This is a genomic window from Paracoccus shandongensis (assembly GCF_017315735.1).
Classification (GTDB): domain Bacteria; phylum Pseudomonadota; class Alphaproteobacteria; order Rhodobacterales; family Rhodobacteraceae; genus Paracoccus; species Paracoccus shandongensis.
This window is the reverse complement of sequence record NZ_JAFLRK010000030.1, coordinates 1-46072: the sequence shown is the minus strand read 5'-3', so window position 1 is coordinate 46072 and position 46072 is coordinate 1. Positions and strand designations below refer to the sequence as shown.

Here is a 46072-nt window from a genome sequence, read left to right as displayed (position 1 = left end):
CAACCCGGGGCTGCCGCCCCTGCCCCGGCCGCCAAGGCCGCGCCCCTGCCCGAGGTTCCCGCCGCAAAGCCCATCCCCCCGGTGAAGGCGGCCAAGCGCGCGCCCGCCTCGCCCGCGCGCAAGCCCGCGGGCCGCGAGAAGGCCGAGACGCGCAAGGCCGACCTGCGCACCGGATCGCGCCGCGTCGCCAAGGCCGGGGCGAAACCCGCCACCGAGAAGGCCGAGGCAAGGCCCGCCGCCGATCCGAAACCGGCCCCGAAGCCAGTCCCCGCCGTTGTGGTTCCGACCCAGGCCGCCATCGCGCCCCCTGTCCCGCCCGCCCCCGAGGACGCCAAGGCCGCGCGGAAAGCCGAAAGGAAGGCCGCCAAGGAGGCCGAGAAGGAAGCGCGCAAGGCAGCCCGCAAGGCCGAGCGCAAGGCCGAGAAGGCGGCCCTGAAAGAGGCCGAAAAGGCCGCGCGCAAAGCCGAGCGCAAGGCGGGCAAGAAGGACGGCAAGGGAAAGGGAAAGGGAAAGGGCAAGGCGGGCAAGGACAAGCCCAAGTCCTCCGATCCCGAATGAAGCCCCTGCGGTGATGATGTCCCCCTTCCGGTTCCTTCGCCGCAGCCTGGCCCGCGCGCTTGCCGTGGCGGCGCTGGCGGCATCCATGGCCCAGGCCTCGCCCGAGGCGGGGTCGGCCCCGACGCAGCCGGCGGACCAGGTGCGCTGCACCGATGACGGGCGCCATTGCATCCGCCTGGACCACTATGTCGCCGATGTCTGCCTGCTGATCGAGCAAAGCGCCCTGGAACACCGGCTGGATCCGAATTTCCTGGCCCGCCTGCTGTGGAAGGAAAGCCGGTTCGAGCCGGGCGCGGTCAGCCCGGTTGGCGCGCTCGGGATTGCCCAGTTCATGCCCGGCACCGCCGATCTCTACGACCTGGAGGATCCCTTCAACCCCGCGCAGGCGATCCACAAGTCGGCCTGGTACCTGCGCTATCTGACCGACACCTTCGGCAATATCGGCCTGGCCGCCGTCGCCTATAACGGCGGCGAGAACCGCGCCGCGCGCTTTGTCGGCCAGAACGGCGCCCTGCCTTATGAAACGCAGGATTACGTCGCCTCCATCACCGGCTTCGAGGCGCTGCAATGGCGCGACAACCCGCCCCCCGCCAGCGATCTGAAGCTGGCGCTGGATCCCGACCTGGCCTTCCGCCCCGCCTGCGAGAAGCTGGCGGGCGAACGCAAGCTGCGCGAGTTCATGGTCCAGCCCAAGGTCTTTCCCTGGGGCGTGATCGTGGCCAGCCATCCCAGCCAGTCGGGCGCATCCCGCCAGGTCGCCCGCCTGAACCGCAGCCTGCGCCCGATCCTGGGCGACAAGCAGGTGGGTTACGTGCGCAAGCGCCTGACGGGGATGCCGCGCGCCGTCTATACCGCCCAGGTCGGCTGGGACAGCAAGGCCGAGGCCAACCGCTTTTGCGCGCGCTTCAAGCAACTGGGCGGGCGCTGCATCGTGCTGAAGAACTGAGCCAGAAAGCAGCTTCAGCGGCTTTCTTGCCCGTGGCCCCGCCTTGGAAAACGTCACGCGCCGCATTTCCTGAAGCGTCGGGACATCAGGCGTTCTTCAAAGCCGCCCCTTGTTCACAGGAAACTCTGCGGGTCGATGTCCACCGACAGGCGCAGGTTCGCGGGCGGCTTCATCGGGGCCAGCCAGTCGGCGATGGCCGCCTGGATGGGCGCCTGCCGGGGCGCGTGGATCAGCATCCGCACCCGGTGGCGGCCCCGGATGCGCGCGATGGGCGCAGGGGCCGGTCCCCACAATTGCGCGCCCGCCTGTTCCAGCGGCGCGGCATGGGCGGCCAGGTGGCGGGCGAAGTCGGTGACGACGCCCAGGTCCGGGTGGGACAGGATGATCCCCGCCAACCGTCCGAACGGCGGCATTCCGGTCGCCTGGCGGCCTGCAGCCTCGGCGTTCCAGAAGGCCTCGTCCTCGCCCGAGAGGATCGCGCGGATCACCGGATGGTCGGGCTGATGGGTTTGCAGCAGGGCCACCCCCGGCGCGGCGCCCCCCTGCCGCCCCGCCCGGCCCGCGACCTGGCGCATCAACTGGAACGACCGTTCCGCCGCGCGCAAATCCGCCCCTTGCAGGCCCAGGTCGGCGTCGATCACGCCCACCAGCGTCAGGCGGGGAAAGTTGTGGCCCTTGGCGACGATCTGCGTGCCGATGATGATCTGGGTGTCGCCATTGGCGATATCCGCGATGGTCTCCTTCAGCGCGCGGGCGGACTGGAACAGGTCCGAGGACAGAACCGTGGCCTTTGCGTCGGGGAAGCGGGCCGCAACTTCCTCGGCGATGCGTTCCACGCCGGGGCCGATGGGGGCCAGCTTGCCTTCGACCTTGCAGCTTGGGCAGGCCAGCGGGATGGGCCGCGATTCGCCGCATTGGTGGCAGACCAGGCGGTTCTGGAAGCGGTGTTCCACCATCCGCGCGTCGCATTGGTGGCAGGCAATCTGTTCGCCGCAGGCCCGGCACAGCATCACCGGCGCATAGCCGCGCCGGTTCAGGAACAGCAGCGACTGTTCGCCCTTGGCGATCCGCGCTTCGACCGCCCCCGCCAGCATGGGCGAGATCCAGCGGCCCGAGGGCATGTCCTCGGCCCGCAGGTCGATGGCCGCCATGTCGGGCAGTTCCGCCGTGCCGTAACGGCTGCGCAGATCCAGCCGCCGGTATTTGCCGCTGTGGGCGTTCACCCAGCTTTCCAGGGACGGCGTGGCCGAGGCCAGCACCACCTGCGCCCCGTTGATGGATGCGCGCAGCACCGCCATGTCGCGGGCGCTGTAGTAAACGACATCCTCCTGCTTGTAGCTGCTGTCGTGTTCCTCATCCACGACGATCAGGCCCAGGTCGCGGAAGGGCAAAAACAGCGCGGACCGGGCCCCCACGACCAGCCCCACGTCCCCGCGCCCGGCCATGTGCCACAACCGGCGGCGTTCCGTGCGGGTGATGCCGCTGTGCCATTCGCCGGGACGCGCGCCGAAGCGGGCCTCGACCCGGTCCAGGAACTCGGCCGAGAGCGCGATCTCGGGCAGCAGGACCAGCGCCTGACGGCCCTGCGCCAGGCATTCGGCGACGGCCTCCAGATAGACCTCGGTCTTGCCCGATCCGGTGACGCCGCGCAGCAGGGTGGTGCCGTATCCGCCCGACCGCACGGCCTCGCGCAGGGCATCGGCGGCCGCCTGCTGCTGGGCGTCCAGCGGCTTGCCGGGACGCGAGGAATCCAGCCGGGGATAGGGCAGGTCGCGCGGGGCCTGAACCTCGGCCAGCGTGCCCGCCGCGACAAGGCCCTTGACCACCGCCGTGCCCACGCCCGCCAGTTGCGCCAGTTCGGATGGCGCAAAGCTGGCCCCGCCATGGTCGGCGATCACCTGCATCACCCGTTCGCGCGCCTCGGTCATGCGGGATGGGGGCGCCCCGCCCGGCACGATCACCCGGCGCGCGGCGGGGGGCTGGTCCAGGTCGGGCGCGCGCGTGGCCATCCGCAGCATCAGGGGCAAGGGCGTCAGCGTGTAATCGGCGGCCCGCGTCAGGAACTCCAGAAACCGCGGGTCGAAGGGTTCCGCGTCCAGGACGCGCGCCACGGGGCGCAGCTTGGCCAGGTCGAAGTCGCCCACGCCTTCGCCCATTACCAGGCCCACGACCCGGCGCGGGCCCAGCGGCGCCAGCACCAGCTGGCCCTGCGCCACGCCGCCCTCGGGCGCCAGATAGTCCAGCACGCCCACGGGCTCGACCGTCAGGACGGCGATCCGGGCGCGCGCCGGAAAGAACGGGGCGGGAAAAATGGCGGGCGGGGTTTTCATCATCCTTGATAAAGCCTTGCACCGCCCGCGTTGCAAGCCCGCCCTTTCGGCGGACATGGTTTTGCGCTATCACCCACCCGAACGCTTATGGAGCCTCGCCATGAAATTCTTCCTTGATACCGCCGATGTGGATGCCATCCGAGAGCTGAACGACCTGGGCATGGTGGACGGCGTGACCACCAACCCGTCCCTGATCCTCAAGGCCGGGCGCAACATCGAGGAAGTCACCGCCGAAATCTGCGAGATGGTCAGCGGCCCCGTCAGCGCCGAGGTCGTGGCCGAAAACGCCGACGACATGATCCGCGAAGGCCGCCACCTGGCGCAGATCGCCCCCAACATCGCCATCAAGGTGCCGCTGACCTGGGACGGGCTGAAAGCCTGCCGCGTCTTTGCCGACGAAGGCCACATGGTCAACGTGACGCTGTGCTTTTCCCCCGCCCAGGCGATCCTGGCGGCCAAGGCGGGCGCGACCTTCATCAGCCCCTTCATCGGGCGGCTGGACGACATCGGCCTGGACGGCGTGGACCTGATCGCCGACATCCGCGAGATCTACGACAACTATGGATACGAGACGCAGATCCTCGCGGCCTCGATCCGCTCGGTCAACCACATCATCGAGGTGGGCAAGATCGGCGCCGACGTGATCACCGCGCCCCCGGCTGTCATCAAGTCGATGGCAAAGCATGTCTTGACGGACAAGGGGCTTGAGCAGTTCACTGCCGACTGGGCCAAGACCGGTCAGAAGATCGGCTGAACAAAGGGAAACAGGCATGGCATCGGAACAGCAGGCGGGGCTGGACCCCGAGACGCGCGACAAGCTGCTGGCCGATCCCGGCGTCCTTTTGGCCGACCGCGACCTGATGCGCGCCCTTGTCGCCGCGCGCGAGGCCGAGATCGGCGACAACGTGATCGACATCCGCGGCCGCGCGATGGAGGCGCTGGAAACGCGCCTCGACCGGCTGGAAACCCAGCATGAAAGCGTGATCGCCGCGGCCTTCGACAACCAGTCGGGCATGGCGGTGATCCACCGCGCGGTGATCGGCCTGCTGGAATCGGCGGACCTGGCCGAACTGATCGACAGCCTGCAATCCGACATCGCGCCCCTGCTGCGCATTGAAACCCTGCGGCTGGTGGTCGAGCCCGACCCCGCCATCCCCGGCCTGCCCGAGGATGCGGTCCTGGTCCCGGATGGCGCCATCGGCCGGATCATAGCGGCCGGGCGGCGCACCCCGCGCGGCGACGACATCGTGCTGCGCCCCGCCTCGCCCGTCACGCAGCTGATGCATGGCCGCGCCATCGCGTCCGAGGCGCTTTTGCCCATCGACCTGGGCGCGCGGCGCCCCCGCGCCATGCTGCTGATGGGCAGCGCCGACAAGTCCCGCTTCATGCCCGCCCATGGCACCGACCTGCTGCGTTTTTTCGCGCAGGTGTTCCGGCTGGTGCTGCTGTCGCGGCTGCGCCCGTGACCCCGCCGCTGGCCCTGGCGCCCGCCATGGCCGCTGCCCTGGCCCGCTGGCTGGAGGTCGAGGCCGGAACCCGCGACCGCGCGGACCACACGATCATCGCCTATCGCGCCGACCTGCTGGCCTTCCTGGCCTTCCTGGGCGGCCATCACGGGCAACCCGCCACGCCGAAGTCGCTGGCAGGCCTGCGCCAGACCGACATGCGCGCATTCGCCGCCGCCGAACGCGCGCGCGGCCTGGGGGCGCGGTCGCTGGCGCGCAGGCAATCGGCGGTGCGCAGCTTCCTGCGCTGGATTTCCGACCGCGAGGGCCATGACCTGTCGGCGGCGCTGTCCACGCGCAGCCCGAAATACACCCGGTCCCTGCCCCGCCCGCTGACGCCCGACCAGGCGCGGGACACGCTGGACATGATCGCCGTCGGGCACGACACCCCTTGGGTCGCGGCGCGCGATCTGGCGGTGATGACGCTGCTCTGGGGCTGCGGGCTGCGGATATCCGAGGCCTTGAACCTGAACGGCGAGGACTGGCCCTTCCGCGACAGCCTGACGATCACCGGCAAGGGCGGACGCCAGCGCCAGGTTCCCGTCCTGCCCGTGGCGCGGCAGGCCATGGCCGATTACCTGCGCCAATGTCCCTGGCAGCCCGCCCCCGGCCAGCCGCTGTTCCGGGGCGTGCGGGGCGGGCGGCTGCTGCCCGGCATCATCGAAGGGGCGATGCAAAAGGCCCGCGCGGCGCTTGGCCTGCCGCCCACCGCCACGCCCCACGCCCTGCGCCATTCCTTTGCCACGCATCTTCTGGCGGCGGGCGGCGACCTGCGCACCATCCAGGAACTGCTGGGCCATGCAAGCCTGTCCACAACGCAGGTCTATACCGGCGTCGATGACGCGCATCTGATGGCCGTTTATCAGGCGGCGCATCCACGGGGATAAACCCTCTGGACGGCGGCCCGGCAATGCCACAAGATCGTCGCAACGCCCTGTTTTTCCAAAGAGTGCTGATGGTCCCCGATCGCAGGCAGTTCATCTCCGCCATAACCGCCGCCGCCCTGGCCCGCCCCGGCCATGCCGGCCCGGCCCGCGTCGACTACATCCCCTATCCGCCGGGCGTCCCGCGCGTGGGCGCCGATCCGGCCTATGCGGAACCCACTGATATCGGCGAAACGCTGTCGCTGGATCATGCCGGGCAGGCGCGGCAGGTCCACCTTTATGTGCCCCAGGGCGAGGGTCCGCGCCGGTCGATCCTGCTGCTGCACGGCGCGCAGCGGACGGGCCGGTCGATGCTGGACATGTGGCGGGCGGCGGCCGACCGCAGCGGTGTCGTCCTGATCGCGCCCGATGCCCTGGGCGAGGGCTGGTCGCCCGAGACCGATCCGCCGGGCCTGCTGGTCGCCGCGCTGAACGCCGCCTCGGCGCGCGTGGAGCTGGCGACGGACGGGGTGGCGATGTTCGGCCATTCCTCGGGCGGGATCCTGGCGCAGCTTTACGCCAACCGCCTGCAGGGACCGTGGCGCGCGGTGGCCACCCATGGCGCGGCCCTGCCCGCCGACGCGGTCCAGTCCCCCGCCACGGCATCGGTGCCGGTGCGGCTTTATGTCGGCGCGGGCGACCACCTGTTCCCGCCCGCGAAGGCCCGCGCCACGACCGAGGCCCTGGCCGCCGCAGGCCATCCCGCCGACATGATCGCCATCGCCGGCCATACGCATTGGTATTACGCGATCGGCCCCTGGCTGGCCGAGGATTGCCTGGCCTGGATGGCGACGCACGGCCTTGGCTGAACCGCGGCCCTCCTCCAGCGTTTGGCCCCCAGGATCAGAAGGATGTCACCATGACCACACATGCGATCTTCAACCGCCCCCTGGACGGCCCTGTCCCGCAGGGCCTGGACCAGGCGATCTTCGGAATGGGCTGCTATTGGGGCGTCGAGCGGCTGTTCTGGCAGCAGAACGGCGTCTGGCTGACCCAGGTGGGCTTTGCGGGCGGCACGGTGGAAAACCCCACCTACGACCAGGTCAAGTCTGGGACCACCGGCCATGCCGAGGTCGTGCGCATCGTTTATGACAGCTCCAAGATCAGCTATGACCACCTGCTGAAGCTGTTCTGGGAAAACCACGACCCGACCCAGGGCGACCGGCAGGGAAACGATGCGGGCCCCCAGTATAGAAGCCTGATCATGGCCTTCACCGACAGCCAGATGTCGGCGGCCGAGGCGTCCCGGATCGACTATGACAACCGCCTGGCGGTGGCGGGCTTCGGCAAGATCACCACGCAGATCATCGGCCCCGCGCCCTTCTGGCCCGCGCATGATGAGCACCAGCAGTATCTGGAAAAGAACCCCGACGGCTATTGTGGCCTGAAGGGCACCGGGGTAGAGGCGAGCCTTCCCAACCCGGATCCGATCCCATGACCACCTATTCCGCGCTGACCCATGTCGGGGGCCGCCAGGCCGCCGAGGCCCTGGCCGAGGCCTGCGAGGATCTGGATCCCGAACCCGTCGGCACCGGCGTCTTCGAGATCGAGGACGGCTCGGACCGCTGGGAAGTCGGCGTCTATTTCACCGAGGCGCCCGACGACATCGCCCTGGCCCTGCTGGCCGCCGCCCATGGCGCCAATCCCTTCGCCATTTCCGAGGTTCCGGACGTGGATTGGGTCGCCCATGTGAAGCGGGAACTGACGCCCGTGCGGGCGGGCCGCTTCTATGTCCACGGCAGCCACGATGCCGACACCGTCCCCGAAGGCGTCGAGGCGCTGTGCATCGAGGCCGCGATGGCCTTCGGCACCGGCCACCACAACACCACCAAGGGCTGCCTGGAGGCGCTGGACCGGCTGGCCACCCAAGGCTTCCAGCCGCACCGCATCGTCGATATCGGCTGCGGCACCGCCGTGCTGGCGATGGCGGCGGCAAGGGTGTGGCCGGTCACGGTGCTGGCCAGCGACATCGACCCCGTGGCTGTCGATACGGCGGCGGCCAATGTCATCGCCAACGGGCTGGACGGCCGGATCATCTGCATCGAGGCCGCGGGCTTTGCCCACCAGATGCTGGAGGACAACGCGCCCTACGACCTGGTGCTGGCCAATATCCTCAAGCAGCCGCTGATCGACCTGGCGCCGCAGATGGCCGCGATAGTCGCGCCGGGGGGCCGGATCATCCTGTCGGGGATCCTGACGACCCAGGCCGACGAGGTGACGGGGGTCTATGGCGACGCAGGCTTCACGCTGGAAAGGCGCGACGACCTGGCGGACTGGTCGGCCCTGACCATGGCCCGGTCCTGACGACAACCGAATGGACGTGACGCCATCCCAGCCTTGAAAACGCGCCTGCCTTTTGCTATCTAGGGCAGGCGAGCGTCTTTCTTTCGGCCTTCTGTCTCCTTTCGGCTTCAGATGTTCCTTGACGACACTAAGCCGGGCCATCGCATGTCGCGGATGGCATATACTAGACAGGAGATCTCACGATGGCCAACGGCACCGTGAAATGGTTCAACGCCACCAAAGGCTTCGGCTTCATCCAGCCCGAGCATGGCTCGAAAGACATCTTCCTTCACATCTCCGCGCTGGAGCGCGCTGGCATCCGCGACATCCGCGACGGCCAGGCGATCACCTTTGACGTGGAAAAGGGCCGCGACGGCCGCGAATCGGCGACCAACGTCGCGCTGGCATAAGCTGCCCGCAGACCCGGCCATGGCATGAAGCCATTGCCCTGAAAACCGGATGGCGGCCCTGGTCGCCCTCCCCTCCGGATCCTAGGACGCCCTTGCGCGGGATCGGACAATTCCCATGAAAGAACAATCTTGATAGAAATAAACTGGGGCAAGCCCCTGTCTTTCGTCGTCTCGCCCGATGGCGAGGTGAAGACCTTCACCACCCTTGAAACCGCGGCCTATTGGCTGCAACGCAGATGGCCTGTCGATGACGTGCAGCGCCGCCATGCGGCCCGGATGCTGGACGCCGCCGCCCATTGCATGACCCCGGTCGGATCGGCACGCAAGGCCTTCACGGACGCCGCCCGCAGCGCCGGGTTCCAGACCGTCAACCGGCACTGACCGGCCAAGAAAAAACCCCCTCTGCATCCGCATTGGGGGTTCGTTCGTCTTGAAGGGGATGGCTATGGCTTAGAAGCCGCGCGCGATCCGCTCGATGTCGCCGCGGCACAGACCGATGTCGTCCAGCTCGCGATCCGACAGGCGGCTCAGTTCCCGACGGGTCACGCGGGCATCGTTCCACGCGCCGAGCATCGAGAAGAAATTCGCAACGACATTGCCAACGCCCCCAACAGCATGGCTGCGGTTCAGTTCCATCGTCGACATTTTCATCACCTGTTTCAGAAGTGCCCGACCATCGGGCAATCGCTTCATGCAGCAGGATATAGATTGGGCAGTCAAAAAAGAGTAGGCGCGGCCCGGGCAATGCCGCTATGCAGCAAATGCAGGTTTACGACAGGTTAACAGGGCCAGAATGTCGTTTTCAGGCCTTGGAATGCCGCATTGCAGCAATCGTTTCTTACCAGTCCCCTAACGCGGCCTGCCACAGCGCAAGTGCCGCGACGGCAGCCGTATCGGCGCGCAGGATTCGCGGCCCCAGGCTGATGCGACTCACATGGGGCAGCGCCGCCAGCCGGGCGCGCTCGGCATCCGAAAAGCCCCCCTCGGGGCCGATCAGGATCGCCCAGGGACCGCGCGGCAGGCCCGCCAGCGTATGTGCCGGTCCCGCCAGCGCCTCGTCCGCCCAGAGGATGCGGCGCGACGCGTCCCAGCCATCCAGCAGGCGCGACAGCGGCACCAGATCGGCCACGGCGGGGACAAAGGTGCCGCCGCATTGTTCCGCCGCTTCCACCGCATGGGCCTGCAGGCGGTCCTGGCGGATGCGTTCGGCATTGGTGTGGTCGGTCTGCACGGGCAGGATGCGCGCGGCCCCCATCTCGGCCGCCTTTTCCACGATGAAATCGGTGCGCGCCTTCTTGATCGGCGCGAAGACCAGCCACAGGTCGGGCGGGTTCCGCTGCGGGGCGGTCTGTTCCAGCACGTCCAGCGACCCGCCGCGCTTGGTCGCCTGCGCCAGGCGCGCCGACCAGGCGCCGTCGCGCCCGTTGAAGACCTCGATCACCGCGCCGGGCGTCAGGCGCATGACGCCCGACAGATAATGCGCCTGGTCCCCCGTCAGCGGGACGGGTTGTTCTGCGGCCAGCGGGTGATCTATGAACAGCCTGATCCTTGCCATGGGGCCAGACGCTATGCAAAGCCGGACGGAAAGACCAGACGCCGTCATCGACGCGCCGAAGGGCAACTGGGTGGACACGGTGGCCCCCCCGGCCTGGCGGCCCTGGCTGCGCCTGTCCCGCGCCGACCGGCCCATCGGGACGTGGCTGCTGCTGCTGCCCTGCTGGTGGGGGATCGGGCTGGCGATGATGGCCGACGCGCCCCGCTGGGCGGACCTGTGGATCGCCGTGGCCTGCGGGATCGGCGCGCTGGTCATGCGCGGGGCGGGCTGCACCTGGAACGACATCACCGACCGCGACATCGACGACAAGGTGGCCCGCACCCGGTCCCGCCCCCTGCCCAGCGGCCAGGTGACGCTGCGCGGGGCCTATGGCTGGCTGGTCGCGCAATGCCTTGTGGGCTTCGCGATCCTGCTGACATTGGATGGGGCGGCGGTCTGGATGGGCGTGGCCTCGCTGGCGCTGGTGGCGATCTATCCCTTTGCCAAGCGGTTCACCTGGTGGCCGCAGGTCTTCCTGGGCCTGGCCTTCAACTGGGGCGTGATGCTGGCCTGGGCCGCGCATATGGGGCGGCTGGACGCGGCGCCGGTGGTGGCCTGGGTCGCGGGGATCGCCTGGACGATCTTCTACGACACCATCTATGCCCACCAGGATGTGGAGGACGACGCCCTGATCGGCGTGAAATCCACCGCGCGCCTGTTCGGGCAGAACAGCCCGCGCATCCTGGCGGGCTTTGCGGTGCTGACGGTCGTCCTGCTGGCGATTGCCATTTCGCTCACGGGTCGCAATCTGTTGATGGGCTATGCGGGGCTGGCCGGATTTGCCCTGCATCTGGCCTGGCAGCTGCGGAATTTCCAGCCCGAACAAGGCGCTGTCTGCCTGCGCCTGTTCCGGTCGAACCGCGATGCGGGTTTGATCCTTGCGCTAACTCTCGCCCTGGCCGGACTCGTCTGATTGCGCGGGGCGTCCCCCGCCGCTAGATCCAGGACCACGGAAACAGCCCAAGGTCATGGCCCATGCCCCGCAGGCGGCTTGCCTCATCCATCGCCACGATCCTGACCCTGTCCGCCGCGGGCGGGCTGTGCTGGCTGGGGGCCGACACCGCCGCCAGCTTCATCGAGCAGCGGTCGCGCCAGGATGTCGAACAGGCGTTGCAGGCATCCGGGCAGGACTGGGTGGGGGTGGCGACCGACGGGTTGCAGGTCCGCCTGACCGGCACCGCGCCGACCGAGGTGGACCGCTTTCGCGCCGTGACCCAGGCGGGCAGTGCCGTCGACCCCTCGCGCGTGGTGGACGCGATGACCGTCGCCTCGGCCGAGGCGATGACGCCGCCTGATTTCAAGGTGGAACTGCTGCGCAACGACCAGGGCATCTCGCTGATCGGGCTGGTTCCGGCCTCGACCGACCGGGCGGGGCTGGTGCGCACTCTGCGGGCGGAAACCGCCGCGCCCCAAGTGACCGACCTTCTGGAAACCGCCGACTATGCCGTGCCCCCCGGGTGGGACGCGGCCATCCGCTATGGGCAGCAGGCCGCGCAGATGGCGGCCCAGGCCAAGATCTCGGTCCAGCCGGGGCGGGTCACGATCTCGGCCATCACCGGCAGCGGCGACGAAAAAGCACGGCTGGAAACCGCGCTGCGCCGCGCCCTGCCCGCGGGGGTCGACCTTGTCACCGACATCTCGGCCCCGCGGCCGGTGATCGCGCCCTTCACGCTGCGCTTCGTCATGGATGGGGACGGCGCGCGCTTTGAATCCTGCGCCACCGACACCGCCGAAGGCCGCGACCGCATCGTCGATGCCGCGATGAAGGCGGGGGCGGCAGAGGTTCCCGCCTGCACGCTGGGGCTTGGCGCGCCTTCGCCCGATTGGTCCGATGCGGCGGCGGCGGCGATCGGGGCGGTGGCCTCCCTGGGCCGGGGCGCGGTCACGCTGTCGGATGCCGATGTTTCGCTGGTGGCGCCTCCGGGCGTCGCCAAGGCGGATTTCGACCGCGCCGTGGCAGGGTTGCGGCGCGCCCTGCCCCCGGTGTTCTCGCTGCAGGCGGATCTGGAAACCGCCCCCGACGCGGCCCCGCAGGGCCCGGCCGAATTCACCGCCACCCTGTCGGACACGCAGGTGCTGGAGATGGCGGGCCGCATCAGCGACGACCGGATGCGCGAAACCGTGGACAGCGTGGCCCGCGCGCGCTTTCCCGCCGTGGGGGGCAGCCTGGTCAACGACCCCTCGGTCCCCGGGGGCTGGACGGTGCGCGTCATCGCCGGGCTGGAGGCCCTGGGCACCCTGCATTCGGGCAGCCTGCAGGTCACGCCCGACCTGATCCGCGTCACCGGCACCTCGGGCGACATGGCCGCGCCCGAAGCTGCGGCGGCGCGGCTGGGCGAACGGCTGGGACCGGGCGTGCGCTATGACCTGGCGATCCGTTACGACCGGCGGCTGGATCCGTCGCTGGATCTGCCCGACGGCCCCGAATGCGTGCGCCAGCTGAACATCGTCATGTCGGAATCCGAGATCGGGTTCGAGCCCTCCAAGGCCGCCATCGCGGGCGACCCCGCCCCCACGCTGGACCGGCTGGCCGCCGTCATGGCCGAATGCGCCGATTTCCAGCTGGAAGCCGGGGGCCACACCGATTCGCAAGGGTCCGAAGGCTTCAACGCCGACCTGTCGCGGGGCCGGGCGCAGGCCCTGGTGGCCGCGATGGCGGACGCGGGCATCGACGTGTCCAACATGACCGCGCGCGGTTACGGCGAAAGCCAGCCCATCGCCTCCAACGACTCGGAGGAAGGGCGCGAGGAAAACCGCCGGATCGAGTTCCGGCTGATGTCCGATTACCCGGTGCGCAGCGCCCCCCTGCCCGCGCCGGTCACGCTGTCGGGCGTCACCGCCGAGCCTGCGCCGCCCGATCAGCCCGCCGACCAGCCCGGGGATCTGATCGGCCCCCTCCAGCCGGACGACCCTGCGCCCCGCCCGCAGGTCTTCGGCCCCGCCCTGCCGCAGGCCGGCATCGGCCCGGTGGCCCCCGCGACCGTCGGCGCCCCCGAGGTCTTCCAGACGCTGGACGCGCGCGAGGAAACCCTTAGGCTGCCCGTCCAGACGCCCACGCCTGACACGCCGCGCCCCTCGCCCCGCCCGGACGAGGGATCCGCCCCCTGATCGCAAGCTGGACCCGCATGAACCGCACCGAATTCATCACCGCCACCGCGCTTGTCCTGTTCGGGGCCTTCGTGCTGGGCTGGTTCGCCTGCTGGCTGATCGGACGCCTGACCCGCCCCAGCCATGCCGACCTGCGCGACCTGGAACGCAGGCTGCACGACACCGAACGCGAACGCGACAAGGCCATCGCCCTGCTGAAGGAGGGCGAAAGCCGCCGGGCGGCGACCCAGGCGGAACTGGAAACCGCCATGGAGGGCCTGCGCGAAAGCCGCTCCGAGATCGAGGAATTGCGGGATTACATCGAACGCAAGCTGTCGCGTCGGTAGGGTGCGTGCTTGCACGCACCATGCCACGTCAACGGTGCGTGCAAGCACGCACCCTACGCCACCTCGGCAAACACCTTCCGCAGCGCCCGTTCCAGCTTGTCGAAGATCTCGTCCATCTGCGATTCGGTCAGGATGAAGGGCGGGCAGAGGACGATGGACTGGCCCAGGGGACGGCAGATCAGGCCCAGGTCGGTGCAGGCATTGGCGATGCGTTCGCTGACCGACAGGCTGCTGTCGAACGGCGTCTTGGTGGCCTTGTCGCGCACGGCCTCCAGCGCCCACATGAAGCCCACGCCGCGCAATTCGCCGATATGCTCGCTGCGGTCCATGATGGCGCGCAGGCCCGCCTCCAGCCGGGGGGCGAGGCGCTTGACGTTGTCGGCCAAGCCCTCGTTCATCACCACGTCGATGGCCTTCAGCGCGATGGCGCAGCCGACCGGGTGGCCGGATGCGGTGAAGCCGTGCGGGAACTCCTCGATCCGGTCGATGGCCTTTTGCAGCCGGTCGGTCAGATCCGGCCCCAGGATCACCGCACCCATCGGGAACAGGCCTGCCGTCAGGTTCTTGGAACTGATGATCGCGTCGGGCATGAAGCCGTAGGTCTGGCAGCCCCAGGTGTTGCCGGTGCGGCCAAAGCCGGTGATCACCTCGTCCGAAATCATCGGGATGCCGTATTTCTTCAGGATCGGCAGCATCGCCTGGAAATAGCCCTTGGACGGCGGGATCACGCCCCCCGCCCCCTGCACGGGTTCGGCAAAGAAGCCCGCGATGGTGTCGGGGCCTTCGCGCTGGATCGTGTCCTCCAGTTCCTGCGCCAGCCTTTGGGTGAACTGCTCCTCGCTCTCGCCGTCCTTGCCGTATCGCCAGTAATGCGGGCAGGTCAGGTGGATGAAGCCCGGCAGCGGCAGGCCGAAGACCTCGTTATAGGGCTTGCCGGTCATGCTGGCCGAAACGACGGTCACGCCGTGATAGGCGTTCCAGCGGGTCAGGATCTTGCGCCGCTGCGGATTGCCTTCCGATGCGTGCAGGAACCACAGCATCTTGACCATGGTGTCGTTCGCCTCGGACCCCGAGTTCGTGTAGAACACCTTGCCGCGCTCGAAGGGCGACACCTCGACCAGCTTTTCGGACAGCATCACCGTCTGGTCGGACAAGCGCCCGAAAAAGGCGTGATATCCGGGAAAGCGGTCGTATTGCGCCTTCGCGGCCTCGGCCAGGCCCTTGTGGTCGAACCCCGCGACCATGTTCCACAGGCCCGAATTGGCGTCCAGATAGCGGCGGCCGTTCACATCGACGACATAGGGCCCCTCGCCATGGGTCAGCACCACGGCGCCCCGGCTGGCGACGCTGGGCAGGTCGGTGAAGCCGTAAAGCGAATATTCGTCGGCGCGGGCTTCCCAGCTTTGCGGTTTGTTCATCATGGCCTCCATCGGGTTTGTCTGCAGGCTAGCCGGGCGGATGGGGGCGTTCAAGGACGGCGCAGGCCGATCAGATCCAGTTCCGCCTCGATCCCCGCCAGGGGGGCGCCGCGCATCTCGGCCACCAGCGAATCGAACCGCTCGCGCAGTGCGGCCTTTTCCGCGCCCCGGCAGTCGTTCCAGGGGCGGCCTTGCAGGGCCATCGCCAGGACGTAATAGCCGATGAAATGCGGCCGCTCGCCCGCAACCAGCAGCGCGCGATAGGCCTCGTGCGCGCCGATCCGGCGCAGGGCGGCGGCGTCGGGCACGCCGGCGGCGATCAGCGCCTTGGCCGTCGCCGGGCCGATATTGGTGATCCCCGTCAGGTCGCTGTCCATGGCCCGCTTTCCAAATGCCTGCCTTTGCTGTATCAGCACGCTACCTCCCAAGGACAGCGGCAATGAACGACCAGGCCAATCCCCCGGCAGTGAAAAAGCTTTTCATCAAGACCTATGGCTGCCAGATGAACGTCTATGACAGCCAGCGCATGGCCGAGGCCATGGGCGCGGAAGGCTATGTCCTGACCGAGGATCAGGGGGATGCGGACATGGTGCTGCTGAACACCTGCCACATCCGCGAGAAGGCGGCCGAGAAGCTTTATTCCGACCTAGGCCGCCTGAAGCCGCTGAAGGCCGAGAAGCCCGACCTCAAGATCGGCGTGGCGGGCTGCGTGGCCCAGGCCGAGGGCGAGGAGATCGTGCGCCGGATGCCGCTGGTCGATCTGGTGGTCGGCCCGCAGACCTATCACCGCCTGCCCGCCATGGTGCGGGGCGAAGCGCCCGCCATCGTCACCGACTTCCCCGAGGAAGACAAGTTCGACCACCTGCCCCAACGCCGCGCCACCCGCCGCGCGCCCGCGGCCTTCCTGACCGTGCAGGAGGGCTGCGACAAGTTCTGCGCCTTCTGCGTCGTCCCCTATACCCGGGGCGCCGAGGTCAGCCGCCCCGTGGACCGCATCCTGCGCGAGGCCCGCGACCTGGTGGACCGGGGCGTGCGGGAAATCACCCTTCTGGGCCAGAACGTGAACGGCTGGCACGGCGCGGGGTCGGACGGCGAATGGGGCTTTGGCCGCCTGATCCGCGCGCTGGCCGATATCGAGGGGTTGGACCGCATCCGCTATACCACCAGCCACCCGAATGACATGGGGGGCGACCTGATCGCCGCGCATCGGGATATCCCGCAATTGATGCCCTATCTGCACCTGCCGGTGCAGTCGGGCAGCGACCGGATCCTGCGGGCGATGAACCGCAAGCACACGGCGGCCCAGTATCTGCGCCTGATCGACCGCATCCGCGAGGCGCGCCCCGACATCCTGCTGACCAGCGATTTCATCGTGGGCTTTCCGGGCGAGACCGACCAGGATCACCAGGACACCCTGCGCCTTGTGGCCGAGGTGGGGTTCGGGACCGCCTTCAGCTTCAAGTATTCGCCCCGCCCCGGAACCCCGGCCTATGACCGCCCCGAGGTGGACGGCGCGGTGGCCGACGCCCGCTTGCAGGAACTCCAGGCGCTGCTGGCGAAACAGCAGAAGGCCGCGCAGGAAGCCATGGTCGGGCGCACCCTGGGCGTGCTGTTCGAAAAGCCGGGCCGGCAGGCGGGGCAGATGATCGGCAAGTCGGATTACCTCCATTCGGTCTTTGTCGATGCGCCGAATGCGCAGGTCGGCGACCTGGTGCCCGTGCGGATCGTGGAAAGCGCAAGCAATTCGCTGCGGGGCGAGTTGGCGGGATAGCCCGCGGCAGGACCGCGCCTGACGGCTGGTTCGCCCCACCACACGCCCGAAGAAGGTGTGGAACCCCACCCTATCCAAGCGGCACGGCCAGATCCCCCGCCGGGCGAAGGCGATGGCCTGCGCCAGACAAGGACGGTCTGGCAGCCCTCATGCGCCCTCCCTTTCGGGCGCCGTCGGAAATCCCCCCTTCGCCCCGGAACCGCCCCCCACCCGCGCCGTTAAGCCAAACGCATCACGCCAGGAGGACAGGATGGACGACAACCGGGTCTGGAACTTCGAGGAAAGTCTCTGGCGCGCGTCGGACGAACGCTATCACGAACGCGTCGATCCCGAATGCATCATGGCGCTGAGCCATGCGCCGCATCTGTTCGCGGGCCGGGCCGCAATCGAGGCTGTCAGCGGAACGCCCGAATGGGACAAGGTGGCCTTTGACGACAAGCACGTGTCCCGCCCCGAGGAAGGGATGATCGTGATCGGCTATCGCGTCACGGCGGCCAAGGGGGATACTCGCTTCACGGCGGCCTGCACCTCGGTCTATCGGCGGCGCGGCCATGAGGACTGGACGGTGGTGCAGCATTGCCAGGTGGCGCTGCCGATGACCGAGGGCTGATCCTTCCGGGGAAAAAAGGCGGCCGACCCCCAGGAACGCGCGAACATACGGGGGGCCGGCCTCTTTCGCACCGATGGGCTGATGCGAAAGTTCGGGACGCCGGGATCTCGGGCACGAGATCGGGCGTTGTGATGAAAGACCGGCCCCCAGGAACGCGCGAACAGGACAGGGGCCGGTCTCTTTCGCCGTTGATCGTGGCAAGGGCGAAAGCTCGGGGTGCGGTCTGGGCGGGGGTTATTCCCCGCCGCCCAGGCCGTGGACATAGGTGGCGACGGCACGGATCTCGGCCTCGGACAGGCGCGTGTTCCAGGCGGGCATCACGCCATAGGGGCCTTCGCTGACGATGCGGGTCAGCGTCTCGTGGTCGTTGCCGTAAAGCCAGACGGCGTCGGCCAGGTTCGGCGCGCCTTGCGTGCGGTCGCCGGTGCCGTCCTCCATGTGGCAGGCCGAACAGTTGTCGGCAAAGACCTGGGCACCGGCTGCGGCCTTGCCCGCGTCATGCGGCTGGTCCGAGAGCGACAGCACATGGTTCACGACCTGGTCGATCTGTGTGCGGTCCAGGATGCCGTCGCTGCCGAAAGAGGGCATTTGCGAATAGCGCGTGTCGCCGTCCTTGGGATCGCGGATGCCGTGCTGAAGGGTGGTGTGGATATCCTCCAGCGTGCCGCCCCACAGCCAGTCGTTGTCCAGCAGGTTGGGATAGCCCCGCGCCCCGCCCGCGCCGGAACCGTGGCACTGCGCGCACCAGGTGCGGAAGATCGCGCCGCCCGCATTGGTGGCATAGTTCACCAGTTCGGGGTCGTTCGGGATCGCGGCCAGCTCCACCTCGGCCAGGCGGGTCTGGATCGGGGCATTGGCCTGGTCGAAGCGCGCGATCTCGGCCGCGACCTCTTGCCGGGTGTCGGTTCCCAGAAGGCCCTGGGTCGCCTGGCTGACCAGCGGGATCGCCGGATAGGCCACGACATAGCCCACCGCCCAGATGATCGTGGCGTAGAAGGTCCACAGCCACCAGCGGGGCATCGGGTTGTCGTATTCGGTGATCCCGTCCCATTCGTGGCCGGTGGAGCCTACCTCCTTGACCAGGCCCTTGCGGGTCTGCTTGCGCTGCCGGGGCGCGACCGGCTGGTCGGGCCGGGGCCGTTCGGGGATCGCCCCCGCGATCTTGGCGGCATGTTCGCTGTCGGCCGCGCGCCGTTCCAGGCTGACCCGGTTGTCGGGATTGGCGGGATCCAGATGCGGATCGACGGGCTTGTCCTTGTCGTTGTCGGCCATCACCGGCCCTCCTTCTCATCCGCGTCGGCGGGTCGGTTCTCGTGCCGGAAGATGCTCTCGGCGGCGTCCTTCTGGGCCTTTCGGGCGCCGGGGCGGAACACGAATAGGATCACGCCCACGAAGAACAGCACCAGCAGCAGCAGCGCCCAACTGTCGGCAAGCCCGCGCAGGAAGCTGTAGGTTTCCATTGATGCCCCCTTACCGCGTGGCGTCGGGTTCAAAGGTCGAGAAATCGACCATCGTGCCCAGCACCTGCAGATAGGCGATCAGCGCGTCCATTTCCGTCAGCTGCGGCTGGCGGTCGAAGTTGCGCTGCTGCGCCCCGGGATAGCGTTCCTGCAAGCCCTCGGCATCGGCGTTCGGGTTGGCCTGGGCCCGGAAATCCTCGGCCGCAGCAGTGATCATCTCGTCCGTATACGGCACGCCCACCAGGGCATCGGTTTCCACGCGGTCCCGGACGTAATCCGGGCCGATGATGCGGTTCATCAGGTGGCCGTATTGCGGCATGATGGATTCGGGCACCACCGATTGCGGATCGCGCAGGTGGTCCAGGTGCCATTCGTCCGAATAACGCCCGCCCACGCGCGCCAGATCCGGCCCGGTGCGCTTGGACCCCCACTGGAAGGGGTGGTCATACATCGATTCCGCCGCCAGCGAGTAATGGCCGTAACGCTCGACCTCGTCGCGCATCGGGCGGATCATCTGGCTGTGGCAGACATAGCAGCCCTCGCGGACGTAAACGTCGCGCCCGGTCAGTTCGAGGGGGGTGTAGGGGCGGACCCCTTCCACCTTCTCGATGGTGTTTTCCAGATAGAACAGCGGGGTGATCTGGACCAGGCCGCCGATGGTGACGACCAGGAACGACAGGATCAGCAGAAGCGTCGCGTTCTTTTCGAGGATCTTGTGCTTTTCAAGAATCTGCATGGCTCGCGTTCCCTTATTCGGCCGGCACGGCAATGGCCGTCGAATGGGCTTTGGGCTGGCGGGCCACGGTGGCCCAGAGGTTGTAGGCCATGATGATCCCGCCGGCGAGGTAGAGGACACCCCCCAGGGCACGCACCACGTTCATCGCGAACTTGGCCTGCACGGCGTCGGCGAAGGCGTTGACCAGGAAGCCCTGGCTGTCCACTTCGCGCCACATCAGGCCTTCCATGATGCCCGACACCCACATGGAGGCGGCGTAAAGCACCAGGCCGATGGTGGCGAGCCAGAAGTGCCAGGAGACCAGCGACAGCGAATACAGGCGTTCCCGGCCCCACAGGCGCGGCGTCAGGTAATACAGCGCGCCAAAGGTGATCATGCCGTTCCAGCCAAGGGCGCCGGAATGGACGTGGCCGATGGTCCAGTCGGTATAGTGCGACAGGCTGTTCACGGCCTTGATCGACATCATCGGGCCTTCAAAGGTCGCCATGCCGTAGAAGCCGACGGCCACCACCATCATGCGCAGGATCGGGTCGGTGCGCAGCTTGTCCCAGGCACCCGACAGCGTCATCAGCCCGTTGATCATCCCGCCCCAGGACGGCATCCACAGCATGATCGAGAAGACCATCCCCAGCGTCGAGGCCCAGTCGGGCAGCGCGGTATAGTGCAGGTGGTGCGGACCGGCCCAGATATAGAGGAAGATCAGCGCCCAGAAGTGGATGATCGACAGCTTGTAGGAATAGACCGGGCGCTCGGCCTGCTTCGGGATGAAATAGTACATCATCCCCAGGAAGCCGGCGGTCAGGAAGAAGCCCACGGCGTTGTGGCCGTACCACCACTGCACCATCGCGTCCTGCACGCCCGCGAAGACCTGCACCGACTTCGACCCGAAGATGCTGACCGGGATCGAGATGTTGTTGACGATGTGCAGCATCGCGATGGTCACGATGAAGGCCAGGTAGAACCAGTTGGCGACGTAGATATGGGGTTCCTTGCGCTTGATCACGGTGCCCAGGAACACGGCCAGATAGGCCACCCAGACCACCGTCAGCCACCAGTCCACATACCATTCGGGCTCGGCATATTCCTTGGACTGGGTGGCGCCCGCGATGTATCCGGTCGCGGCCAGCACGATGAACAGGTTATAGCCCCAGAACACGAACCACGCGAGGTTCCCGCCCCACAGGCGCGCGGCGCTGGTGCGCTGGACGACATAGAACGAGGTCGCGATCAGCGCGTTGCCGCCAAAGGCAAAGATCACCGCGCTGGTGTGCAGGGGACGCAGCTTCCCGAAGTTCGTGTAGCCATGGGTCAGGTCCGACAGGTTCAGCGCCGGAAAGGCCAGCTGGAAGGCGATGACCACGCCCACCAGAAAGCCCACCACGCCCCAGAAGGCGGTGGCGGCGACGCCGAAGCGGACCACATCGTCCATGTATTGCGAGGTATCGACCGCACGCACCGGCTCATCGACCCGGCGCAGGGCCCAGACGAACATCCCCGCCGCCACCAGCATGACGACCAGGGCATTGACCATATAGGCCGGATCGCGCGCCAGATTGGCAGCGATCGCGGCTGCCAGGGCGATGACCCCCAGCAAGATCAGCTTCACATAATTCCACATGGCATACATCCGCGTTCCTTCGTCGAAAGGGGCCGGACAGCACGAATCGCTGCCAAGGCTGGCCTCCTTGTTGGGACCGGGCATAAGGTTCCCGGGCACACGGAACCTTGATCTGCGTCAAATCCGGAGGTTTGATTCCGATCAAGGCCGCAGGCTGGCAAGGACGCCATCCTGTGTCCGACCTGACCGAAGGAGTCCGTCATGGGTTACAAGAGCATCCTCACCATCCTGTCCGACCAGCGGCAGCTGCCCCAGCTTGACGCGGCGGCCGCCCTGGCCGCGCGCGAGGATGGCCACCTGTCGGTCCTCAGCCTGGGGCTCGACCACACGCAGGTGGGCTATTACTTTCCGGGCGGCACGCCCTATGCCTTCCAGGACGCCATCGACATGGCGATGGAGGGGGCCGAATCGCTGGACCAGGCGGTGCGCCAGCACCTGGCGCGCTTTTCCGACCTGCGCTGGTCGTCCGAGGCCGCGGTGGCGCAGATCGGCGGCATCGCGAACCTTGTGGGGATGCGCGCGCGCTTTTCCGACCTGACGGTCCTGGGCCGCCCCTATGGCCCGGACGCCCCCGGAGAGGCCGAGGCCGTGGTCGAGGCCGCCCTGTTCGAGGGCGGCTGCCCCGTGCTGGTCCTGCCGGGCACCGACCTGCCCGCCGATCCCCCGCAAAAGGTGCTGGTGGCCTGGAACCAGTCCCTGGAAGCCCTGGCCGCCGTCCGCCGCGCCCTGCCCCTGCTGCAGGCCGCGAAATCGGTCGAGATCACTCTGATCGACCCGCGCCGCAGCGCCGACGGATCGGAACCCGGCGCGCCCCTGACGCAGATGCTGACGCGCCACGGCGTCCATGCCGACATCGCCGTTCTGGCCCGCACCGCCGCCACCGTCAGCGAGGAACTGAACCGCCGCGCCATCGAGATCGCCGCCGACCTGGTGGTGATGGGCGCCTATGGCCATTCGCGCTTCCGCCAGGCGATCCTGGGCGGGGCCACGCGCAACATGCTGGAAAAGGCGCGCGTGCCGGTGTTCATGGCGCGATAGGATCGGACTTCCCGCCTGTCCGGCGAGGGCCATCGCCTTCGCCGGACACGGACCGGCGCAGCCCGTAGGGTGGGGTTCCACCCTACAAGCCATTCGCCGTCTCGCATGAAGGCAGTCCTGGCCCTTACGCGACCAGCCGCGCCCCGTCATGGCCGGTAATGCGCAACTCCATCAACGCGCCTTCGGGCTGGTCGCTGGCAAAACCCACTTCGGTGAACTGCTCGGTTCGGCCTAGGCGGGGGCTCTCGGTCAGCACGCGATGGGTCCGGCCGACTTGCCCGTCCAGATGCGCACGCAACGCGGCATCCCCCGCCGCGCGCAGCCGGGCGGCGCGGTCGCGGATCACCGGGCCTTGCACGGCGGGCATCCGCGCGGCGGGCGTTCCCTTGCGGGGCGAAAACGGGAAGACATGCAGGAAGGTCAGCCCGCAGTCGTCCACCAGCTTGACGCTGTTCTCGAACATCGCATCCGTTTCCGTGGGAAAGCCCGCGATGATGTCGGCGCCGAAGACGATGTCGGGGCGCAACCGCCGCGCTTCCTCGCAGAAGCGGACCGCGTCGTCACGCCCGTGGCGGCGCTTCATCCGCTTCAGGATCATGTCGTCACCCGCCTGCAGCGACAGGTGCAGATGCGGCATCAGGCGCGGTTCGGTGGCAATCGCCAGCATCAGGTTCTCGTCCGCCTCGATGCTGTCGATGCTGCTGATGCGCAGGCGCGGCAGGTCCGGAACCAGCCGCAGGATCCGCATCACCAGATCGCCAAGGCGGGGCGTGCCCGGCAAATCTGCGCCCCAGCTGGTCAGGTCCACGCCGGTCAGCACGACCTCGTTGAAGCCTCGGCCCACCAGCCGCTTGATCTGTTCTACCACCACGCCCGCCGGGACAGACCGCGAGTTGCCGCGCCCGTAAGGGATGATGCAGAAGGTGCAGCGGTGGTCGCACCCGTTCTGCACCTGGACATAGGCGCGGTGGCGGCCGAAGCCGTCGATCAGGTGGCCCGCCGTTTCCTTGACCGACATGATGTCATCGACGCGGATCTTCTCGGTCTCGCCGATCAGGTCGGGCGCGCGCAGGCCCTGCCACGTCTGGGGCTGCATCTTCTCGTGGTTGCCGATGACGCGCGTGACCTCGGGCATGGCGGCAAAGGTCTCGGGCTCGGTCTGGGCCGCGCAGCCGGTCACGATCACCGGCGCGCCGGGGTTCTCGCGCGCCAGGCGGCGGATTTCCTGGCGGGCCTTGCGCACGGCCTCGGCGGTGACGGCGCAGGTGTTGACGACCACGGCGCCGGACAGGCCCGCGGCCTCGGCCATCTCGCGCATCGCCTCGGTTTCATAGGCGTTGAGGCGGCAGCCCAGGGTGGAAAAGACCGGCGCGGTCATGATGCCAGCCATTCCGGGGTCAGCACGCCGGAAAAGACATGCGCCGTCGGCCCCTCCATCCAGACGCCGTCGTCGCGCCAGTCGATATGCAGAACGCCGCCCGGCACGTTGACCCGGACCCGCCGCCCGGTCAGCCCGCGCCGTGCCGCAGCCACCGCTGCCGCGCAGGAACAGGATCCGGATGCCAGCGTCGGCCCCGTCCCCCGTTCCCAGATGCGCAGGATGATCTCATCGCGGGACAGCACCTGCACCACCTCGACATTGGTGCGCTGCGGGTAAAGCGGATGATGCTCCATCGCCGGGCCGAAGCTGGCCAGATCGACCGCCGCCGCGTCATCGACAAAGAAGGTGACATGCGGGTTGCCCATGCCGGTCGCCACCGGATCGCCCTCGATGGGCAGGTGGTCGATGTCCACGTCGCGGGCCAGCGGGATCGCCCGCCAGTCCAGCACCGGCGGGCCCATGTTGACCCGCGTCAGGCCGCCCCCCGCATCCTCGGCCAGCAGGATGGCATGATCGGTGCGCAGGCTCAGCCGGTCGCGGCCGGTTTCGTCCATCACGAAGCGCGCGATGCAGCGCGTGGCATTGCCGCAGGCGGAACTGACGGATCCGTCCGCATTCCAGAACCGCAGCCGCACATCCGCCTGGTCGTCCGCCTCGATGGTGGCAAGCTGGTCGAACCCCACCCCGCGCTGGCGGTCGGCGATGCGCGCGATCACGCCCGGCGCAGGGGGTTCACCACCGGCGCGCAGGTCGAGGACGACGAAATCGTTGCCAAGCCCATGCATCTTCATGAAGGGCAGGCCGGGGGCGGAAATGCTGTTCATGCCCGGCATATAACCCTTGGGGGAAATTTCCGCCAGTGCCGACGGTTTTTCCGCTTGACGCCCCCGGCCACCCCCCCTAATTAGCCCCCCATGTTGGGCCCATAGCTCAGTTGGTAGAGCAACTGACTTTTAATCAGTGGGTCACAGGTTCGAATCCTGTTGGGCTCACCATCATCAAATCAGGGGCCTGGGCCGAAAAGCCCGGGCCCTGTTTTTTTGCCCGGACGACCGGCACCCCTTTCGCTGTCCCTTGGCGCCGCCACATGCAAACGGGCGCGCATCGCTGCGCGCCCGGCATGGGTTCCGGTATCCGGCTTACTCGGCGGGGACGGCTGCCGGTTCCTCCACATCCATGATCGGATGCGGCAGATGGATCAGCATCTCCTTGGGGCAGACCTGCAGGAAGTTGGCCTTTTCGGCCTGCCAGTCCGCCAGGATCTCGCCCGCGCGGCGCGATCCGGTTTCCTTGAAGTGCCGTTCCACCAAGCCCTTCAGCTGACCTTCCCAGTGGTCCTTGGTGACAGCGCACATCACCAGCGTTTCCGGGTTGATATAGTCGCGCGCCACGCCCTGCGGGTCATACAGGTATGCCATGCCGCCGGTCATGCCCGCGCCGAAATTCGCGCCGATCCGGCCCAAGATCACCGCGACGCCGCCGGTCATGTATTCGCAGCCGTTCGATCCGCAGCCCTCGATCACCACCTTGGCGCCCGAGTTGCGCACCGCGAAGCGTTCCCCCGCCCGGCCCGCCGCGAACAGATAGCCGTCGGTCGCGCCATACAGCACCGTGTTGCCGATGATCGTGTTGTCGGCGGCCACCAGCGGGCTGGCCATCGGCGGGCGCACCACGATGGTGCCGCCCGACAGGCCCTTGCCCACATAGTCGTTGGCATCGCCCGACACCTCGATCTTCAACCCCGGCGCGGCGAATGCGCCCAGCGACTGCCCGGCGCTGCCCGTCAGGCGGATCGTCAGGTGGTCGGGCTGCAGGCTGTTGCGCATCCCGAACTTCTGCACGATCAGCGACGACGTGCGCGTGCCGATGGTCCGGTGCGTGTTCCGCACGGCATAGGACAGCTGCATCTTCTCGCCATCCTCGAAGAAGCGGGCGGCGTCCTTGACGATCTCGGCGTCCAGCGTGTCCATCACGGCGTTGCGGGGCTTGGACCGATCATAGACGATCTTGTCCGCGCCATCGACGGTGATCAGCAGCGGGTTCAGGTCCAGGTCGTCCAGGTTCGCGGCGCCCCGGCTGACCTGGGTCAGCAGATCCGCCCGCCCGATCACCTCGTCCAGGGACCGCGCGCCGATGCTGGCCAGGATCTCGCGGACCTCCTGGGCATAGAAGGTGATCAGGTTCACCACCTTGTCGGCGCTGCCGGTGAACATGGCGCGCAGGCGTTCGTCCTGGGTGCAGACGCCCACCGGGCAGGTGTTCGACTGGCACTGGCGGACCATGATGCAGCCCATGGCGATCAGCGCGGCGGTGCCGATGCCGTATTCCTCGGCCCCCATCATCGCGGCCATCACGATGTCGCGGCCCGTGCGCAGGCCCCCGTCGGTGCGCAGCGTCACCCGTTCGCGCAGGCGGTTCATCGCCAGCACCTGATGCGCCTCGGTCAGGCCCATTTCCCAGGGCAGGCCCGCGAACTTGATCGAGGTCGCGGGGCTGGCCCCGGTGCCGCCGTTGTGGCCCGAGATCAGGATGATGTCGGCCTTGGCCTTGGCCACGCCCGCAGCGATCGTGCCGACGCCGGAGGACGCCACCAGCTTCACGGTGATCTTGGCGCGCGGGTTGATCTGCTTCAGGTCATAGATGAGCTGCGCCAGATCCTCGATCGAATAGATGTCGTGATGCGGCGGGGGGCTGATCAGCGTCACGCCCTTGGTCGAATGGCGCAGCCGGGCGATCAGGTCGGTCACCTTCATGCCGGGCAACTGCCCGCCCTCGCCCGGTTTCGCGCCTTGCGCGACCTTGATCTCCAGCTCCTCGCAGGCGTTCAGGTATTCGGCGGTGACGCCGAACCGGCCCGAGGCCACCTGCTTGATCTTGGCGCAGGGGTTGTCGCCGTTGGGCAGGGGCGACGAATGCGCCGGATCCTCGCCGCCTTCACCGCTGTCCGACTTGGCGCCGATGCGGTTCATGGCGATGTTCAGCGTCATGTGCGCCTCGGGCGACAGCGCGCCCAGCGACATGCCCGGGGTCACGAACCGCTTGCGGATGCTGGTGATCGATTCGACCTCCTCGATGGGCACCGGCTTGCCCAGGGCCTTGATGTCCAGCAGGTCGCGGATATGGATCGGGGGGTTGGCGCGCATGGCGGCGCTGTATTGCTTCCACACGTCATAGGAGGCGCGGTCGCAGGCCACCTGCAACAGCTTCATGGTGCTGGCTTCCCAGGCGTGCTTTTCGCCCGACCGCCGCATCTTGTAGAAGCCGCCCACAGGCAGCAGATCGACATTGCCGCCCGCGTGGAAGGCCTTCTGGTGCAGCCCCTCGACCTTGGCCTGAAGCCCGTGCAGCCCGATGCCGCTGATGCGCGAGTGCATCCCAGGGAAGTATTCGGCGACCATCGCGCGGGACAGGCCCACGGCCTCGAAGTTGAGGCCGCCGCGATAGGACGAGATGACGGAAATCCCCATCTTCGCCATGATCTTCAAAAGGCCCGCATCCACCGCGTCGCGGTAACGGCGCATGTTCTCGATCAGGGTGCCGGGCAGAAGGCCGCGTTCGATCCGGTCCTGGATCGAATCCTGGGCCAGATAGGGGTTCACCGTGGTCGCGCCGCAGCCGATCAGCACCGCGAAGTAATGCGGGTCGATGCATTCGGCCGACCGCACGTTCAGCGAACAGAAGGTCCGCAGGCCCTTGCGGGTCAGCCAGGAATGCACCGCGCTGGTCGCCAGGATCATCGGCATTGCCACGCGGTCGGGCCCCTGCGCCTCATCCGTCAGGACCAGATGGCCCGCGCCGGACCGCACGGCATCCTCGGCCTCGGCCCGGATGCGGGCCAGGCCTTCGGCCAGGGCCTCGGTGCCCGCGCCCACGGGGAAGGTGCAGTCGATGCGCGTCACCGTTTCCCCGAACATGCGCGACATTTCGGCGAATTCGCCGTTCGCGACAAAGGGGCTTTCCAGGATCAGGATCTCGGTCTGGCTGCTCGACTCATCCAGCACGTTCTTGAGGTTCCCGAACCGCGTCTTCAGCGACATCACCCGCGTTTCCCGCAAGCTGTCGATGGGCGGGTTCGTGACCTGGCTGAAGTTTTGCCGGAAGAAATGGCTCATCGGGCGGTACTGGTTCGACAGCACCGCGGGCGGCGTGTCGTCGCCCATGGACGCGATGGCTTCCTTGCCGTCCTCGGCCATGGGCGAGAGGACGTGTTCCAGTTCCTCCAGCGTATAGCCGGCGGCGGTCTGGCGGCGGCGCAGTTCCTCGCCGCTGAAATGCGCCTGCTCGGGCAATTCGCGCATGATGTCGTTCAGGTCCACGACCTTCTCGATCCATTCGCCAAAGGGCTGGCTGGAGGCGAGGCGGTCCTTGATGGCGCCGTCGTGGTAAAGCTTGCCGTCCCACATATCGACGGCGATCATCTGGCCCGGGCCAAGCGCGCCCTTTTCGCGCACGTTCATCTCGTCCACCGGGACCATGCCGACCTCGGAACCCGCGATCAGCAGGTTTTCCGTGGTGACGACATAGCGCATGGGCCGCAAGCCGTTGCGGTCAAGCCCGCCGCAGACCCAGCGGCCATCGGTCATCGCAAGCGCCGCCGGGCCGTCCCAGGGCTCCATCACGGCGTTGCAATAGGCATACATGTCGGCCCAGGCCTTGGGCATGTCGGTGGTGGCCTTGGACCAGCTTTCCGGGACCAGCATGGTCTTGGTCATGGGCGCGGACCGCCCGGACCGCACCATCACCTCGAACACCGCGTCCAGCGCGGCCGAATCGGACGACCCGGCGGGGACGATCGGCTTGATGTCCTCGGCCATGTCGCCAAAGGCGCTGGAGGCCATGCGGATCTCGTGGCTGCGCAGCCAGTTGAGGTTGCCCTTCAGCGTGTTGATCTCGCCGTTATGGGCCAACATGCGGAACGGCTGGGCCAGCCACCATTGCGGGAAGGTGTTGGTGGAATAGCGCTGGTGATAGATGGCGAAGGCGCTCTCGAACCGTTCGTCCTTGAGGTCGGGATAGAATTCCGCGACCTGCTCGGCCAGCATCATGCCCTTGTAGATGATCGAGCGGCAGGACAGCGAACAAAGATACAGGCCCGCCACCTGGGCCGCGACGGCGGCCTTCTCGATCCGGCGGCGGATGATGTAGAGTTCGCGCTCGAACTGGATGTGGTCGATGTCCTTTTCGCAGCGGATCAGGATCTGCTCGATCTCGGGGCGGGTGGCATTGGCCTTTTCGCCCAGGACGGCGGTGTTCACCGGGACGTGCCGCCAGCCATAGATGTAATGGCCCATGCGCAGGACTTCGGATTCCACGATGGTCCGGCAGGCTTCCTGCGCGGCGAAGTTGGTGCGCGGCAGGAAGACCTGGCCCACGGCGATCATCTTGGCCGGGTCGGGTTCGTGGCCCGTGCGGCGGATCTGGTCATGGAAGAAGGGGACGGGGATCTGGACGTGGATGCCCGCGCCGTCGCCGGTCTTGCCGTCGGCATCGACCGCGCCCCGGTGCCAGATCGCCTTCAGCGCGTCGATGCCCGACTGCACCACCTTGCGCGAGGGCTTGCCGTCGATATTGACCACCAGCCCCACCCCGCAGGACGAATGCTCGTCCTCCTCGCGATACAGGCTGTGCTGAGCCATCCAGTCGCGAAGGGCCTGTTGTTCCTGTTGCCAATCCTTGCTCATCGTCAGGCCCTTTCGTGCAGAAGCTGCGTCAGCAACTGATCGCAGTCGAATTGCGGTTCGGTCTCCCCGAAGCCTGCCTCGCCCGGGAAGGCGAAGGTGACGGGGCTGTCGTTGGTGTCCTGGCGCTGGCCGGTCCAGTCGGACTGGGTTTCCACCCCGCCATAAAAGCGGCCCATCTTGCGGCTGATGAACTGCTGGCCGCTGCGTTCGATCAGCAACTCGCCGTCCGCGCCATAGGTTTTCAGCTGAAAGCGCGTGACCTCCAGCGCCTCGCCGTCGATCTCGACCGTCTCGCCGGTCAGGATGTCCTGGCCCACATGGCGCAGGCGTTCGCCGGTGTTCGATTCGGTCCAGAAGTCGAAATCATCCCGGCCGGTTTCCAGCAGCGCCTTGAAGCTCGCATGGTCCTTGGACCGTTCCACCAGGAAATCCGCCAGGCCCGTGTTCGGGTCGCTGCTTTCGACCCAGCGGGTTTCGGCGTCGATGCGCGACAGGTGGCGCAGGCCTTCCTTGCCAAAGACGGCGCTGCGCTGGTCGCCCGCCGGATCCGCCTTGCAACTGTAATACTGCACGACCGAGCAGCCACGATTCTGCACCGTCGATTGCAGCTGGCAGCCCTGCGGCGGGGTGAAGGTCGCGGCGTGGCCCGGCGCAGCAAGCGCCAAGGCCAGGCCGGACAGCGCGATGATCCGTCCCATCACCGGCCCCGCCCTATTCCGCGGCCACGCGCGCCTCGCCGGTCAGGTAACCGGCGATGGATTCGGCGGCCTCGCGCCCGTCGCGGATCGCCCAGACGACCAGCGACGCGCCGCGCACGATGTCGCCCACGGCAAAGACGCCGGGCAGGCTGGTCTGGTGGGTCTGGAAATTGGCCTTGATGGTGCCCCAGCGGGTGACCTCCAGCCCGTCCACGCCCCACAGTTTCGGCAGATCCTCGGGCTCGAAGCCCAAGGCCTTGATGACCAGGTCGGCGGGCTCGTCATAATCGGCGCCCTCGATCAGTTCGGGCGACTGGCGGCCCGTCACGTCCGGCGCGCCAAGGCGCATCTTCTGAACCCCGACCGAGGCGATCTGCGTCACCCTGCGCACCGGCCCGTCCACGTCGGCTTCCTGGGTGGCGGCGAAATCACCCGTGACATGGCCGATGAACCTGCCGGGCGCGGACATCCAGACGAATTCGACGCCTTCTTCCTCGGCGTTCTGGACCTCGCGCTGCGATCCCGGCATGTTGGCGCGGTCGCGGCGATAGAGGCACTTGACCGACAGCGCGCCCTGGCGGATCGCGGTGCGCACGCAGTCCATGGCGGTGTCGCCGCCGCCGATCACGACCACGCGCTTGCCCTTGGCGTCCAGTTCGCCATCGGCGAAATCGGGAACCTCGTCGCCGAAATCGACCTTGTTCGAGGCGGTCAGATAATCGATGGCCCGCACCACCCCGCCCGCATCGGCGTTGTCGATGTCCAGGTCGCGGGTCTTATAGACGCCCGTGGCGATCAGCACCGCGTCATGCTTGCCCCGGATCGCGTCGAAGCTGATGTCCTGGCCCACATTGCAGTTCAGCACGAACTCGACACCGCTGTCGGCCAGCCACTGGTTGCGGCGCAGGACCACGTCCTTTTCCAGCTTGAAGCCGGGGATGCCATAGGTCATCAGCCCGCCCGCCCGGTCATAGCGGTCGTAAACCGTGACCTGGAACCCGCGCGCGCGCAGCATGTGGGCCGCCGACAACCCGCCGGGGCCCGCGCCGATGATGCCGATCGATTCGGCGCGTTCCTGGGCAGGCCGGATGGATTTGATCCAGCCTTCCTCCCAGGCCACGTCGTTGATGTATTTCTCGATCGCGCCGATGGTGACGGTGCCGTGGCCCGACTGCTCGATCACGCAGTTGCCTTCGCACAGGCGGTCCTGCGGGCAGATGCGGCCGCAAATCTCGGGCAGGGTGCTGGTGGCCTGGCTGACCTGCCAGGCCTCGTAAAGGCGCCCCTCGGCGGTCAGGCGCAGCCAGTCGGGGATGTTGTTGTGCAGCGGGCAATGGCTTTGGCAATAGGGCACGCCGCACTGGCTGCAACGGCTGGCCTGTTCGGCGGCCTTGGCCTTGGCGAATTCGCGATAGATCTCGTGAAAGTCCTCGCTGCGCTCGGCGGCCGGGCGTTTCTCGGGCATCTCGCGCGGGGTCGAGACGAACTTGAGCATCTTCTGCGTGGCCATGGCTGCGCACCTTCCAGAAACAGGACTTCCGTCAGACGCAATAAACCAAGGGCAATAAGATGAAAAGTCAGCAAGACTGACCTAAAGCTGAGATTTTTGGGCTCGGCGGGTATTTTCCCGCTCAACCTTTACTGATTTAGGTCAGCACAAGTTACCTACCAGCAAAAAGCGCCATCAAAACAACGGCCCCTACAAGGATGCGCCACCAGCCAAACAGCGCATAGCCGTGCTTCGAGACATAACCCAGCAGCCAGCGCACCACGATCAGCGCGCTGACAAAGGCCGCCACAAAGCCCACGGCGATGGTGCCGATGGCGCTGGCGTCCAGGATGTCACGATTCTTGAACAGGTCATAGGCGAATGCCCCCAGCATGGTGGGCATGGCCAGAAAGAACGAAAATTCGGCAGCCGCGCGCTTGTCTGCCCCCAAAAGCAGCCCGCCCACGATGGTGGCGCCCGACCGCGACACGCCGGGCACCATCGCCAGGCACTGGATCAGGCCGATCTTGAAGGCCATCGACAGGGGGAAATCCTCGGCCCGCATATAAAGGGGGTGCCGGGCCAGCCGGTCCACCCACAGCAGCACCACCCCGCCCCCGATCAGCATGACGGCGATCAGCATGGGCGTCTCGAACAGCACCGTCTTGATGAAGTCATGCGCCAGCACGCCCACCACCACCGCGGGGGCGAAGGCCAGCAGCACCGCCGCGACAAAGCGCCGCGCGGCCGGGTCACGGGGGGCCGCCGCCAGGATCTGGACGATCCGCGCCGCATAGACGCCCAGCACCGCCAGCAGCGCGCCCAGCTGGATCAGCACCTCGAAGCTGCGGCCGGGCGAGTCGAAGCCCAGGAAATGCCCCGCCAGCAGGATATGGCCGGTCGAGGACACGGGGATGTATTCGGTCAGCCCCTCGAGAATCCCGAGGATGGCTGCCACGATGGTGTTCGGCTCCATCAGTGGGGGCGCAGGTTCTTGGCCGACTGCTTGATCGCCTCGTATTGCCCCGAGGGGCGGAAGCGCCACAGATACTGCTCGATCACCGCATCCGCTGCAAGCGGCTGGATGCCCAGTTCGGCAAAGCCGCGCGCGCCGGGCGACACGACATTGTCGCGCCGCAGCAGCGCCAGCTGGTCCCGCGTCAGGATCGAATTGGTGAACAGCCCGCCCGTCAGGATCTGCAACAGGCCCAGCACGCGCGCGACAAGGCCCGCCACCCAGAAGGGCATGTTGACGATGCCCCGGCGGCGCATGGTGGCCTTCAGCACCTGGCCCATGATGTCCTTCATGGTCAGCACGTCCGGCCCGCCCAGTTCATAGATGCCGGGCGCGGCCTCTCCGGTGGCGCCTTTGACGGCGGCCAGGGCCACGTCATCGACGAAGACCGGCTGGAGGCGCACCTTGCAGCCCACGACCGGCAGCACCGGGCCAAGCCGTGTCATGGCCGCAAAGCGGTTGTAGAAGGTGTCGTCGGGCCCGAACATGACCGAGGGGCGCAGGATCACCGCATCGGGGCGGTGGCGCAGCACCGCAGCCTCGCCCCGCGCCTTGCCGGCGATATAGGCGCTGTCCGAATCGGCATCGACCCCGATCCCCGAGATGTGGACGACCCGCGCCACGCCCATCTCGGCGGACAGGCGGGCGATGGTCTCGGCCCCTTCCTCGAAGACGGTCTTGAAGGTGCTTTTCCCTTTGGGGGTCAGGATATTGACACAGTTGACCACCGCGTCGGCATCTGCCATGGCCGCGCGCACCGACAACTCGTCGCGGATGTTGCACAGGACCGGCTGGACCTGGCCGACATTGCCATAGGTGCGGGTGAACAGCGCCTCGTCGGGGCGGCGCACGGCCACGCGGACGCGCCAGCCCTGCTTGGCCATCAGCCGCGCGACCTGCCGGCCCAGAAAGCCCGATCCGCCGAAAATCGTGACCAGTTTCGCCATGGGCGTCTCGCCTCCTTCATGCCGATGCCTTCCGCTCCTTATCCAAGCGCGCGCGGCGCGACAAGGCGGACAGGCAGGGATCGCAGGGCCGGACGGGTGCCGCGAAAGATTTTCGCAAGATTTCTGCGCCACCCCCATTGACGCCCCCCGCGGCTGCCTTTAATCAGCCGCTCACACCAGTTGGCCCAGATGGCGGAATTGGTAGACGCGCACGGTTCAGGTCCGTGTGCCGCAAGGCGTGGAGGTTCGAGTCCTCTTCTGGGCACCATAAAAAGCCCCCAGAAAACTTCGGTTTTCCGGGGGCTTTTTGCTTGTGGCATGGCGTGTGGGGCGGGGCGGGATGCCATGCAGCCCGACCGGCGCAGACAGGAATTTTTCAAACCAGTCCCCATGGAGGCTTCACAACGGCGAAACCCTGGGCTGTCATCGCCGTTGGACGCGCATATCCGCGAAAGGAGAAACCATGTCGGAACTGATCGTGATCGCCTTCGACGACGAGGCCACCGGGTTCGAGCTGCGGGCCGAGCTGGTGAAGATGCAGGGGGAATACCTGATCGAGATGGAGGACGCGGTTGTCGTCACCCGTCCGTCCGAAGACGACATCAAGCTGCACCAGGCGGTGAACCTGACGGCGGCGGGCGCGCTTGGCGGTGGCTTCTGGGGCACGCTGGTGGGGCTGGTCTTCCTGAACCCGCTGATCGGCGCGGCGGTCGGCGCGGCCTCGGGGGCGCTGGCGGGGCAGTTGTCGGACGTGGGCATCAACGACAACTTCATGCGCGAAACGGCCCGCGCCCTGCCGCCCGGCGGCTCGGCGGTGTTTGTCCTTCTGCGCAAGATGACCGCCGACAAGGTGCTGGACCGGCTGCAATCCTTCCACCACCGGGGACGCGTGCTGCAAACCTCCCTGTCGCGCGAGGACGAGGACCGGCTGCGCGATGCCCTGTCGGGCGGCGCCACGCCGCCCGTGCCGCCCGCCGATCCCGCCACGGGCGCTTGACGCAAGACCGGGCCGCATGAGACACGGCGGCCCATGGTCATTCGCCTTTTGTTCAGCCGCCCCGCCGCCGATCCCGGGGCGGCGCCCGCCATCCGCTGGCGTCCCCTGCGCCGCCTGCTGATCTGGCTGCGCTGGCTGGCGCTGCGCTTCCTGGCGCTGATGGTGGGGCTGGTCATGGTGTATGCCCTGATCAACCCGCCCACCACCTGGACCATCGTGTCCGAGGCCGCCGCCCCGCGCAAATGGGTCGATATCGAGGACGTGGCCCCCGTCATGCGCCGCTCGGTCGTGGCGGCCGAGGATGCGAATTTCTGCCTGCACTGGGGCTTCGACATGGTGGAGATTCGCAAGGTCGTGGCCTCGGGGTCGTCGCGGGGGGCGTCCACCCTGACGCAGCAGACGGCCAAGAACGTCTTTTTGTGGCAGGGCCGCAGCTGGACGCGCAAGGCGCTGGAAACCGCCTTCACCCCCATGATCGAGGCCTTCTGGTCCAAGCGCCGCATCCTGGAGGTTTACCTGAACGTGGCCGAGTTCGGGCCGGGGATCTTCGGCATCCAGGCTGCGGCGCGCGATTATTTCGGCACCACGCCCGACCGGCTGACGCCCGTGCAGGCCGCCCGGCTGGCCGCCGTGCTGCCCGCGCCCAAGACCCGCAGCCCCCGCGCGTCCAGCCGCTCGCGCGCGATTGCCGACGGGGCGGCGACCATTGCGCGCGACGGGCGGGCCGACTGCTTCCAGACCCCCGCGCCGGTTGAATAGCGGGGGCGCGGGGCTTATCAAGGGCGCCATTGTGACAGGAAGGTCCAGAAGCAGGCGATGAACAGCAACACCCAGACCACCCGGCTTTACCATACGGCCCTGTCGCCCTTTTGCCGCAAGGTGCGGCTGGTGCTGGCCGAAAAGAAGATCGAGGTCGAGCTGGTCGAGGAGCGTTACTGGGAAAGCCCGCCCGACCTCAGGCGCCGCAACCCGGCGGGCAAGCTGCCGGTGCTGCGCCATCGCGGCAACATGCTGGCCGAAAGCCAGGCCATCATCGAATACCTGGACGAGGCCATTCCCCAACCCGCGCTGATGCCCGCGACGCCCCTGGAACGCCACGAGGTGCGCCGCCTGTGCGCCTGGTTCGACGACAAGTTCAACACCGAGGTGACCGTTCCCATCCTGACCGAGCGGGTCTGGAAGAAGGTCACCCGCCAGGGCTATCCCGACAGCCGCGTGGTCAAGGACGGGCTGCGCGCCATCAAGGAGCATATCGACTATCTGGCCACGCTGCTGGAAACCCGCCGCTGGCTGGCAGGCAACAGCCTGTCGCTGGCCGATTTCACGGCGGCGGCGCATTTTTCCTGCCTGGATTATATCTCGGACGTGGATTGGGACCGCTCGGAATCCTTGCGCGACTGGTATGCCACCATCAAGTCGCGTCCGGCCTTCCGCTCGATCCTGGCCGACCAGGTGCCGGGGATCCATCCGGCCCCCCATTATGCCGAGCTTGATTTCGGATAAGGCTGGGGGGCCAGCCCCCCAGACCCCCCGGGATATTTATGCCAAAGTGAAAGAGCGTCTGGCGGCCGAGGCCGAGGCCGTCGGGTTTTCGCGGATGCGGGTGACCACGCCGGGCGCGGTGCCCGAGGTTGCGGAACGCTTGCAGCAGTTCCTGGAGGCCGGGCGGCACGGGCAGATGGGCTGGATGGCCGAGCGGACCCATTGGCGCGGCAACCCGGCGGCGCTGTGGCCCCAAGCGAAATCGGTGATCGTTCTGGCCGAGCTTTACACGCCCGGCCACGATCCCCTGGCGGTGCTGGACCAGCCGGACCGTGCGGCGATCAGCGTCTATGCCCAGGGGCGCGATTATCACGACCTGGTCAAGAAGCGGCTGAAGCGCCTTGGCCGCTGGCTTCTGGAGCAGGCGCCGGGCGAGGAGATCAAGGTCTTCGTCGATACCGCGCCGGTGATGGAAAAGCCGCTGGCGCAGGCGGCGGGCATGGGCTGGCAGGGCAAGCACACCAACCTTCTGTCGCGCGAGTTGGGAAGCTGGTTCTTCCTGGGCTCGATCTTCACGACCATTCCCCTGCCCCCGGACGCGCCCGAGCATTCTCATTGCGGATCCTGCCGCGCCTGCCTGGACGCCTGTCCCACGGGGGCCTTTCCGGCACCCTACCAGCTGGATGCGCGGCGCTGCATTTCCTACCTGACGATCGAGCACAAGGGCCCGGTCGATCCCGGCCTGCGCCCGCTGATGGGCAACCGCATCTATGGCTGCGACGACTGCCTGGCCGCCTGCCCCTGGAACAAGTTCGCCCAGGCCGGATCCGAGATGCGCTATCGGGGCACCGCCCCCGCGCCGCCGCTTGCGGAACTGGCCGTGCTGGACGACGCGGCCTTCCGGGAGCGATTCTCGGGCAGCCCGATCAAGCGCATCGGGCGCGACCGCTTCGTGCGCAATGTGCTTTACGCCATCGGCAATTCGGGCCGGGCGGATCTGGCCGGGGTGGCGCAGGGGCTGGCGGGGGATGCCGATCCGGCGGTGGCCGATGCGGCCGCCTGGGCGGTGGCGCGCCTGACGCAGGGCTGAGGCGTCACAGCAGGAAGTCGTCGCGGTCAAGCGCGATGTGGCCCGAAAGCCGCAGCACGAAGTCCGCCTGCCCGTCCCCGTTCAGGTCGGCCAGGACGCGGGTCTCGTTGCCCACATGGTGCCAGCGCACCTGATGGTCGTCGCTGAAGGCGGCCTTGCCGATGAAGCGAAGTTTCAGGGACCGCAGGTCCAGGTCATCGACCCCCGCCTGGAAATCCTGAATCACGTCGGCCAGCCTCGCGGTGCTGTCGGTGGCAAAGATGAAGCGGAAGACATCGGCCTGGGCCCCGCCTGCCAGCAGATCGGCGCCCGCCCCGCCGACCAGCGTGTCCCGGCCCGCCCCGCCCGACAGGATGTCGCGGCCATCCCCGCCCCCCAGGGCATCGTTCCCGCCCTCGCCCAGCAGCCGGTCGTTGCCCGCCCCGCCTTGCAGCAGGTCATTGCCAAGCCCGCCGGCCAGGGTGTCGTCACCCGCATCCCCCCACAGCCCGTCGTTGCCAGCCTGGCCCCACAGGCGGTCATTGCCCCCGCCACCGCGCAGCGCATCGGCACCCGACCCGCCCCGCAGGGCGTCGTTTCCGGCCTCTCCGTTCAGGCGGTCGCGTCCGGTCCCCCCGGTCAGGACATCGTTGCCCACCCCGCCCCAGAGCAGGTTGTTGCCCAGCAGATCGGTCAGGATGTCGTTGCCCGCCTCGCCCCAGAGGGTGTCGTTGCCTTCCCCCCCGTCCAGACGGTCGTTCCCCGCCCCGGCGCGAAGCTGGTCGTTGCCGGTGCCGCCCGCCAGCGTATCGAAACCCGCACCCGCAGTCAGCCGGTCGTTGCCCGTTCCGCCGTTCATGGAATTGCTGCCCAGCAGATCGGTCAGGACATCATGACCCGCCTCGCCCCACAGGCGGTCGTTCCCGGCCTCGCCCAGCAGCCGGTCGTTGCCCGCGCCCCCGAACAGCATGTCGTTGCCGATGCCGCCAAACAGCCAGTCGAGCCCCGCGCCCGCCCGCAGCGTGTCGTTGCCCACCTGGCCCCAAAGGCGGTTGTCGCCCCAAAGGTCGGTCAGCGCGTCATTGCCGTCCTGGCCCTGAAGGCTGTCCTGGCCCAGGCCGCCATTCAGCAGGTCGTTCCCCTCTCCGCCGTAAAGCAGGTCGTTGCCCGCGCCCCCGTCCAGCAGGTCCGCGCCCCCGTCACCGAAAAGCTGGTCGTTGTCGTCGTCGCCGAACAGGCGGTCGTTGCCCGCGCCCGCGTGCAGGATGTCATGGCCCACGCCGCCCCGCAGCAGGTCCAGGCCCGCGCCCGCGACCAGGGTGTCGTTGCCCCCCTCGCCATTCAGCTGGTTGTTGCCCCGCCCATCCTCCAGCCGGTCGTTGCCCAGGCCCCCCCACAGCGTGTCGTTGCCATCCTGCCCGTACAGCAGGTCGTTTCCCCCCCCGCCCTGCAACAGGTCGTTGCCGTCCTCGCCCCACAACTGGTCCAGTCCCGCCCCGGCGATCAGCGTGTCGTTCCCGCGCCCGCCGATCAGATGGTTGTCGCCCCCGCTATCCTCCAGCCGGTCGTTGTCATCCTCGCCCGACAGGGTGTCGTTGCCGTCCTCGCCCAGCAGGAGGTCATGTCCGGTTCCGCCATAGACCAGGTCGTTGCCCGATCCGCCCCGCAGCGTGTCGTTGCCGGTCCCGCCCCACAGCAGGTCGTTGCCGCCATGGCCCAGCAGGCTGTCGTTGCCCGCGTCGCCGAACAGCGTGTCGTGGCCCCCCTGGCCCAGCAGCAGATCCCCGTCCTCTCCTCCGCGCAGCTGGTCGTTGCCCGCCTGGCCATGGACCGTATCCGCGCCCGCCCCGGCGGAGACCGTGTCATTGCCTGCGCCCGCCTGGATCACGTCCGGCCCGCCGGCGCCCAGCAGCTGGTCCGCCCCCTCGCCGCCGAAGACCCATTTGCCGACGGTGGTGGGGGGCGTCCCGATCAACAGGGGGTCCAGTTCGGGCAGCCAGTAATGCCCGATGGGAAACATGCCGTTGCCGAAATCCGTGGGGGCCAGGCTCTGGCCCGACAGGGTCCGCACCTCAAGCACCGAGTTGCCATAAACGATCCGCATCCCCCAGGATTGCGGCGCGAACTTCAACTGCCAGGTGCTGCGGATCATGCCCAGCATCGACAGGTCCAGCTGGTCCACGCCCGGCTCATAGTCGGCGATCACCACGCGGCCGTCAAAGCGGGTGATGGCGAAGATGTCGGCCCCCGCCCCGCCGGTCAGCTTGATGTTGGCCTGGCCCGTCACCAGGATGTCGTCGCCCGCGCCGCCCTTAAGCTGCGTAGTCGCCCCGGTCGCCACCAGCAGGTCGTCCTTGTCCGAGCCAGTGACCACCCCGGCCCCGGCAAGGCCCGTCTGGCCGATGGCGCCGGGGTCGACCACCAGCTGCGTCACCCCCGTTTCCCCGTCCGAGGTGACCAGCAGCACGATCCTGCCGCCGATCACCTGCGCCTCGATGGCGCTGACCTTGCCCAGAACCATGTCGGCGGTATCGGCGATGGTCTGCAGATGCAGCAGCCTGCCGTCGGGCAGCAGGGTGAAGATGCTGATGCCGCCGTCCGCGCCCCCGGCGATCACGAAGCCGCGCCCGTCCACCACCGCCGTCGCCAGCGCCGTCACCGACTGGAAGCGCGTGGTCAGCTCGTCTACGATGTGGTCGGTGGTGGTCAGCGCGCCGGTCTTGCCGATCTGGAACACCGACAGCGACGACGAGGTCGCCCCCGCCACCACCACGAAGCTGCGCCCGCCGAACTGAAGCGCCGCGATGTCCGAGGGGACATAGTATCCCGTGCCCTCGGCCGCGACATGCATCGTCCCCGCGCCCAGGATCCCCCCCGCGCTGATCGCATGGGTCGAGATGAAGTTGCCCAGGCCCGAGATGGCGACCAGCAGGTGCTGGCCGTCCACGGTCATGGCGATGATCTTGTCCAGCGATGCCTCGGCCACGCCCGCGGGCATGGGCAGGCTGACCGAGGACAGGGCGGCCAGGCTGCCGTCGTTGCCGATCCGGTGGACCTGCAGGACCAGCGTGTCGGACTGCGCCGAGAACAGGAAGCGGCCCGCGTCGGTGACCATCTCGCCGCTGGTGGACAGGCGGGAACCGACCTGGGCCGCCGGGAACAGCTGCGCAAAGCCGCCAAGCCCGCCCCGGTCGGTGATGGAGAGCCCGGTTCCCCCGCCGCCTGACATTCCCCCGACTAGCAGGCGGTCGCCCGCCGCCATGTCCAGCACCGTCAGCACCGGCTCGGCCTGATAGGTCAGGCTGGGGGGGAAGGCCTGGGTGGCGACAAGCACCAGGGGGGCGTCGGGGTCGCTGATGCGATAGCTGCTGACCCCGCCCCGCGCGCTGACGGCGAACAGCATCCAGCTGCCGCCGATCTGCGCCATGGCAAGATCGGTGACGCCAGACAACCATCGGGTTTGCGCGGCCCCATAGGTGGCCACGTGACGATAAGTGATCATCTTGTCCGTTGAATGCGCGTTTCAGCTGCATGGCCCCGGGCAGGGGCCGATGCTTAACAGAACCCTAATGCGCGCCGTCCGAACAGCCCTGTTCTAGCCGGGATTTGACGCAATCTTTAGATGTCGAAGGCCAGGGGGCCATAGATGATCAGGCCGGGCTGCGTGACGGCCGCGCCCTCCATCATCCGCGCCAGGCCGTCGATGGTGCTGCGGATCAGCCGCTGGTGGGGATGGCCCACGGATTCGGCGAACAGCGCGGGCGTGTCGCCCGGCATCCCGTGGGCGCGCAGCCCGGCGGCCAGTTCGGGAAAGCTGCGCTGGCCCATGAAGACGACCGTGGTGACCGCCGGATCGGCGATGGCGGCCCAGTGGATGTCGCCGGGCAACCGGCCCGTCACGTCGGCGCCGGTGATGAACTGCACCCGCCGCGCGGTCAGCCGCCGGGTCAGCGGGATCCCCGCCGCCGCCGCCGCCGCGCTGGCGGATGTGACGCCCGGCACGATCTCGAAGGGGATGCCGGCGGCGGCAAGGGCCGCCAGCTCCTCCTCCAGCCGCCCGAAAAAGCCCGCATCGCCCGATTTCAGCCGCACCACGCGCCGTCCGGCCAGCGCCTGTTCGACCAGCAGCGCGTTCACATGGTCCTGCCGGGCGGACGGACGCCCGGCGCGCTTGCCCACCGCGATCAGTTCGGCCTGGGGGTTCGCATGATCCAGCACCGGGCCCGATGCGAGGTCGTCATACAGCACCACCTCGGCCCGGGCCAGGCGGTTCGCGGCCTTCAGCGTCAGCAGCTCGGGGTCGCCCGGACCGGCGGATACAAGCGAGACGAAACCGGACGGGGGGACAGGATCGGGCAAGGCCAGGGCTTTCACGCGGGGATTTCAGGCTATAGCAGCCCCATCCTGCCAGACAATGGCGGGGCTTGAAACTTTCCCGGCGCCGGGGCCTGATCCGGCCAGTGAACGAAAGCTGTGCAATGACCGTGATCTGCTGGTTCCGCCGCGTGCTGCGGCTGGACGACCACCCCGCCCTGGTTGCCGCCGCCCATGACGGCCCGGTGATTCCCCTGGTGATCCTGGACGGGGCCGAGGCGCGGGCCCGTCCCGCATCCGCCCAGCGGCAGGCGATGGCCCTGCCGGGGCTGGCCGCCGCCCTGCAGGCCCAGGGCAGCCGCCTGGTCGTCCGGCGCGGCGATCCCGCCACCGTGCTGGCGCAGGTGATCCGGGACAGCGGTGCGGTGGCGGTCCATGCCAGCGAAGGGATGCCCTTTGCCCGCGACGACGGGCTGCACGACGCGGTCGCGGCGGCGGGCGCGGCCCTGCACCTGCACCCGCTGGCCGATCTGGTGGCGCGCGGCAGCGTGCTGACCAAGACCGGCACGTCCTTCAAGGTCTTCACCCCCTTCTGGCGCGCCCTGCGCCGGACCGAGATCGCCGCCCCGCTGCCCGCCCCGCGCCTGGCCCTTCCCGGCACCTGGCCCCGCAGCGACGCCCCCGACTGGCCCGAGGCGCGGGCGGCGATGAACCGGGGCTGGCCCGTGGTCGCCCGCTATGTCCAGGCGGGAGAGGCCACGGCCCATGCCCGGCTGGACGCCTTCCTGGACCGCATCACCGCCGGATACGCCGAAAACCGCGACCTTCCGGCCGAGGTCGATGCGACATCGGGCCTGTCCGACGCCCTGGCCGTCGGAGAGATCAGCGCCCGCCGCATCTGGCACCGCGCCCTGCACGCCCAGCACCAGGGGCGCGGCGGGACCGAGGATTTCCTGCGCGAACTGGCCTGGCGAGAGTTTGCGCGCGACCTGTTCCACGCCGCCCCCGACATGGACCGGACCTGCTGGCGCCCGGAATGGAACGGTTTTTCATGGACCGGCGACAATGCCGATGCCGAGGCCTGGCGGCAGGGCCGCACCGGCATCGGCATCGTGGATGCCGGGATGCGCGAGATGTTCGCGACGGGCCGGATGCACAACCGCGTGCGGATGATCGCGGCCAGTTTCCTGGTCAAGCACCTGATGGTCGACTGGCGCGTGGGCCTTGACTGGTTCGCGCGCTGCCTGACCGACTGGGACGCGGCCAGCAATGCGATGAACTGGCAATGGGTGGCGGGCTGCGGGCCGGACGCCTCGCCCTTCTTCCGGGTCTTCAACCCCGACGGCCAGGCCACCCGCTTCGACGCCCGGCGGCTTTACCGCGACCATTGGCTGCGGGGCGAAGGCGCGCGGGACTTTGCCCGGGCCGTGCCCCGGTCCTGGGGCTTCGATCCAGGCCACCGCCCGGCCCCGCTGGTCGATCTGGACGCGGGACGCCAGCGCGCCTTGGCCGCCTATCGCGGCTTTGCCCGCAAGGACGCCATGGCCCTGTAGGCCAGCAACAGCGCGGCCAGGGCGGCAAGGATCAGCACGGGCGGATTGGCGGGCGACAGATTCGCCGCGAAGATGCCCACCAGCGCCCAGACGACGCCCGCCGGGTAGGCCCATTCGCCGGGCCTGCGGGTCTGGACCAGCAGGGCCGCGACCGTCACCGCCCCCAGGCACAGGATCGCCGCCGCCTGCTGGGACAGGATGCCCCATCCGCCCAGCACCATCCCGAAGGACGCCCCCGTCGCCGCCGTCAGCCATCCGGCATACAGCGCCACGGGCCGCACCTGCCAGACCGGGTCATGCGTTCCCGCGCGCAGAAAGGCCAGCAGCGCAGGCACCAGCATCGCCACGATCAGGACCGTGGCGCCGATGGGGGTCCAATGCGCCGTCTCGATCCAGAAGGCGCCCAGGATCAGGCTGACCAGCAGCGCGGGGCGCATCGGCTGCCAGTCGGGATCGCCGGACCGCTTCCAGGCGCCAAAGGCCGATCCCGCCACCAGCCAGGCAAAGATCAGCCCCCAGATCGAAAAGGCCCATCCGGCGGGCTGGACCGGCGGATCGGCCTGCGGGATCGGGAACTGGTCGGGCCGATAGCCGCCGAACCCGTTCGACAGCAGGGGCGAGACGGCAAAGGCAAGGGCCGCCAGAAGAACAAGAACGGGAAGGTAACGGCGCATGGAACCTGCAACTGCCAGGGACTGAAGGGTTAACACGATGTCACGCCTGCCGTTCCTGGCGGGCCAGGGCCTGCGCCCGCGCCAGATCCTCGGGCGTGTTGATGTTGAAGAAGGGATCGGCGGACGCCGCGTCCCAGACGGCCATCGCGGGCGCATGGGCCAGGGCAAAGCCCCGCACCCGCCGCTGCCCCCCGGCCAGGAAGGCGCGCAACGCGTCCCGCAGGGCCACCGGCCACAGCCCGAAGGTCGGATGGTCCGTCACCCGGCCCCCGGCATCGCGGCTGGCGGCCAGGACGATGCCGTTTCCCGCCTGCATCAGGCGGTCCACAAGATCGGGCGGAAAGAACGGTGTGTCGCCCGCCACGCTGACAACGGCGCGGTCCCCGCGCGAGGCCGCCCAGTCCATCCCCGCCAGGATCCCCGCCAGCGGCCCCGGCAGGTCGGGCAGGCTGTCGGGCAGCACGGGCAGGCCGAAATCCGCGAAACGTCCGGGATCGCCGTTCGCGTTCAGCGCCAGCGCGGCGCATTGGGGGGCCAGCCGAAGGGCGATGCGGGCCAGCATCGGCCGCCCGTCCAGATCCAGCAGGCACTTGTCGCCCCCGCCCATGCGGGTCGCGCGGCCTCCGGCAAGGATGATGGCGGGCGGGCGGGTCATGGGCCGGTTGTGACGCAGTCGGGCCTTGGCGGCAAGGGCGGAGGTGACTTACAAAAACGCCCAGGCGACACCCGCGCGCCGAGGATCCGCCATGCGACACGACCCCCTGCCCCCCTACCAGACCGAGGCCAGCCTGCCCGACCTGCCCTTCGCGGCCATCGACGCGCTGATCCGGGCCAGGGCCGCCGAACACGGGCTGGCCCTGCATGACGGGCATGGCCGGTCCACCTGGTGCAAGGTGCCGGGCGGGGATGAATTCGGCGCCCGGAAGGGGCCGACGGGCAGCATCCTGTATGTCCGCGCCCATGCCCGGGACCGGCTGCACGAACTGCTGGAAACCGTGACCCGCCACCTTGCCGAACACCTGCCCGGCCAGCGGATCGCCTGGTCCGCGCTGGACCGGCCCGGGGCCTTTCCGCCGAATTTCAGCCTGGCGCGCGTGGCGGGCGTCACGCGCATCAGCGCCGATTTCCTGCGCCTGCGGCTGGAAGGCGGCGACCTGGCCCGCTTCGCCCGCGACCTGATCCATTTCCGCCTGGTCCTGCAACCCCCCGGGGCGGCCGACCCCGCCTGGCCGGTCATCGGAAGCGACGGCCAGACGCTGTGGCCCAAGGGGGACGCGGCCCTGCACCGTCCCGCCTATACGGTGCGCCATATCGACCCCGTGGCGGGCTGGCTGGAAACCGACATCTTCATCCATGACGGCGGCCGCGCCTGCGATTTCGCCCGGTGCGCGGCCCCTGGGATCGCCGTGGGCCTGACCGGCCCCGGCGGCGGCGGCATCCCGCAAGGGGAAAGCCTGCTGATCGGCGGGGACGAGACCGCCTATCCCGCGCTCGCCCGCGCGCTGGAGGCTGCCGCGCCCGGAACCACCGGCGAATGCCACCTGTTCGGCGCGCGGGCGGATTACCCCCTGCCCCCTCATCCCGGGATTCGGGTGATCCACGCGCCCTTCGGCGAGGCCGCCCTGGCCTGCCGCCTGCGCCGCGAGGGCACCGGGGCCGAGCGCATCTGGCTGGCGACCGAACGATCCCGGCTGGCGGTGCTGAAGGCCGCGATCGCCCATGATGGGGGGATCGACAAGACCCGCACCCACCTGGCCGCCTATTGGAGCGCCTGAAGCCCGCAGGGCGGCATCTGAATAGTTGACAATTTTACATGGCTGCTTGATACCGGCGCACATCGCGGGACCGGGCCATGGGGCCTTGCGCCGACTCGGTCCCGGACGCGAACCGTCCGCGCGCTGCGGATCAAGAAGCAAGGAACGCCATGACCAACCCGCCGCGCCTGAGTGCATGTGTCGCCGTCACGCTGGCCTGCCTGCTGGCCTCGGTCGGCCAGGCGCAGGAAACCGCGCCGGACGCGGCCGTTCCGCAAGCCCAGGTCCAGGCGGCCCCCGCGCAGCAGCCTGCGGCACCCACGCCCCCGGCAGCCGAGGCACCGGCGGCCCCGGCCCCTGCGGCAGCAGCCGCACCGGCGCCCG

41 protein-coding genes, 2 tRNA genes and 2 pseudogenes are annotated in these 46072 nt (G+C 68.4%); 25 read left to right on the top strand and 20 right to left on the bottom strand.

Features of this window, described 5'->3' with window-relative positions:
• Positions 1-558, top strand: a pseudogene (locus JX613_RS15510) (hypothetical protein); the annotation flags it as partial.
• 13 nt (positions 559-571) lie between these two features.
• A complete protein-coding gene (locus JX613_RS15505; RefSeq protein ID WP_237168611.1) occupies positions 572-1504 on the top strand; it encodes a lytic transglycosylase domain-containing protein in 933 nt (310 codons plus the stop codon).
• Positions 1505-1617: 113 nt separating this feature from the next.
• On the opposite strand, the gene JX613_RS15500 is transcribed toward JX613_RS15505, so the two are convergent.
• Positions 1618-3834 (bottom strand): primosomal protein N', encoded by a 2217-nt coding sequence (locus tag JX613_RS15500; protein ID WP_207102366.1) that lies wholly within the window; start codon positions 3832-3834, stop codon positions 1618-1620.
• Between the two features lie 100 nt (positions 3835-3934).
• Between JX613_RS15500 and fsa the strand changes: the two genes are divergently transcribed.
• The 8 genes from fsa (at position 3935) to JX613_RS15460 (ending at position 9336) form a co-directional block, all read left to right on the top strand.
• Entirely contained in the window at positions 3935-4588 is a 654-nt protein-coding gene (gene fsa, locus JX613_RS15495; RefSeq protein ID WP_207102365.1) for a fructose-6-phosphate aldolase, read from the top strand.
• 16 nt (positions 4589-4604) lie between these two features.
• Positions 4605-5300, top strand: coding sequence for a DUF484 family protein (locus tag JX613_RS15490; RefSeq protein WP_207102364.1), 696 nt, complete (start codon positions 4605-4607; stop codon positions 5298-5300).
• Positions 5301-5326: 26 nt separating this feature from the next.
• Positions 5327-6226, top strand: coding sequence for a tyrosine recombinase XerC (locus tag JX613_RS15485; protein WP_207102375.1), 900 nt, complete (start codon positions 5327-5329; stop codon positions 6224-6226).
• A gap of 68 nt (positions 6227-6294) precedes the next feature.
• Positions 6295-7071, top strand: a complete 777-nt coding sequence (locus JX613_RS15480; protein ID WP_207102363.1) for a dienelactone hydrolase family protein — start codon at positions 6295-6297, stop codon at positions 7069-7071.
• A gap of 50 nt (positions 7072-7121) precedes the next feature.
• Positions 7122-7700 (top strand): peptide-methionine (S)-S-oxide reductase MsrA, encoded by a 579-nt coding sequence (gene msrA, locus JX613_RS15475; RefSeq protein ID WP_207102362.1) that lies wholly within the window; start codon positions 7122-7124, stop codon positions 7698-7700.
• Positions 7697-8566: a 50S ribosomal protein L11 methyltransferase gene (locus JX613_RS15470; RefSeq protein WP_207102361.1), complete on the top strand. Its 870-nt coding sequence runs from the start codon at positions 7697-7699 to the stop codon at positions 8564-8566. The genes msrA and JX613_RS15470 overlap by 4 nt, the downstream gene beginning before the upstream one ends.
• Before the next feature lie 182 nt (positions 8567-8748).
• Positions 8749-8955: a cold-shock protein gene (locus JX613_RS15465; RefSeq protein WP_207102360.1), complete on the top strand. Its 207-nt coding sequence runs from the start codon at positions 8749-8751 to the stop codon at positions 8953-8955.
• Between the two features lie 129 nt (positions 8956-9084).
• Positions 9085-9336, top strand: coding sequence for a DUF982 domain-containing protein (locus JX613_RS15460; protein WP_237168610.1), 252 nt, complete (start codon positions 9085-9087; stop codon positions 9334-9336).
• A 69-nt stretch (positions 9337-9405) separates the two neighbouring features.
• Here the strand turns inward: JX613_RS15460 and JX613_RS15455 are convergent, their stop codons facing one another.
• Entirely contained in the window at positions 9406-9600 is a 195-nt protein-coding gene (locus JX613_RS15455; RefSeq protein ID WP_207102373.1) for a DUF1127 domain-containing protein, read from the bottom strand.
• 193 nt (positions 9601-9793) lie between these two features.
• On the bottom strand, positions 9794-10510 hold the full coding sequence (locus JX613_RS15450) for a 16S rRNA (uracil(1498)-N(3))-methyltransferase (protein ID WP_207102359.1): 717 nt from the start codon (positions 10508-10510) through the stop codon (positions 9794-9796).
• Positions 10511-10523: 13 nt separating this feature from the next.
• Between JX613_RS15450 and ubiA the strand changes: the two genes are divergently transcribed.
• The 3 genes from ubiA to JX613_RS15435 all read left to right on the top strand — a co-directional run bounded on the left by ubiA (position 10524) and on the right by JX613_RS15435 (position 13983).
• Complete coding sequence (ubiA, locus tag JX613_RS15445) at positions 10524-11462, top strand: 4-hydroxybenzoate octaprenyltransferase (RefSeq protein WP_207102358.1); 939 nt, start codon at positions 10524-10526, stop codon at positions 11460-11462.
• 62 nt (positions 11463-11524) lie between these two features.
• Positions 11525-13657: an OmpA family protein gene (locus JX613_RS15440; protein ID WP_207102357.1), complete on the top strand. Its 2133-nt coding sequence runs from the start codon at positions 11525-11527 to the stop codon at positions 13655-13657.
• 17 nt (positions 13658-13674) lie between these two features.
• On the top strand, positions 13675-13983 hold the full coding sequence (locus JX613_RS15435) for a hypothetical protein (protein ID WP_207102356.1): 309 nt from the start codon (positions 13675-13677) through the stop codon (positions 13981-13983).
• Between the two features lie 53 nt (positions 13984-14036).
• Here the strand turns inward: JX613_RS15435 and JX613_RS15430 are convergent, their stop codons facing one another.
• Both JX613_RS15430 and JX613_RS15425 read right to left on the bottom strand, forming a co-directional pair.
• Positions 14037-15401 (bottom strand): aminotransferase, encoded by a 1365-nt coding sequence (locus JX613_RS15430; RefSeq protein ID WP_207102372.1) that lies wholly within the window; start codon positions 15399-15401, stop codon positions 14037-14039.
• Positions 15402-15451: 50 nt separating this feature from the next.
• Positions 15452-15778: a TfoX/Sxy family protein gene (locus tag JX613_RS15425; RefSeq protein ID WP_207102355.1), complete on the bottom strand. Its 327-nt coding sequence runs from the start codon at positions 15776-15778 to the stop codon at positions 15452-15454.
• 62 nt (positions 15779-15840) lie between these two features.
• On the opposite strand from JX613_RS15425, the gene miaB reads away from it, so the two are divergent.
• A complete protein-coding gene (gene miaB / locus JX613_RS15420) occupies positions 15841-17172 on the top strand; it encodes a tRNA (N6-isopentenyl adenosine(37)-C2)-methylthiotransferase MiaB (protein ID WP_207102354.1) in 1332 nt (443 codons plus the stop codon).
• A 250-nt stretch (positions 17173-17422) separates the two neighbouring features.
• Positions 17423-17782 (top strand): hypothetical protein, encoded by a 360-nt coding sequence (locus JX613_RS15415; protein ID WP_207102353.1) that lies wholly within the window; start codon positions 17423-17425, stop codon positions 17780-17782.
• 234 nt (positions 17783-18016) lie between these two features.
• On the opposite strand, the gene ccoP is transcribed toward JX613_RS15415, so the two are convergent.
• The 4 genes from ccoP to ccoN are packed head-to-tail and all read right to left on the bottom strand — an operon-like array spanning position 18017 to position 21596.
• A complete protein-coding gene (gene ccoP, locus JX613_RS15410) occupies positions 18017-19054 on the bottom strand; it encodes a cytochrome-c oxidase, cbb3-type subunit III (RefSeq protein WP_207102352.1) in 1038 nt (345 codons plus the stop codon).
• Entirely contained in the window at positions 19054-19242 is a 189-nt protein-coding gene (locus tag JX613_RS15405) for a cbb3-type cytochrome c oxidase subunit 3 (protein ID WP_154764596.1), read from the bottom strand. The genes ccoP and JX613_RS15405 overlap by 1 nt, the downstream gene beginning before the upstream one ends.
• A gap of 10 nt (positions 19243-19252) precedes the next feature.
• Positions 19253-19978, bottom strand: a complete 726-nt coding sequence (gene ccoO / locus JX613_RS15400) for a cytochrome-c oxidase, cbb3-type subunit II (protein WP_207102351.1) — start codon at positions 19976-19978, stop codon at positions 19253-19255.
• A gap of 13 nt (positions 19979-19991) precedes the next feature.
• The gene (gene ccoN / locus JX613_RS15395) at positions 19992-21596 is read right to left on the bottom strand and encodes a cytochrome-c oxidase, cbb3-type subunit I (RefSeq protein ID WP_207102350.1); all 1605 of its coding nucleotides are present in this window, start codon (positions 21594-21596) and stop codon (positions 19992-19994) included.
• A gap of 201 nt (positions 21597-21797) precedes the next feature.
• On the opposite strand from ccoN, the gene JX613_RS15390 reads away from it, so the two are divergent.
• Complete coding sequence (locus JX613_RS15390) at positions 21798-22634, top strand: universal stress protein (protein ID WP_207102349.1); 837 nt, start codon at positions 21798-21800, stop codon at positions 22632-22634.
• Positions 22635-22758: 124 nt separating this feature from the next.
• Here the strand turns inward: JX613_RS15390 and mtaB are convergent, their stop codons facing one another.
• On the bottom strand, positions 22759-24012 hold the full coding sequence (gene mtaB / locus JX613_RS15385; protein WP_207102371.1) for a tRNA (N(6)-L-threonylcarbamoyladenosine(37)-C(2))-methylthiotransferase MtaB: 1254 nt from the start codon (positions 24010-24012) through the stop codon (positions 22759-22761).
• Positions 24009-24848: a diaminopimelate epimerase gene (gene dapF, locus JX613_RS15380; RefSeq protein WP_207102348.1), complete on the bottom strand. Its 840-nt coding sequence runs from the start codon at positions 24846-24848 to the stop codon at positions 24009-24011. Before dapF ends, mtaB begins: the two co-directional genes overlap by 4 nt.
• 86 nt (positions 24849-24934) lie before the next feature.
• Between dapF and JX613_RS15375 the strand changes: the two genes are divergently transcribed.
• Positions 24935-25010 (top strand) — tRNA-Lys (locus JX613_RS15375).
• Positions 25011-25154: 144 nt separating this feature from the next.
• Here JX613_RS15375 and gltB read toward each other — a convergent pair.
• The 5 genes from gltB to JX613_RS15350 all read right to left on the bottom strand — a co-directional run bounded on the left by gltB (position 25155) and on the right by JX613_RS15350 (position 33845).
• Positions 25155-29696: a glutamate synthase large subunit gene (gene gltB, locus JX613_RS15370; protein WP_237168609.1), complete on the bottom strand. Its 4542-nt coding sequence runs from the start codon at positions 29694-29696 to the stop codon at positions 25155-25157.
• A 2-nt stretch (positions 29697-29698) separates the two neighbouring features.
• Positions 29699-30394, bottom strand: coding sequence for a hypothetical protein (locus tag JX613_RS15365; RefSeq protein ID WP_207102347.1), 696 nt, complete (start codon positions 30392-30394; stop codon positions 29699-29701).
• A gap of 13 nt (positions 30395-30407) precedes the next feature.
• Complete coding sequence (locus JX613_RS15360) at positions 30408-31904, bottom strand: NAD(P)-dependent oxidoreductase (protein WP_207102346.1); 1497 nt, start codon at positions 31902-31904, stop codon at positions 30408-30410.
• A gap of 151 nt (positions 31905-32055) precedes the next feature.
• Positions 32056-32859, bottom strand: coding sequence for an undecaprenyl-diphosphate phosphatase (locus JX613_RS15355; protein ID WP_419538840.1), 804 nt, complete (start codon positions 32857-32859; stop codon positions 32056-32058).
• Positions 32859-33845 (bottom strand): complex I NDUFA9 subunit family protein, encoded by a 987-nt coding sequence (locus JX613_RS15350; RefSeq protein WP_207102345.1) that lies wholly within the window; start codon positions 33843-33845, stop codon positions 32859-32861. Before JX613_RS15350 ends, JX613_RS15355 begins: the two co-directional genes overlap by 1 nt.
• Before the next feature lie 183 nt (positions 33846-34028).
• On the opposite strand from JX613_RS15350, the gene JX613_RS15345 reads away from it, so the two are divergent.
• From JX613_RS15345 to queG, 5 genes are all read left to right on the top strand, one after another.
• A tRNA-Leu gene (locus JX613_RS15345) sits at positions 34029-34113 on the top strand.
• Positions 34114-34308: 195 nt separating this feature from the next.
• Positions 34309-34842: a DUF1269 domain-containing protein gene (locus tag JX613_RS15340; RefSeq protein WP_207102344.1), complete on the top strand. Its 534-nt coding sequence runs from the start codon at positions 34309-34311 to the stop codon at positions 34840-34842.
• Positions 34843-34875: 33 nt separating this feature from the next.
• Positions 34876-35601 carry a monofunctional biosynthetic peptidoglycan transglycosylase gene (gene mtgA / locus JX613_RS15335; protein ID WP_207102343.1) on the top strand — a complete coding sequence of 242 codons (726 nt, stop codon included), beginning with the start codon at positions 34876-34878 and terminating at the stop codon, positions 35599-35601.
• Between the two features lie 57 nt (positions 35602-35658).
• On the top strand, positions 35659-36345 hold the full coding sequence (gene fzlA / locus JX613_RS15330) for an FtsZ-binding protein FzlA (RefSeq protein ID WP_207102342.1): 687 nt from the start codon (positions 35659-35661) through the stop codon (positions 36343-36345).
• Between the two features lie 46 nt (positions 36346-36391).
• Positions 36392-37414 carry a tRNA epoxyqueuosine(34) reductase QueG gene (queG, locus tag JX613_RS15325; protein ID WP_336512315.1) on the top strand — a complete coding sequence of 341 codons (1023 nt, stop codon included), beginning with the start codon at positions 36392-36394 and terminating at the stop codon, positions 37412-37414.
• A gap of 4 nt (positions 37415-37418) precedes the next feature.
• On the opposite strand, the gene JX613_RS15320 is transcribed toward queG, so the two are convergent.
• Together JX613_RS15320 and cobA are read right to left on the bottom strand one after the other, a co-directional pair.
• On the bottom strand, positions 37419-40895 hold the full coding sequence (locus tag JX613_RS15320) for a calcium-binding protein (protein WP_207102340.1): 3477 nt from the start codon (positions 40893-40895) through the stop codon (positions 37419-37421).
• Positions 40896-41011: 116 nt separating this feature from the next.
• A complete protein-coding gene (gene cobA, locus JX613_RS15315) occupies positions 41012-41767 on the bottom strand; it encodes a uroporphyrinogen-III C-methyltransferase (RefSeq protein ID WP_336512314.1) in 756 nt (251 codons plus the stop codon).
• A 50-nt stretch (positions 41768-41817) separates the two neighbouring features.
• Between cobA and JX613_RS15310 the strand changes: the two genes are divergently transcribed.
• Positions 41818-43260 (top strand): cryptochrome/photolyase family protein, encoded by a 1443-nt coding sequence (locus JX613_RS15310; protein WP_237168608.1) that lies wholly within the window; start codon positions 41818-41820, stop codon positions 43258-43260.
• On the opposite strand, the gene JX613_RS15305 is transcribed toward JX613_RS15310, so the two are convergent.
• A complete protein-coding gene (locus JX613_RS15305) occupies positions 43221-43934 on the bottom strand; it encodes a tryptophan-rich sensory protein (RefSeq protein ID WP_207102339.1) in 714 nt (237 codons plus the stop codon). The genes JX613_RS15310 and JX613_RS15305 overlap by 40 nt on opposite strands.
• Before the next feature lie 40 nt (positions 43935-43974).
• A complete protein-coding gene (gene mobA, locus JX613_RS15300) occupies positions 43975-44589 on the bottom strand; it encodes a molybdenum cofactor guanylyltransferase MobA (protein ID WP_207102338.1) in 615 nt (204 codons plus the stop codon).
• Positions 44590-44680: 91 nt separating this feature from the next.
• Here mobA and JX613_RS15295 point away from each other — a divergent pair, with 91 nt between their 5' ends.
• Positions 44681-45709, top strand: coding sequence for a siderophore-interacting protein (locus tag JX613_RS15295; protein ID WP_207102337.1), 1029 nt, complete (start codon positions 44681-44683; stop codon positions 45707-45709).
• 149 nt (positions 45710-45858) lie between these two features.
• Positions 45859-46072 (top strand): annotated as a pseudogene (locus JX613_RS15290) (hypothetical protein); the annotation flags it as partial.

Bases quoted from the DNA above. Each gene is read 5' to 3' on its own strand.
- JX613_RS15435 (WP_207102356.1), top strand. From the start codon at position 13,675: ATGAACCGCACCGAATTCATCACCGCCACCGCGCTTGTCCTGTTCGGG.
- ccoN (WP_207102350.1), bottom strand. From the start codon at position 21,596: ATGTGGAATTATGTGAAGCTGATCTTGCTGGGGGTCATCGCCCTGGCA.
- JX613_RS15430 (WP_207102372.1), bottom strand. From the start codon at position 15,401: ATGAACAAACCGCAAAGCTGGGAAGCCCGCGCCGACGAATATTCGCTT.
- JX613_RS15355 (WP_419538840.1), bottom strand. From the start codon at position 32,859: ATGGAGCCGAACACCATCGTGGCAGCCATCCTCGGGATTCTCGAGGGG.
- JX613_RS15365 (WP_207102347.1), bottom strand. From the start codon at position 30,394: ATGGGACGGATCATCGCGCTGTCCGGCCTGGCCTTGGCGCTTGCTGCG.
- JX613_RS15465 (WP_207102360.1), top strand. From the start codon at position 8,749: ATGGCCAACGGCACCGTGAAATGGTTCAACGCCACCAAAGGCTTCGGC.
- JX613_RS15340 (WP_207102344.1), top strand. From the start codon at position 34,309: ATGTCGGAACTGATCGTGATCGCCTTCGACGACGAGGCCACCGGGTTC.
- JX613_RS15390 (WP_207102349.1), top strand. From the start codon at position 21,798: ATGGGTTACAAGAGCATCCTCACCATCCTGTCCGACCAGCGGCAGCTG.
- ccoO (WP_207102351.1), bottom strand. From the start codon at position 19,978: ATGCAGATTCTTGAAAAGCACAAGATCCTCGAAAAGAACGCGACGCTT.
- mobA (WP_207102338.1), bottom strand. From the start codon at position 44,589: ATGACCCGCCCGCCCGCCATCATCCTTGCCGGAGGCCGCGCGACCCGC.
- mtgA (WP_207102343.1), top strand. From the start codon at position 34,876: ATGGTCATTCGCCTTTTGTTCAGCCGCCCCGCCGCCGATCCCGGGGCG.
- JX613_RS15505 (WP_237168611.1), top strand. From the start codon at position 572: ATGATGTCCCCCTTCCGGTTCCTTCGCCGCAGCCTGGCCCGCGCGCTT.
- JX613_RS15485 (WP_207102375.1), top strand. From the start codon at position 5,327: ATGGCCGCTGCCCTGGCCCGCTGGCTGGAGGTCGAGGCCGGAACCCGC.
- fzlA (WP_207102342.1), top strand. From the start codon at position 35,659: ATGAACAGCAACACCCAGACCACCCGGCTTTACCATACGGCCCTGTCG.
- JX613_RS15425 (WP_207102355.1), bottom strand. From the start codon at position 15,778: ATGGACAGCGACCTGACGGGGATCACCAATATCGGCCCGGCGACGGCC.
- JX613_RS15490 (WP_207102364.1), top strand. From the start codon at position 4,605: ATGGCATCGGAACAGCAGGCGGGGCTGGACCCCGAGACGCGCGACAAG.
- JX613_RS15360 (WP_207102346.1), bottom strand. From the start codon at position 31,904: ATGGCCACGCAGAAGATGCTCAAGTTCGTCTCGACCCCGCGCGAGATG.
- dapF (WP_207102348.1), bottom strand. From the start codon at position 24,848: ATGCCGGGCATGAACAGCATTTCCGCCCCCGGCCTGCCCTTCATGAAG.
- JX613_RS15500 (WP_207102366.1), bottom strand. From the start codon at position 3,834: ATGAAAACCCCGCCCGCCATTTTTCCCGCCCCGTTCTTTCCGGCGCGC.
- JX613_RS15305 (WP_207102339.1), bottom strand. From the start codon at position 43,934: ATGCGCCGTTACCTTCCCGTTCTTGTTCTTCTGGCGGCCCTTGCCTTT.
- JX613_RS15450 (WP_207102359.1), bottom strand. From the start codon at position 10,510: ATGGCAAGGATCAGGCTGTTCATAGATCACCCGCTGGCCGCAGAACAA.
- JX613_RS15480 (WP_207102363.1), top strand. From the start codon at position 6,295: ATGGTCCCCGATCGCAGGCAGTTCATCTCCGCCATAACCGCCGCCGCC.
- fsa (WP_207102365.1), top strand. From the start codon at position 3,935: ATGAAATTCTTCCTTGATACCGCCGATGTGGATGCCATCCGAGAGCTG.
- gltB (WP_237168609.1), bottom strand. From the start codon at position 29,696: ATGAGCAAGGATTGGCAACAGGAACAACAGGCCCTTCGCGACTGGATG.
- JX613_RS15350 (WP_207102345.1), bottom strand. From the start codon at position 33,845: ATGGCGAAACTGGTCACGATTTTCGGCGGATCGGGCTTTCTGGGCCGG.
- JX613_RS15470 (WP_207102361.1), top strand. From the start codon at position 7,697: ATGACCACCTATTCCGCGCTGACCCATGTCGGGGGCCGCCAGGCCGCC.
- JX613_RS15455 (WP_207102373.1), bottom strand. From the start codon at position 9,600: ATGTCGACGATGGAACTGAACCGCAGCCATGCTGTTGGGGGCGTTGGC.
- JX613_RS15320 (WP_207102340.1), bottom strand. From the start codon at position 40,895: ATGATCACTTATCGTCACGTGGCCACCTATGGGGCCGCGCAAACCCGA.
- JX613_RS15440 (WP_207102357.1), top strand. From the start codon at position 11,525: ATGCCCCGCAGGCGGCTTGCCTCATCCATCGCCACGATCCTGACCCTG.
- JX613_RS15405 (WP_154764596.1), bottom strand. From the start codon at position 19,242: ATGGAAACCTACAGCTTCCTGCGCGGGCTTGCCGACAGTTGGGCGCTG.
- JX613_RS15415 (WP_207102353.1), top strand. From the start codon at position 17,423: ATGGACGACAACCGGGTCTGGAACTTCGAGGAAAGTCTCTGGCGCGCG.
- msrA (WP_207102362.1), top strand. From the start codon at position 7,122: ATGACCACACATGCGATCTTCAACCGCCCCCTGGACGGCCCTGTCCCG.
- JX613_RS15295 (WP_207102337.1), top strand. From the start codon at position 44,681: ATGCGACACGACCCCCTGCCCCCCTACCAGACCGAGGCCAGCCTGCCC.
- ubiA (WP_207102358.1), top strand. From the start codon at position 10,524: ATGCAAAGCCGGACGGAAAGACCAGACGCCGTCATCGACGCGCCGAAG.
- mtaB (WP_207102371.1), bottom strand. From the start codon at position 24,012: ATGACCGCGCCGGTCTTTTCCACCCTGGGCTGCCGCCTCAACGCCTAT.
- miaB (WP_207102354.1), top strand. From the start codon at position 15,841: ATGAACGACCAGGCCAATCCCCCGGCAGTGAAAAAGCTTTTCATCAAG.
- ccoP (WP_207102352.1), bottom strand. From the start codon at position 19,054: ATGGCCGACAACGACAAGGACAAGCCCGTCGATCCGCATCTGGATCCC.